This window comes from Ideonella flava, from assembly GCF_051857595.1.
GTDB lineage: Bacteria > Pseudomonadota > Gammaproteobacteria > Burkholderiales > Burkholderiaceae_C > Ideonella.
Genome location: NZ_JBPZHD010000005.1, coordinates 452,837 through 495,130, shown reverse-complemented (window position 1 = coordinate 495,130; position 42,294 = coordinate 452,837). Strand labels below are relative to the sequence as shown.

Annotated in this window: 36 protein-coding genes, 1 tRNA gene and 1 pseudogene (1 of these 38 running past the window's edge); 32 read left to right on the top strand and 6 right to left on the bottom strand. The window is 67.8% G+C overall.

Annotation, left to right across the window (positions count from 1 at the left end; genetic code table 11):
- From ACS5PM_RS13815 to ACS5PM_RS13800, 4 genes and pseudogenes are all read left to right on the top strand, one after another.
- Nucleotides 1-123, top strand: a pseudogene (locus tag ACS5PM_RS13815) (electron transfer flavoprotein subunit beta/FixA family protein); the annotation flags it as partial.
- A 1-nt stretch (nucleotide 124) separates the two neighbouring features.
- A complete protein-coding gene (locus tag ACS5PM_RS13810) occupies nucleotides 125-1,054 on the top strand; it encodes an electron transfer flavoprotein subunit alpha/FixB family protein (protein ID WP_439388200.1) in 930 nt (309 codons plus the stop codon).
- Nucleotides 1,055-1,148: 94 nt separating this feature from the next.
- The gene (locus ACS5PM_RS13805; protein WP_439388199.1) at nucleotides 1,149-2,939 is read left to right on the top strand and encodes an acyl-CoA dehydrogenase; all 1,791 of its coding nucleotides are present in this window, start codon (nucleotides 1,149-1,151) and stop codon (nucleotides 2,937-2,939) included.
- Nucleotides 2,939-3,889: an NAD(P)H-dependent flavin oxidoreductase gene (locus ACS5PM_RS13800; protein ID WP_439388198.1), complete on the top strand. Its 951-nt coding sequence runs from the start codon at nucleotides 2,939-2,941 to the stop codon at nucleotides 3,887-3,889. Before ACS5PM_RS13805 ends, ACS5PM_RS13800 begins: the two co-directional genes overlap by 1 nt.
- A 2-nt stretch (nucleotides 3,890-3,891) precedes the next feature.
- On the opposite strand, the gene ACS5PM_RS13795 is transcribed toward ACS5PM_RS13800, so the two are convergent.
- Nucleotides 3,892-4,236, bottom strand: coding sequence for a hypothetical protein (locus ACS5PM_RS13795; RefSeq protein WP_439388197.1), 345 nt, complete (start codon nucleotides 4,234-4,236; stop codon nucleotides 3,892-3,894).
- A gap of 250 nt (nucleotides 4,237-4,486) precedes the next feature.
- Here ACS5PM_RS13795 and ACS5PM_RS13790 point away from each other — a divergent pair, with 250 nt between their 5' ends.
- The 4 genes from ACS5PM_RS13790 (at nucleotide 4,487) to zapE (ending at nucleotide 11,238) form a co-directional block, all read left to right on the top strand.
- Complete coding sequence (locus tag ACS5PM_RS13790) at nucleotides 4,487-7,345, top strand: 2-oxoglutarate dehydrogenase E1 component (protein ID WP_439388196.1); 2,859 nt, start codon at nucleotides 4,487-4,489, stop codon at nucleotides 7,343-7,345.
- Between the two features lie 77 nt (nucleotides 7,346-7,422).
- Nucleotides 7,423-8,688 (top strand): 2-oxoglutarate dehydrogenase complex dihydrolipoyllysine-residue succinyltransferase, encoded by a 1,266-nt coding sequence (gene odhB / locus ACS5PM_RS13785; RefSeq protein ID WP_439388195.1) that lies wholly within the window; start codon nucleotides 7,423-7,425, stop codon nucleotides 8,686-8,688.
- A 14-nt stretch (nucleotides 8,689-8,702) separates the two neighbouring features.
- Nucleotides 8,703-10,133 (top strand): dihydrolipoyl dehydrogenase, encoded by a 1,431-nt coding sequence (lpdA, locus tag ACS5PM_RS13780; protein ID WP_439388194.1) that lies wholly within the window; start codon nucleotides 8,703-8,705, stop codon nucleotides 10,131-10,133.
- Nucleotides 10,134-10,140: 7 nt separating this feature from the next.
- On the top strand, nucleotides 10,141-11,238 hold the full coding sequence (gene zapE / locus ACS5PM_RS13775) for a cell division protein ZapE (RefSeq protein WP_439388193.1): 1,098 nt from the start codon (nucleotides 10,141-10,143) through the stop codon (nucleotides 11,236-11,238).
- Nucleotides 11,239-11,241: 3 nt separating this feature from the next.
- On the opposite strand, the gene ACS5PM_RS13770 is transcribed toward zapE, so the two are convergent.
- Nucleotides 11,242-12,015, bottom strand: coding sequence for a PP2C family protein-serine/threonine phosphatase (locus ACS5PM_RS13770; RefSeq protein ID WP_439388192.1), 774 nt, complete (start codon nucleotides 12,013-12,015; stop codon nucleotides 11,242-11,244).
- A 92-nt stretch (nucleotides 12,016-12,107) separates the two neighbouring features.
- On the opposite strand from ACS5PM_RS13770, the gene ACS5PM_RS13765 reads away from it, so the two are divergent.
- Nucleotides 12,108-12,263, top strand: coding sequence for a DUF465 domain-containing protein (locus tag ACS5PM_RS13765; RefSeq protein WP_439388191.1), 156 nt, complete (start codon nucleotides 12,108-12,110; stop codon nucleotides 12,261-12,263).
- Nucleotides 12,264-14,246, top strand: a complete 1,983-nt coding sequence (yoaA, locus tag ACS5PM_RS13760) for a DNA repair helicase YoaA (protein WP_439388190.1) — start codon at nucleotides 12,264-12,266, stop codon at nucleotides 14,244-14,246.
- A 28-nt stretch (nucleotides 14,247-14,274) separates the two neighbouring features.
- Here yoaA and ACS5PM_RS13755 read toward each other — a convergent pair whose 3' ends face one another.
- Nucleotides 14,275-15,105: an outer membrane protein assembly factor BamD gene (locus ACS5PM_RS13755; protein WP_439388189.1), complete on the bottom strand. Its 831-nt coding sequence runs from the start codon at nucleotides 15,103-15,105 to the stop codon at nucleotides 14,275-14,277.
- Between the two features lie 33 nt (nucleotides 15,106-15,138).
- Here ACS5PM_RS13755 and ACS5PM_RS13750 point away from each other — a divergent pair, with 33 nt between their 5' ends.
- The 20 genes from ACS5PM_RS13750 (at nucleotide 15,139) to ACS5PM_RS13655 (ending at nucleotide 36,042) form a co-directional block, all read left to right on the top strand.
- The gene (locus ACS5PM_RS13750; protein WP_439388188.1) at nucleotides 15,139-16,161 is read left to right on the top strand and encodes an RluA family pseudouridine synthase; all 1,023 of its coding nucleotides are present in this window, start codon (nucleotides 15,139-15,141) and stop codon (nucleotides 16,159-16,161) included.
- Between the two features lie 395 nt (nucleotides 16,162-16,556).
- On the top strand, nucleotides 16,557-17,327 hold the full coding sequence (gene scpB, locus ACS5PM_RS13745; RefSeq protein ID WP_439388187.1) for an SMC-Scp complex subunit ScpB: 771 nt from the start codon (nucleotides 16,557-16,559) through the stop codon (nucleotides 17,325-17,327).
- On the top strand, nucleotides 17,324-19,381 hold the full coding sequence (locus tag ACS5PM_RS13740; RefSeq protein ID WP_439388186.1) for a pseudouridine synthase: 2,058 nt from the start codon (nucleotides 17,324-17,326) through the stop codon (nucleotides 19,379-19,381). Before scpB ends, ACS5PM_RS13740 begins: the two co-directional genes overlap by 4 nt.
- 115 nt (nucleotides 19,382-19,496) lie before the next feature.
- Nucleotides 19,497-19,922, top strand: coding sequence for a nucleoside-diphosphate kinase (ndk, locus tag ACS5PM_RS13735; RefSeq protein ID WP_439388185.1), 426 nt, complete (start codon nucleotides 19,497-19,499; stop codon nucleotides 19,920-19,922).
- 27 nt (nucleotides 19,923-19,949) lie between these two features.
- Nucleotides 19,950-21,101 (top strand): dual-specificity RNA methyltransferase RlmN, encoded by a 1,152-nt coding sequence (rlmN, locus tag ACS5PM_RS13730; protein ID WP_439388184.1) that lies wholly within the window; start codon nucleotides 19,950-19,952, stop codon nucleotides 21,099-21,101.
- Between the two features lie 37 nt (nucleotides 21,102-21,138).
- Nucleotides 21,139-21,960, top strand: coding sequence for a type IV pilus biogenesis/stability protein PilW (gene pilW / locus ACS5PM_RS13725; protein WP_439388183.1), 822 nt, complete (start codon nucleotides 21,139-21,141; stop codon nucleotides 21,958-21,960).
- Nucleotides 21,953-22,882 (top strand): helix-turn-helix domain-containing protein, encoded by a 930-nt coding sequence (locus ACS5PM_RS13720; protein WP_439388182.1) that lies wholly within the window; start codon nucleotides 21,953-21,955, stop codon nucleotides 22,880-22,882. The genes pilW and ACS5PM_RS13720 overlap by 8 nt, the downstream gene beginning before the upstream one ends.
- Nucleotides 22,879-24,171, top strand: a complete 1,293-nt coding sequence (ispG, locus tag ACS5PM_RS13715; RefSeq protein WP_439388181.1) for a flavodoxin-dependent (E)-4-hydroxy-3-methylbut-2-enyl-diphosphate synthase — start codon at nucleotides 22,879-22,881, stop codon at nucleotides 24,169-24,171. The genes ACS5PM_RS13720 and ispG overlap by 4 nt, the downstream gene beginning before the upstream one ends.
- A gap of 72 nt (nucleotides 24,172-24,243) precedes the next feature.
- The gene (hisS, locus tag ACS5PM_RS13710; protein ID WP_439388180.1) at nucleotides 24,244-25,566 is read left to right on the top strand and encodes a histidine--tRNA ligase; all 1,323 of its coding nucleotides are present in this window, start codon (nucleotides 24,244-24,246) and stop codon (nucleotides 25,564-25,566) included.
- Between the two features lie 83 nt (nucleotides 25,567-25,649).
- On the top strand, nucleotides 25,650-26,318 hold the full coding sequence (locus tag ACS5PM_RS13705) for a YfgM family protein (RefSeq protein ID WP_439388179.1): 669 nt from the start codon (nucleotides 25,650-25,652) through the stop codon (nucleotides 26,316-26,318).
- On the top strand, nucleotides 26,315-27,445 hold the full coding sequence (bamB, locus tag ACS5PM_RS13700; protein ID WP_439388178.1) for an outer membrane protein assembly factor BamB: 1,131 nt from the start codon (nucleotides 26,315-26,317) through the stop codon (nucleotides 27,443-27,445). Before ACS5PM_RS13705 ends, bamB begins: the two co-directional genes overlap by 4 nt.
- Nucleotides 27,446-28,789, top strand: a complete 1,344-nt coding sequence (gene der, locus ACS5PM_RS13695; protein ID WP_439388177.1) for a ribosome biogenesis GTPase Der — start codon at nucleotides 27,446-27,448, stop codon at nucleotides 28,787-28,789.
- Nucleotides 28,790-28,861: 72 nt separating this feature from the next.
- Nucleotides 28,862-29,104, top strand: coding sequence for an RNA chaperone Hfq (hfq, locus tag ACS5PM_RS13690; protein WP_439388176.1), 243 nt, complete (start codon nucleotides 28,862-28,864; stop codon nucleotides 29,102-29,104).
- 50 nt (nucleotides 29,105-29,154) lie between these two features.
- The gene (gene hflX / locus ACS5PM_RS13685; RefSeq protein WP_439388175.1) at nucleotides 29,155-30,360 is read left to right on the top strand and encodes a GTPase HflX; all 1,206 of its coding nucleotides are present in this window, start codon (nucleotides 29,155-29,157) and stop codon (nucleotides 30,358-30,360) included.
- Between the two features lie 48 nt (nucleotides 30,361-30,408).
- Nucleotides 30,409-31,650, top strand: a complete 1,242-nt coding sequence (gene hflK / locus ACS5PM_RS13680; RefSeq protein ID WP_439388222.1) for an FtsH protease activity modulator HflK — start codon at nucleotides 30,409-30,411, stop codon at nucleotides 31,648-31,650.
- Nucleotides 31,651-31,684: 34 nt separating this feature from the next.
- On the top strand, nucleotides 31,685-32,578 hold the full coding sequence (gene hflC, locus ACS5PM_RS13675; RefSeq protein WP_439388174.1) for a protease modulator HflC: 894 nt from the start codon (nucleotides 31,685-31,687) through the stop codon (nucleotides 32,576-32,578).
- A gap of 103 nt (nucleotides 32,579-32,681) precedes the next feature.
- Nucleotides 32,682-32,867, top strand: a complete 186-nt coding sequence (locus ACS5PM_RS13670; RefSeq protein ID WP_439388173.1) for a DUF2065 domain-containing protein — start codon at nucleotides 32,682-32,684, stop codon at nucleotides 32,865-32,867.
- A 62-nt stretch (nucleotides 32,868-32,929) separates the two neighbouring features.
- On the top strand, nucleotides 32,930-34,093 hold the full coding sequence (locus ACS5PM_RS13665; protein WP_439388172.1) for an ATP phosphoribosyltransferase regulatory subunit: 1,164 nt from the start codon (nucleotides 32,930-32,932) through the stop codon (nucleotides 34,091-34,093).
- Between the two features lie 49 nt (nucleotides 34,094-34,142).
- Nucleotides 34,143-35,489, top strand: coding sequence for an adenylosuccinate synthase (locus ACS5PM_RS13660; RefSeq protein WP_439388171.1), 1,347 nt, complete (start codon nucleotides 34,143-34,145; stop codon nucleotides 35,487-35,489).
- Nucleotides 35,490-35,520: 31 nt separating this feature from the next.
- Nucleotides 35,521-36,042 (top strand): phosphoribosyltransferase, encoded by a 522-nt coding sequence (locus ACS5PM_RS13655; RefSeq protein WP_439388170.1) that lies wholly within the window; start codon nucleotides 35,521-35,523, stop codon nucleotides 36,040-36,042.
- A gap of 129 nt (nucleotides 36,043-36,171) precedes the next feature.
- Here the strand turns inward: ACS5PM_RS13655 and ACS5PM_RS13650 are convergent.
- Nucleotides 36,172-36,256, bottom strand: a tRNA-Leu gene (locus ACS5PM_RS13650).
- A gap of 118 nt (nucleotides 36,257-36,374) precedes the next feature.
- Between ACS5PM_RS13650 and rnr the strand changes: the two genes are divergently transcribed.
- Nucleotides 36,375-38,675, top strand: a complete 2,301-nt coding sequence (gene rnr, locus ACS5PM_RS13645; RefSeq protein ID WP_439388169.1) for a ribonuclease R — start codon at nucleotides 36,375-36,377, stop codon at nucleotides 38,673-38,675.
- A 10-nt stretch (nucleotides 38,676-38,685) separates the two neighbouring features.
- On the opposite strand, the gene ACS5PM_RS13640 is transcribed toward rnr, so the two are convergent.
- Together ACS5PM_RS13640 and ACS5PM_RS13635 are read right to left on the bottom strand one after the other, a co-directional pair.
- Nucleotides 38,686-40,233: an NAD(P)H-hydrate dehydratase gene (locus tag ACS5PM_RS13640; protein WP_439388168.1), complete on the bottom strand. Its 1,548-nt coding sequence runs from the start codon at nucleotides 40,231-40,233 to the stop codon at nucleotides 38,686-38,688.
- A 46-nt stretch (nucleotides 40,234-40,279) separates the two neighbouring features.
- Nucleotides 40,280-41,581, bottom strand: coding sequence for an NAD(P)/FAD-dependent oxidoreductase (locus tag ACS5PM_RS13635; RefSeq protein WP_439388167.1), 1,302 nt, complete (start codon nucleotides 41,579-41,581; stop codon nucleotides 40,280-40,282).
- A gap of 290 nt (nucleotides 41,582-41,871) precedes the next feature.
- Between ACS5PM_RS13635 and rpsB the strand changes: the two genes are divergently transcribed.
- On the top strand, nucleotides 41,872-42,294 hold the 5' portion of the coding sequence (gene rpsB, locus ACS5PM_RS13630; protein WP_439388166.1) for a 30S ribosomal protein S2. It continues 324 nt past the right edge of the window; the window shows 423 of its 747 coding nt (coding positions 1-423); the start codon lies at nucleotides 41,872-41,874; its stop codon lies off the right edge, out of view.

Here is a 42,294-nt window from a genome sequence, read left to right as displayed (position 1 = left end):
GACGTGACGCCGCGGCTGAAGACGCTCAAGGTGGTCGAGCCGCCCAAGCGCGGCGCGGGCGTGAAGGTGCCGGATGTCGCCACGCTGGTGGCCAAGCTGAAGAACGAAGCGAAGGTGATCTGAGATGGCTGTCCTCGTCATTGCTGAACACGAACACGGCACCCTCAAGGGCGCCACCCTGAACACCGTGACCGCCGCTGCCCAGTGCGGTGGTGAGGTTCACGTGCTGATCGCTGGTGCCAACGCCGCTGGCGCTGCCCAGGCCGCCGCGCAGATCGCCGGCGTGGCCAAGGTGCTGCATGCCGACGATGCCCGCCTGGCCGAGCAGCTGGCCGAAGACATCGCCGCGCAGGTGCTGTCGATCGCCGGGGGCTACAGCCACATCCTGTTTCCCGCCACGGCGCACGGCAAGAACGTCGCGCCGCGGGTGGCCGCCAAGCTGGATGTCGCGCAGGTCAGCGACGTGACCAAGGTGATCGGCGCCGACACCTTCGAGCGCCCGATCTACGCCGGCAACGCCATCGCCACGGTGCAGAGCGCCGATGCGGTCAAGGTGGTCACCGTGCGCACCACCGGCTTCGATGCGGCCGCGGGCGGCGGCTCGGCGGCGATCGAGACGGTGGTCGCGGTGGCGAGCAACGGCAAGTCCAGCTACGTCGGCCGCGAGGTCACCAAGAGCGACCGACCCGAGCTGACGGCGGCCAAGATCATCGTCTCGGGCGGCCGGGCGATGGGCTCGTCGGAGAAGTTCAATGAGGTGCTCACGCCGCTGGCCGACAAGCTGGGCGCCGCGCTGGGAGCCAGCCGCGCCGCCGTGGACGCGGGCTACGCGCCCAACGACTGGCAGGTGGGCCAGACCGGCAAGATCGTCGCGCCGCAGCTGTACGTGGCCTGCGGCATCTCCGGGGCCATCCAGCACCTGGCCGGCATGAAGGATTCGAAGGTGATCGTGGCGATCAACAAGGATCCCGAGGCGCCGATCTTCAGCGTGGCCGACTACGGGCTGGAGGCGGACCTGTTCACCGCCGTGCCCGAGCTGATCAAGGCGCTCTGACAGCCGCCTGCACGCGGCCGCCGGCGGCCGTGTGCGACGAGTCTTCAAAGGGCGCCCGCACGGCGCCCTTTCTTTTGGAAAGCAGGAGACAACAGTGACCTACCGCGCCCCCGTCAAGGACATGCTCTTCGTGATGAAGGAGCTGGCCGGCATCGACGCCGTCGCGCAGCTGCCGGGCTTCGAGGAGGCCGGCTTCGACACGGCCCAGGCCGTGCTCGAGGAATGCGCCAAGTTCAACGAGGGCGTGGTCGCGCCGCTGAACGTCGATGGCGATGTCAACCCATCGTCATTCGACAACGGGCAGGTGCACGCCACCCCGGGCTTCAAGGCCGCCTTCCACCAGTACACCGAGGGTGGCTGGCAAGGCCTGCATCATCCGGCCGACTTCGGAGGCCAGGGCCTGCCCAAGCTCATCCACGCCGCCTGCCAGGAGATGGTCAACGCAGCGAACCTGAGCTTCGCGCTGTGCCCGCTGCTGACCGATGGCGCGATCGAGGCGCTGCTGACCGCCGGGTCCGACGAGCAGAAGGCGACCTACCTTCCCAAGCTCATCGACGGCACCTGGACGGGCACGATGAACCTGACCGAGCCGCAGGCGGGCTCGGACCTCTCGATGGTGCGCACGCGCGCCGAGCCGCAGGCCGACGGCAGCTACAGGATCTTCGGCACCAAGATCTTCATCACCTGGGGCGAGCACGACATGGCCGAGAACATCGTCCATCTCGTGCTGGCCCGAGTGGCGGGCGCGCCGGAGGGGGTGAAGGGCATCTCGCTGTTCATCGTGCCGAAATTCCTGCTCGATGCCACCGGCAAGCCAGGCGCGCGCAACGACGTGCACTGCGTGAGCATCGAGCACAAGATGGGCATCAAGGCCAGCCCGACGGCTGTGCTGCAGTACGGCGACCACGGTGGCGCCATCGGGTACCTCATCGGCCAGGAGAACCGTGGCCTCGAGTACATGTTCGTGATGATGAACGCCGCGCGCTTCGGCGTCGGGGTGCAGGGCCTGGCCGTGGCCGACCGCGCGTACCAGCGCGCCGTGGCCTATGCCCGCGAACGCGTGCAGTCGCGCCCGGTCGACGGCTCCTTGCCAGCTGCCGCGGCCATCATCCACCACCCGGACGTGCGCCGCATGCTGCTGACCATGCGCGCCTACACCGAGGGTTGCCGCGCGATGGCGCTGGTCGGGGCCGCGGCGTTTGATGCCGCCCACCACCATCCCGACGCGGCGACCCGGCAGCAGAACCAGGCCTTCTATGAGTTCCTGGTCCCCTTGATTAAGGGCTATTCCACCGAGATGAGCCTGGACGTCACCTCGCTGGGCGTGCAGGTGCACGGTGGCATGGGCTTCATCGAGGAGACCGGGGCCGCCCAGCACTACCGCGACGCCAAGATCCTGACCATCTACGAGGGCACGACGGCCATCCAGGCCAACGACCTGGTGGGCCGCAAGACGGCACGCGACGGTGGCCGGGTCGCCAAGGCGATCGCCGGCCAGATCGAGGTCACCGAAGGGGCGCTTGCCGCGCGCAGCAGCGATGCTGCCAGGGCCATGGCCAAGCGCCTGTCTGCCGCGCGGCGCGCCTTCCTGGACGTGGTCGAGTTCGTGGTGGCTCAGTCCAAGTCCGACCCTAATGCCGTGTTCGCGGGCAGCGTGAACTACCTGATGCTGGCCGGCAACCTGGTGGCCGGCTGGCAGATGGCCCGCGCCCTGATCGCCGCGGAGGACAGGCTCGCCGCCAGCGAGGATGTCGAATTCATGAAGGCCAAGATCGCCACCGCGCGCTTCTATGGCGACCACATTCTTTCCAAGGTGCCGGGGCTGCGCGACAGCATCGTCGAAGGCGCCGCCAGCATCACCGACATGGCTCTGGAGGCCTATTGATGTCCATGCCCGCCGTCCTGAAGAACCTGCCGCTGCCCATCATCGGCGCGCCGCTGTTCATCATCTCCAATCCCAAGCTCGTGATCGAGCAGTGCAAGGCCGGTGTCGTCGGCTCCATGCCGGCGCTGAACGCCCGGCCGGCCGAGCTGCTGGATGAGTGGCTGGCCGAGATCACCGAGACCCTGGCCGCTTACAACAAGGCCAACCCGGACAAGCCGGCGGCGCCGTTCGCGATCAACCAGATCGTGCACAAGAGCAACGAGCGGCTGGAGCACGACATGGCGGTGTGCGCCAAGTACAAGGTGCCGATCATCATCACCTCGCTGGGGGCGCGCACCGACGTGAACGACGCCGTGCATTCCTGGGGCGGCGTGGTCCTGCACGACGTCATCAACAACAGCTTCGCCAGGAAGGCGATAGAGAAGGGCGCCGACGGCCTGATCGCGGTGGCGGCCGGTGCGGGTGGCCACGCCGGCACCAAGAGCCCGTTCGCGTTGATCCAGGAGATCCGGGAATGGTTTGACGGCCCGCTCGCGCTGTCGGGCGCCATGTCGACCGGCGGAGGCGTGCTGGCAGCACGCGCCATGGGCGCGGACTTCGCCTACATCGGGACGGCCTTCATCGCCACCGAAGAGGCGCGCGCCGTGGATGACTACAAGCTCGCCATCGTCGAAGGCTCCTCGGACGACATCGTCTACTCGAACCTGTTCACCGGCGTGCACGGCAACTACCTCAAGCGCTCCATCCGGGCGGCCGGGCTCGATCCCGACAAACTCCCCGAAAGCGACCCGTCGAAGATGAACTTTGGCGGCGACGCCAAGAAGGCCTGGAAGGACATCTGGGGCTGCGGCCAGGGCATAGGCGCCATCAAGCAGGTGCAGCCGGCCGGCCAGCTGGTGGCCCGACTCGCCAGCGAGTACAGGGCGGCCCAGGCGCGCGTGGCAGCCTGAGATCAGGCCCGCTCGGCCGTCAGGGTCGAGTCACAGCCGATGGCCGAGGCGATCCAGCGTCGGGCCAGGCGGCTCGCCAGCGGCGCCAGCCGCCACGGCAGCCAGCGCAGCACGCCGCCCGGGTCGCTGACCAGTCCGCACAGATAGCGGCGATCAGCGTCGCTCCATTGCAACGCTCGGCAGGCCCCTTTCCGGCGGCCGCTGACCAGCACGCCGGCCGGGCAAGGCTCGGCCGCGCAGCACATCCCGCAGCCGTTGCACGGCTGGCTCTCCGCCGGCTTTTCCGGGGCGAGGGCGTGCAGGTAGATCACCTGTGCCGAAGAAGACGAAGGGGTGGCGCGCTTCACCCCGGCAGTCTGCGGCCAGCTGTCGAACGGCTGTCAAAGAAGTAAAACCGTGCCGGCCGTTCAATTCGGCGTAAGCGAATTGCAGGGCCCGGGTGTTACAGTCCCGGGCTTGAAAATGTAGGTCCTTCTGTGTCCCCTTGCTGGTTTTTCAGCAAGGCGGGTCGCTAGTCCGCCAACCGGTAGAGCCGGGCCGCGGAAGGTTGATCAACCCATCGGAGCTCTGGAAACCGGAGCGAAAGGTGAGCGAAAGATGATGCAGCAATACAGGTCGAACTCGTACCTGTTCGGCGGCAATGCGCCGTACGTCGAGGAGATGTACGAGACGTACCTCGACAACCCGGGTGCCGTGCCCGACAACTGGCGCGCCTACTTCGACGCGCTGCAGAACGTCCCCGCGACCGACGGCACCGCCAGCCGCGACGTTCCCCATGCCCCGGTGATCGAATCCTTCGCCCAGCGTGCGAAGTCGAACGCCTTCACCGTCAAGGCCAGCTCGGCCGACCTGGCCGTCGCCCGCAAGCAGGTCCACGTCCAGTCGCTGATCGCCGCCTACCGATTCCTCGGCTCGCGCTGGGCCGACCTGGATCCGCTCAAGCGCACCGAGCGGCCCCGGATCCCCGAGCTGGAGCCGGCGTTCTACGACCTGAGCGAGTCCGACATGGACATCCCGTTCAGCGCCGCCAACACGTATTTCTCCCGCGCCGAGAACATGACGCTGCGGGAGATCATGCAGGCCCTGCGTGAAACCTACTGCGGCACCATTGGCGCGGAGTTCATGCACTGCACCGACCCGACCGAGAAGCGCTGGTGGCAGGAGCGGCTGGAAAGCGCCCGCAGCAAGCCCACCTTCACCGGCGAAAAGCGCAGGCACATCCTCGACCGCCTGACCGCGGCAGAGGGCCTGGAGCGTTACCTGCACACCAAGTACGTCGGCCAGAAGCGCTTCTCGCTCGAAGGCGGCGAGAGCTTCATCGCCTCGATGGACGAGGTCGTCCAGCGCGGCGGCGAGAAGGGCGTGCAGGAGATCGTCATCGGCATGGCCCACCGGGGCCGCCTGAACGTGCTGGTCAACACCCTGGGCAAGGCGCCCAAGGACCTGTTCAGCGAGTTCGACCACACCGCGCCTGAAGAGCTGCCTTCGGGCGACGTGAAGTACCACCAGGGCTTCTCGAGCGACATCTCCACCACCGGCGGGCCGGTCCACCTGAGCCTGGCCTTCAACCCCTCGCACCTGGAGATCGTCAACCCGGTGGTCGAAGGCTCGGTCAAGGCCCGCATGGACCGCCGAGGCGACAAGGAAGGCGCGCAGGTGCTGCCCGTGCTGGTGCACGGCGACGCCGCCTTCGCCGGCCAGGGCGTGGTGATGGAGACGCTGGCGCTGGCGCAGACCCGCGGCTACTACACCGGCGGCACGCTGCACATCGTCATCAACAACCAGATCGGCTTCACCACCAGCGACCCGCGCGACACCCGCTCGACGCTGTACTGCTCCGACGTGGTCAAGATGATCGAGGCGCCGGTGCTGCACGTGAACGGCGACGACCCGGACGCCGTCGTCTGGTGCACCCAGCTTGCGCTCGACTACCGCCAGCAGTTCAACAAGGACGTGGTGGTCGACATCGTGTGCTTCCGCAAGCTCGGCCACAACGAGCAGGACACGCCGGCGCTGACGCAGCCGCTGATGTACAAGAAGATCGCCCAGCACCCCGGCACGCGCAAGCTGTACGGCGACAAGCTGGTCGCCCAGGGCGTGCTGGCGGCCGGCGAGCCGGACGAGATGGTCAAGACCTTCCGCGCCGCCATGGACGCGGGCAAGCACCACTACGACCCGGTGCTGACCAACTTCAAGAGCAAGTACGCAGTCGACTGGACGCCCTTCCTCGGCAAGAAGTGGACGGACACCGCCGACACGGCGCTGCCGCTGGCCGAGGTCAAGCGCCTGGCCGAGCGCATCACCACCATCCCGAGCAACTTCAAGGCCCACCCGCTGGTCGAGAAGGTGATCGCCGACCGCGCCGCCATGGGCCGCGGCGAGATCAATGTGGATTGGGGCATGGGCGAGCACCTGGCGTACGCCTCGCTGGTCGCTTCCGGCTACCCGGTGCGCCTGTCGGGCGAGGACTGCGGCCGCGGCACCTTCACCCACCGCCACGCCGTCCTGCACGACCAGAACCGCGAGAAGTGGGACATCGGCACCTATGTGCCGCTGCAGAACGTGGCGGAGAACCAGGCCCCGTTCGTGGTGATCGATTCGATCCTGTCCGAAGAGGCCGTGCTCGGCTTCGAGTACGGCTACGCCTCGGCCGACCCGAACACGCTGACCATCTGGGAAGGCCAGTTCGGCGACTTCGTCAACGGCGCGCAGGTCGTCATCGACCAGTTCATCGCCTCGGGCGAGGTCAAGTGGGGCCGCGCCAACGGTCTGGCGCTCATGCTGCCGCACGGCTACGAAGGCCAAGGGCCCGAGCACTCGTCGGCCCGCCTGGAGCGCTTCATGCAGCTGGCCGCCGACAACAACATGCAGATCGTGCAGCCCACCTCGGCGAGCCAGATCTTCCACCTGCTGCGCCGGCAGATGGTGCGCATGTTCCGCAAGCCGCTGGTCATCATGACCCCGAAGTCGCTGCTGCGGAACAAGGACGCCACCTCGCCGCTGTCCGACTTCACCAAGGGCGAGTTCAAGACGGTGATCGGCGAGCAGAACGCCGACATCGATGCGGCCAAGGTCAAGCGCGTGATCGCCTGCTCGGGCAAGGTCTACTACGACCTGGTCAAGAAGCGCGAGGACAAGAAGTCGCCCGACGTGGCCATCCTCCGCGTCGAGCAGCTCTACCCCTTCCCGCACAAGGCCTTCGCGGCGGAGATCAAGAAGTACCCCAACGTGACCGAGATCGTGTGGTGCCAGGACGAGCCGCAGAACCAGGGTGCCTGGTTCTTCGTGCAGCACTACATCCACGAGAACATGCTCGACGGCCAGAAGCTCGGCTACGCCGGCCGCCCGGCCTCGGCCTCGCCGGCGGTGGGTTATGCCCACCTGCACCAGGACCAGCAGAAGGCCCTGCTGGACCAGGCCTTCGGCAAGCTCAAGGGCTTCGTACTCTCCAAGTAAGGCAACCGCCCACTCGGCGCGCTGCGTGAAATGCACGCGGCGTGCCGATGCGCACGCACGCATACGCAAGAAACATCATGGCAATCGTAGAAGTCAAGGTCCCGCAGCTGTCCGAATCGGTGGCTGAAGCCACCCTGCTGCAATGGAAGAAGAAGCCCGGCGAGGCCGTGGCGATGGACGAGATCCTGATCGAGATCGAGACCGACAAGGTCGTGCTCGAAGTCCCGGCACCCGCCGCCGGCGTGATGGCCGAGCACGTGGTCGCCGATGGCGGCACGGTCGTCAGCGATCAGGTGATCGCCAGGATCGATACCGAAGGCAAGGCCGGTGCCGGTGCCGCGCCCGCCCCGGCGCTCACCGCCCCGCCGCCCCCGGGCCCGCCGCCCGCGCCGGCCGCTGTCGCCGGCGGCGCCAAGTCCGATGTCGCCATGCCGGCCGCCGCCAAGCTCATGGCCGACAACAACCTGGCCGCCGGCTCGGTGCCCGGCACCGGCCGAGACGGTCGCGTGACCAAGGGCGACGTGCTGGGGGCGCTGTCGGCGCCGCCCGCGGTGATTGCTCCGCCGCCTCCCGGCCCGCCGCCCGCCCCGGCGGCGCGCGCGCTGCCCCCGGTGGCGGCGCCCGTGCAGACCAACCTGGGCGAGCGCCCGGAGCAGCGCGTGCCGATGTCGCGTCTGCGCGCCCGCGTGGCCGAGCGTCTGCTGCAATCGCAGGCCACCAACGCCATCCTCACCACCTTCAACGAGGTCAACATGGCCCCGGTGATGGAGATGCGCAAGAAGTTCCAGGAGAAGTTCGAGAAGGAGCATGGCGTCAAGCTCGGCTTCATGAGCTTCTTCGTCAAGGCGGCCGTGCATGCGCTGAAGAAGTACCCCGTCATCAACGCCTCCGTCGACGGCACCGACATCGTCTACCACGGCTACTTCGACATCGGCATCGCGGTGGGCTCGCCGCGTGGCCTGGTCGTGCCCATCATCCGCAATGCGGACCAGATGACCTTCGCCGAGATCGAGAAGAAGATCGCCGAGTTCGGCCAGAAGGCCAAGGACGGCAAGCTCGGCATCGAGGAGCTGACCGGCGGCACGTTCTCGATCTCGAACGGCGGCACCTTCGGCTCCATGCTGTCGACGCCGATCATCAACCCGCCTCAGTCGGCCATCCTGGGCGTGCACGCCACCAAGGACCGCGCCGTGGTCGAGAACGGGCAGGTCGTCGTCCGCCCGATCAACTACCTGGCGATGAGCTACGACCACCGCATCATCGATGGCCGCGAAGCCGTGCTCGGCCTGGTGGCGATGAAGGAAGCGCTGGAAGATCCGGCGCGCCTGCTGTTCGACATCTGAAGGAGTGACCTGAGATGTCCAGCAAGCCATTCGACGTCATCGTCATCGGCGGCGGCCCCGGCGGCTACATCGCCGCCATCCGCGCCGCGCAGCTCGGCTTCAACACCGCTTGCATTGACGAGTGGAAGAACGAAAAGGGCGGCCCGGCCCCGGGCGGCACCTGCACCAACGTGGGCTGCATCCCGTCCAAGGCGCTGCTGCAGTCGAGCGAGCATTTCGAGCACGCCGGCCACCACTTCGCCGATCATGGGATCGGCGTGTCGGACCTGAAGATCGACGTGGCCAAGATGGTCGGCCGCAAGGACGCCGTCGTGAAGCAGAACAACGACGGCATCCTGTACCTGTTCAAGAAGAACAAGGTCAGCTTCTTCCATGGCCGCGGCTCGTTCGCGGCGGCCAAGGACGGCGGCTACGAGATCAAGGTGGCCGGTGCCGCTGAAGAAACGCTCTTCGCCAAGCAGGTGATCCTGGCGACCGGGTCGAACCCGCGCCAGCTGCCGGGCGCCGAGTTCGACGAGGAGCTCATCCTGTCGAACGACGGTGCGCTGCGCATCCCGAACGTGCCGAAGAAGCTCGGCGTGGTCGGCTCGGGCGTGATCGGCCTGGAGATGGGCTCGGTGTGGCGCCGCCTGGGCGCCGACGTGACCATCCTCGAGGCGTTGCCGGCCTTCCTGGGCGCCGCCGACGAGTCGGTGGCCAAGGAGGCCGCCAAGGTCTTCAAGAAGCAGGGCCTGGACATCCAGCTCGGCGTGAAGATCAGCTCGGTCGAGAAGGCCAAGGGCGGCGTGACGGTGAAGTACACCGACGCCAAGGGTGGCGAGCAGACGCTGGCGTGCGACCGTCTCATCGTCTCGATCGGCCGCGTGGCCAACACCATCGGCCTGAACGCCGAAGCGGTGGGCCTGAAGCTCGACGAGCGTGGCGCGATCGTGGTCGATGCCGAGTGCAAGACGAACCTGCCGGGCGTCTGGGCCGTGGGTGACGTCGTGCGCGGCCCGATGCTCGCGCACAAGGCGGAGGAGGAGGGCGTCGCGGTGGCAGAGCGCATCGCCGGCCAGCATGGCCACGTCAACTTCAACACCATCCCCTGGGTCATCTACACCAGCCCCGAGATCGCCTGGGTCGGCCAGACGGAGCAGCAGCTCAAGGCCGAAGGCCGCGCCTACAAGGCGGGCCAGTTCCCCTTCCTGGCCAACGGCCGGGCGCGGGCGCTGGGCGACACGACCGGCTTCGTCAAGATGATCGCCGACGCGAAGACCGACGAGATCCTGGGCGTGCACATCATCGGCCCCTATGCCTCCGAGCTGATCTCGGAAGCGGTGGTGGCGATGGAGTTCAAGGCCTCGTCGGAAGACATCGCCCGGATCTGCCACGCCCACCCGTCGCTGTCCGAAGCGACCAAGGAAGCCGCGCTCGCCGTCGACAAGCGAACCTTGAACTTCTGACGACGTCGTGGCAGTTCAAGCGCTGTACCAGCAGACGCTGGCGGAGCGGGGTTACACCAGCGACCCCGCCCAGCTGCGCGCCGTGGCGGCGCTCGAGCGCTGCGAGAACGAGTGGGCCGACTACAAGGCCCGCCGCTCCAACGTCGTCGCCAAGTTCCTGATCCATCCGCCCATCCCGCGAGGGGTTTACATGTATGGCGGGGTGGGGCGCGGAAAGAGCTTTCTCATGGATTGCTTCTTCCAGTCCGTCCCCCTGCGCCGCAAGACACGGCTGCACTTCCACGAGTTCATGCGGGAGGTTCACCGCGAGCTGCAGGACCTCAAGGGTGTCCAGAACCCGCTGGAGGAACTGGGCGCGCGCATCGCGCGGCGCCACCGCCTGATCTGCTTCGACGAGTTCCACGTCGCCGACGTGACCGACGCGATGATCCTGCACCGCCTGCTCGATTCCCTTTTCGAGCACCGCGTGTCCATCGTCACCACTTCCAACTTCCATCCGGACGAGCTGTACCCCAACGGCCTGCACCGCGACCGCATCCTGCCGGCCATCGAGCTGCTCAAGAGCAGGCTGGAGGTCATCAACGTCGATGCCGGCACCGACTACCGACGCCGCACGCTGGAGCACGTGAAGCTGTACCACACGCCGCTCGGCGACGAGGCCGATGCCGCCATGACACGGGCCTTCGACGAGCTGGCCGAGGCGCGCGAAGAGTCACCGCTGCTGCACATCGAGCAGCGCGAGATCCGGGCCCGGCGGCGCGCCGGTGGGGTGGTGTGGTTCGACTTCGCCACGCTTTGCGGCGGCCCGCGCTCGCAGAACGACTACCTCGAGCTGGCGGCGCAGTTCCATACCGTGATGCTGTCGGACGTGCCGCAGATGCCGCCTCGGCTGGCCTCGGAGGCCCGGCGTTTCACCTGGCTGGTGGACGTGCTCTATGACCGCCGGGTCAAGCTCATCCTGTCGGCCGCCGTGCCGCCGGAGGAGCTTTACACGGAAGGCCCGCTGGCGCATGAATTCCCGCGAACCGTGTCCCGGCTGAACGAGATGCAGTCGGCGGAGTTCCTCGCCCTCGGGCATCGCGAGGTCGATACGTCGCTGACGTAGGCCTCAGGTCTTCAGGGCTTCGATGCGAACCATCGCCAGCGACAGGTTGTCGCCCGTGCCCCGCGCCCGCTGCCGGGCCTTGCTGATCAGCATCTCGCTGGCTTCGCGCGGACTGAGCGCGTTGACGATGGCGCCGAGCTCCTTCGGCGTCAGGTAGTGCCACAGGCCATCGGAACAGGCCAGCAGCGTGTCGCCGACCTCCAGGCGCTCGATCTCGGAAATCTCGACCGGCGGGTCGGCCTGGGTGCCGAGGCAGCCCGTCAGCAGGTTCGACTGCGGGTGGGTGTTGGCCTGGGCGTCGGTGATCTTGCCTTCGTCGATCAGGCGCTGGACGTAGGAGTGATCGATGGTGCGGCGGACCAGCTCGGCGCCGCGGAAGTGGTAGATGCGGGAGTCCCCCGCGTGCACCGTCCATCCGCTGAGGTCGGGCAACACGAGGAAGGCGGCCAGCGTGCTGTGCGGCTCTTCGTCGGCGGTGATGGCCGTCAGCTTGATCATCAGGTGCGATTCGACGACCAGCTGCCGCAGCATCGCGGCCGCATCGTCCGTGTTCGGGGCATAGCGCTCGAACACCTGGCGCGCGATCATGACCACCTGATCGGCCGCGGTGCGACCACCGCTCTTGCCGCCCATGCCGTCGGCCACCAGGGCCAGCGCACAGCCCGGCACACGGGCATGGGCCAGGATCTCGACCTGGTCCTGCTGGTAGGCTCTATCGCCCCGATGCAGGCCGGTGGCGGCGGACAGGCGGAAGCCTTGGGGAGCGGTCGTGATCATGAGGCGCAATATAAACTGCACAGGCTGTGAGCGACGCCCCGGTACCCCCCGATAACCTGCATTCTCCGCAACGACTCCTCATCGAACTGCGGATGGAGCACGCTGACCTCGACAACATGATCGACCAGGTGAGCATGCAACCCACCAGCGATGAACTCACCCTGAGACGCCTGAAGAAGCGCCGCCTGCTGTTGCGCGACCAGATCGCCAGGCTCGAGTCGCAACTCGAACCCCCCGAGCCCGCCTGAATGTCGAACGTTTCCGAAATCGACGGGCTGCCGCTCGCCGTGGCGCAGAACTTTGCCGCCGACGGGCCGCTGGCGCGTTCGGACGACCACTACATCCCGCGCGAGGCCCAGTTGCAGATGGCCGACGCGGTCGCCCATGCCATCGAAGAAGCCGGCTCGCTGGTCGTCGAGGCGGGTACAGGCGTCGGGAAGACCTTCGCCTACCTGGTGCCGGTGCTCGTCGCCGGCAAGCGCGCGCTGGTCAGCACCGCCACCAAGAACCTGCAGGACCAGCTCTTCTTTCGCGATCTCCCCCGGTTGCGCGATGCGCTCGGCCTGCCGGCCACCATCGCGCTGCTGAAGGGCCGCTCCAGCTACCTGTGCCGGCACCGCCTCGCCCAGGCCCGCGAAGGGGCGATGCTGCCTGACCGCCTGGCCGTGCGGGCGCTGGCGCGCATCGAGACCTGGGCCCAGTCGACGGCCAGCGGCGACATCGGCGAGCTCGAGGGCCTGGACGAGCGCTCGGATGTCATCCCGCTGGTCACATCCACACGCGAGAACTGCCTCGGCAGCGAGTGTCCCGAGTACCACGCCTGCCATGTGATGAAGGCACGGCGGGAGGCGATGGCCGCCGACATCGTGGTGGTCAACCACCACCTGTTCTTCGCCGATCTGGCGCTGCGCGACAGCGGGGTGGCCGAGCTGCTGCCGACCGTGGACGTGGCGGTGTTCGACGAAGCCCACCAGATGGTGGAGGCGGGGGTGCAGTTCCTCGGTCACACGCTGGGCACCGGGCAGGTCATCGATTTTTCTCGCGATCTGCTGGCGGTGGGCCTGCAACACGCGCGCGGCCTGCAGCCCTGGAACGAGCTGTCCGGCGCCTGCGAGAAGGCCGCGCGGGACCTGCGCCTGCTGGCGGCCGGCGAGTTGCACGATGTCCGCAGCGCGCTGGTCAAGCGCCGATGGGAGGAAGTCGCCCGCGGCGACGGCCTGGAACCGGCGCTGCAGACGCTGATCGAGTCGTTGAAGGCGGCAGGCGAAGCCGTCCAGGGCGTCGTCGAGACGGCGCCGGATTTCACCCGGCTGCAGGGCAGGGCGGCCGAACTCGCCGCGATGGCGGCGCGCTTCCAGGCCGAAGCGCCGGCAGACCATGTGCGCTGGGTGGATCTCACGCCTTCACAAGCCAGGCTGGTGGAGACGCCGCTGGACATTCGGGCGATGCTGAGCCAGCAACGCGCCGCTGCCCGGCGGGCCTGGATCTTCACTTCCGCCACCTTGGGCGACGACGACGGCCTGAGCTGGTTCAGCGAGGCGGCAGGGCTGGAGGACGCAACGCACCTGCGCGTGGGCAGCCCCTTCGACTACCCGGCGCATGCGCGCGTCTACGTGCCTCCGCGCTTTCCGGCGCCGAACGAGGTCGGGCACAACACCATGGTCGGACGGGCCGCGGCCCACTGCGCGGCGGCTCTCGGCGGCCGCACGTTCGTCCTGACGACCACGCTGCGGGCAATGAAGGTCGTGGCCGAAGCATTGACCGCGGAGCTGGCCGAGCTGGGCCGTCCGCTGGACGTGCTGGTTCAGGGCACCGCCGCCAAGCGGGCCCTGCTTTCCCGGTTCCTGCAGGGGGGCTGCGTGCTCGTCGGCTCCCAGAGCTTCTGGGAAGGCATCGACGTACCGGGCGAGGCCTTGCAATGCGTCTTGATCGACAAGCTGCCGTTCCCGCCACCGAACGACCCGCTCGTCGAGGCGCGGGTGCGGCAGTTGAAGTCCCAGGGGCGTGACGCCTTCAACGACTACTTCGTGGCCGAAGCCGCCATCTCGCTGAAGCAAGGTGCCGGCCGCCTGATCCGGACCGAGACCGACCACGGCCTGCTGGTCATCTGCGACACCCGCCTGCGGCAGGCGCGCTACGGAGCCCGGCTGATGCGGGCCCTGCCGCCGATGCAGCCGCTCGAGACGGGCGAGCAGGCCCTGTCTTGGCTGCGCAGCCTGAACCCGGCCTAGCGACCGGGCCTGGCCGCGGCCAGCGGCATCACCAGAGCTGCCACCACTTCTTTTCCGAATCCCAGAACTGCCACCACGGCGTTTCCTTCGCGGGGCCGATGGCCGAGAGGAATCGGCTGTTGGGGTAGTTGACCTTGAGCACGCGGTCGGCGTCGTCCCGCAACTGGGCCAGGCCAAGCTTGTCGTAGGCACGCCCCATGATGTAGAGCGCCTCTTCGATGGCCGGGGTCTGCGGGTAGGTGGTCACCGCCTGCTGGGCCCGGTTGGCGGCGGCGATGTAGGCGCCGCGCCGCAGGTAGTAGCGGGCCACGTGGACTTCGTAGTCGGCCAGCGCATTGACCGTGTAGTCCATGCGCAGTTGCGCGTCCGGCGTGTACTTCGAGTCCGGGAACTGCTCGACCAGCTGCTTGAAAGACTGGTAGGCATCGCGCGCGGCCTGCTGGTCGCGCTCGGACAGCTTCTGGTTCGAGAACGACGCGAGGAAACCGATGTTGTCGTTGAAGTTCACCAGGCCGCGAAGGTACAGCGCGTAGTCCAGGCCGGGGCTCGACGGGTTGAGCTTGATGAAGCGGTCCAGCACCGACAGGGCGGTGGCCTTCTCACCGGCCTTCCAGTTCGCGTAGGCCAGGTCCAGCTGGGCCTGTTGCGCCAGCAGGGTGCCGCCGGCACGGCCCTCGACGCGTTCGAGCAGCTTGATCGCGTTCTGCCAGCCGCCGGAAGCCATGTCGGCCTTGGCGTCTGCATACAATTTCTCCGCCGAACCCTGGATGTCGCCGTCGTTCTTGTCGAAGATGCCGCAAGCGGCGAGCAGCACGGCCAGGGAAACAATCGCGGCACGCGCGAGCGGCCGGCGGAACATGTATTGGGTCATTGGTGCGGGCGCAGCGGACGAATGCGCCGCGCCGGGGTCTTGCCAAGCAACGCGAAGGATTATATGGGGGGGCCATCCGTGCCCGGCGCCGGGGCCGAGGACGCTTCAGAGGGCGGAGTCGAAGAGGTCGGGGTCGATGGCGAGACGCGCGAGTGGACGCTGGATGCCTCGGCTCACGCCCAACGGCTCGACAGGGTGCTGGCGGGCCTGGTGCCGGAATTTTCGCGCAGCCATCTGCAGGGCCTGCTCGCCGCCGGCGAAGTCAGCCTCGACGGGGCGCTGGCCACCACTTCATCGCGCAAGGTCCGGGCAGGGCAGAGGCTACGCATCCGGCTGGTGCCGCCGGCCGAGGCGCGAGCCTTCACGCCCCAGGACATCCCGCTGGAGGTGGTGTTCGAGGACGCGCATCTGCTCGTCATCCACAAGCCGGCCGGGCTGGTGGTGCATCCGGCGCCCGGCAATTGGTCCGGGACGCTGCTCAATGGCTTGCTGGCGCGTGACCCGAATGCCGCCCGGCTGCCGCGCGCGGGCATCGTTCATCGCCTCGACAAGGACACCTCCGGGCTGATGGTCGTCGGGCGCAGCCTGGAGGCCGTCACCGCACTCGTGCGGGACATGGCGGCGCGCGAAATCAGCCGGCGCTATCTGGCCATCGCGCATGGCGAGACCGGTTCGCAGCCCTTCACGATCGATGCGCCGGTCGGGCGCGACCCGGTATCGCGCGTGCGCATGGCGGTGGTTCCCGGCGGCAAGCCGGCGCGTACGGATGTCTTTCCTGTGGCGAGCCGGGACGGCCTGAGCGCGCTGCGCTGCGAACTGCATACCGGTCGCACCCACCAGATCCGGGTCCATCTCGCCTCGCGCGGCCATCCGCTGGTGGCAGACGCTGTGTACGGTGGACGGCCAGCCCTCGGCATGGATCGCCAGGCGCTGCACGCGGCGGAGCTCGCACTGGCCCATCCCGTCAGTCGTGAAACGCTGCGCTTCGAGGCCGCCCCACCTGCCGATTTCTCGGCCGCGTGGGCTCGCATCGTGGCGTTCTGACGTTCAAACACGGGGATTCCCCGAGACCGCAGGTTGGTGCGGGGTTACAATGCCCATTCAAATTGACCGGTCCGGCGGGATGGCCCCGAAAGACCAGCGCCAAGGGGGCCCGCAGCCCCTCGCGCGGCGCCACGAAGGCGCGGTCGACCACGGTATCGGTCCTCTGCCGCCGCCGTCTGCCGCCAGGCTCAGGGAAGGGCTGGCCAGACCCAGCCGTCACCGCGCCGACACTCTTGCCAGCGAACCGCTCGATCGACGCCCCTGGTCGATACCCGTGCGCGATGGCCCGCCTGTCTGATGCGCGCCTGTCGTGGGTCATCGTTCGAGCTCATGGGCCCTCATTGTTGAAGTCCGTTGAAGTCCGTCGCTGCAGCCGCAGCCATTGATCCTTGTCGATGAATACACAGGACGCCAAACGCGTGCTCGAGACGGCGCTCATCTGCGCAGGTCAGCCGATGCCGCTTCGCGACATGCGGGCGCTTTTTGCCGACCAGCTCGGCCCTGACACGCTCCGCTCGCTGCTTGAAGAACTGACCCGCGACTGGGCCGGCCGAGGTGTGGAACTCGTGACCCTGGCCACGGGCTGGCGCCTGCAGAGCCGGCCGGAGATGCGGGAGTTCCTGGACCGCCTGAATCCCGAGAAGCCACCCCGCTATTCGCGGGCCGTGCTCGAGACGCTGGCCATCATCGCCTACCGGCAGCCGGTCACGCGCGGCGACATCGAAGACATCCGGGGTGTCGTCGTGTCGAGCCAGATCATCAAGCAGCTCGAGGACAGGAACTGGATCGAAGCCATCGGCCACCGCGACGCCCCTGGGCGGCCGGCGCTGTATGCGACGACCCGACAGTTCCTCGATGACCTCGGCCTCGAGAGCCTCGACAAGCTCCCGGTACTGGATGGCCCGCCGGGCGCCGAGGCGTTGAACGTCCTGGGTGCCGCGGCCCAGGCGGACCTGCTGCACGACCAGGGCGAATTGCCGCTCGAGGCCCCACCTGCCATGGGCGAACCTTCCCAGGCAGAGCCGGCAGACAGCGAGATGCTGTCCGCCGTGGCCGACCAGGCCGCCGACATCGTCCCCGTCGAACCTGAAGTCGACGGGGGCGTCGCCTCCGACGATTCCGAAGAACCTCCTTCCACCCCCACGAACGCGCCCGAAGAAGCATGAACACCGATCCCAAGTCCGACCAGCCCTTGCCTGCCGAGCCGGCAGGCCCTGCCAGCGAAGCTGCGGCCGACGGGGCGCCTGCCGCACCGAAGCGCCGGCCGAGGGCGAAGAAAGTGGCCGAGCCTGCGGCGGCCGAGGCCGGCGATACGCCGGCCGTCGACGGGGCAGCGCCGGTGGAGGCCGCCACGCCGAAGCCCGCGCGCAAGCGGGCGCGGCCCGCGAAGAAGGAAGAGGATGGCGAGACGAAGGGGACGGTGGACGCGAGCCCGACCCTAGAGCCGGTCGCCGTCGCGGAGCCGGCGGCCCTTGCCGAGCCGGTTCGCCACGAGGCGTCTTTCCCCGAGCCGGTGGCCGCGGTCGAGGCGGCAGCAGCCCCCTCCGGTGAAACGTCGCAGGCTGCGGCTGGCCCCCGACTCGAGGGCGAGGACGATTCTGCAGCCGACGGCGAGTCGCGCCGGAGTCGCAATCGCCGCCGCCGCCGTCGCGGCGACCGTGGCGAGCGCGAGGATCAGCCGGGCGGCCAGGAGGGGGTCCCGGCGCCGGCGGTCGAGGCTGCGGACGCTGGAGCGCTTTTCGCTGCGGTGCTGGCCGGTGAATTCGATGGCGCCGATGAACCCCTCGCCGAGGTCGCCCTCGAGACAGGCGACACCGTCGGCGACCAGGAGGCCGATGGCGGCGAAGACGCGGATGCCGGCCGGCCGGTCGAGGCGGCGCGCGAGACAGCCGCCGAAGAAGGCTCCGACAAGCGGGTGCTGCAACCCGATCCGGATGCGCCCAAGCTCCACAAGGTCCTGGCCCAGTCGGGCATAGGCTCGCGCCGCGACATGGAGCAGGCCATCATCGATGGCCGGGTCGAGGTCAATGGCGAGGTCGCCCATACCGGCATGCGGGTGTCCTTCGGCGACCGGGTCTCGCTGGACGGCAAGCCGGTGCGCATCCGGATCGCGCCGCCTCCGGCGCGGGTGATCGCCTATCACAAGCCGGTGGGCGAGGTGGTTTCGCACGACGACCCGCAACAGCGCCCGACCGTGTTCCGCCGCCTGCCGCGCCTGGCGCAAGGCAAGTGGCAGTCGGTGGGGCGGCTGGACATCAACACCGAGGGCCTGCTGCTGTTCACCACGTCCGGCGACCTGGCGAACAAGCTGATGCACCCGCGTTTCGGTGTCGAGCGTGAGTACGCGGTGCGCGTGCTCGGAACGCTGGAGAAGGAGGCCAAGGAGCGGCTGCTCGCGGGCGTCGAGATCGAGGGCCAGGCGGCCGCCTTCAAGTCGATCGAGGACGGCGGCGGCGAGGGCGTCAACCATTGGTACCGCGTCGTGATCTCCGAGGGACGCAACCGCGAGGTCCGCAAGCTCTTCGACGCCGTGGGGCTGGCCGTGAGCCGCCTGATCCGCATCCGTTACGGCTGCGTGGTGCTTCCCCGAGGCTTGAAGCGCGGGGCCTGGGTCGACCTGGGCGACGCGGACTTGCGCGCCCTTCGCCAGATCACCGACGGCGGCCGCCAGGAGCAGCGTGGCGACAACAATCGGCGAGACCAGCGGGGCGACCAGCGCGGCAATCAGCGCGGTGACCAGCGTGGCGACCCGCGCGGCGGCAAGCGCGGCCCCGAAGCCCGTCCCGAGCGGCAGGCCGACCAGCAGCGAAACAACCAGGGCAAGAAGAAGCCGCTCGACAAGCGCCGCGACCGGCCCGAGCGTCAGGAGTTCGAACGACTGCCGGGCGAACTGCGCGAACCGGGAGATCCGACCCGGATTCCCAACCCGCTGCAGCAGACCTTCGACAAGCGCCAGGTCCAGCGCGAGCGCTCCGGGCGCCGCGAGGAGGACTACGAGAACGGGCCGATTCCCAACCCGTTGCAGCAGACGTACGACAAGCGCTTCGTGCAGCCCCAGCGAGGCTTTGGCGGCGGACAGGGCGGCGGTAAGTCCGGCCCCAAGGGCGGGGGAGGGCAGCGCGAACCCGATCCGATGCAGACCTCGGTGGGCTACATCGGCGCCGATGCCTTCCTGCGCAAGGGGCCGGGCAAGGGTGGCCGGCGAGGTGGCCGGCGCTGACGTCCGAACGCCCGCATGCGAGCCCTTTGCGGCCATCATGCGGAGCTAAAATGCAAGGCTTTGCTCGGCAGGCGCCGGGCCACGACATCAACTCAAGGAAGCAAGGAAGCATCCCATGGCCATCGAACGCACCCTCTCGATCATCAAGCCCGACGCCGTCGCCAAGAACGTGATCGGCCAGATCTACGCCCGTTTCGAAGGCGCTGGCCTGAAGGTCATCGCGGCGCGCATGATGCACCTGTCGCGAGCCGATGCCGAAGCGTTCTACGCCGTTCACAAGTCCCGTCCCTTCTTCAACGACCTGGTCAACTTCATGATCTCCGGCCCGGTGATGGTGCAGGCGCTCGAAGGCGAAGGCGCCATCGCCAAGAACCGCGACCTGATGGGCGCCACCGACCCGAAGAAGGCCGACAAGGGCACCATCCGTGCGGACTTCGCCGACTCGATCGACGCCAACGCCGTGCACGGTTCGGATGCCGCCGAGACGGCCGCCGTCGAAGTGGCGTTCTTCTTCCCCGGCATGAACATCTACTCGCGCTGACCGGCGCGCCGGCGGCCCGACGTCGCGATGAGTCTCGTCAACCTCCTTGACTTCGACCTCGACGGTCTGGCCGCCTATTGCGAGAGCCTGGGCGAGAAGCGCTTTCGCGCCACCCAGCTCTTCCGCTGGATCCACCAGAAGGGTGCCGCCGACTTCGGCGCCATGACGGACCTGGCCAAGTCGCTGCGCGACAAGCTGGCCGGGGTGGCTGAAGTCAGGCCGCTGACGGTGGCCACCGAGCAGGCCTCCACCGACGGCACCATCAAGTGGCTGTTCGACGTCGGCGGCGGCAATGCCATCGAGGCCGTGTTCATTCCCGAGGACGACCGTGGCACGCTGTGCGTTTCGTCCCAGGCAGGATGCGCGGTCGGCTGCCGCTTCTGCTCCACCGGGCACCAGGGCTTCTCCCGCAATCTGAGCACCGGAGAGATCCTTGCCCAGCTCTGGTACGCCGAGCATCACCTGCGGCAGCGCTTGAACCTTGCGCCGGGTGAACGAGCCATCACCAACGTCGTCATGATGGGGATGGGCGAGCCGCTGCAGAACTATTCGGCCCTCGTGCCGGCGTTGAAGGCCATGCTCGATGACCACGGCTACGGTCTGTCCCGCCGGCGCGTCACCGTCTCCACCTCCGGCGTCGTGCCCATGATGGACCGCCTGAGGGAAGATTGCCCGGTCGCGCTGGCCGTTTCGCTGCACGCACCGAACGACGCCCTGCGCGACGAACTCGTCCCGCTGAACCGCAAGTACCCGCTGGCCGAGCTGCTGGCCGCTTGTCGCCGCTACCTCGAGACCGCGCCGCGCGACTTCATCACCTTCGAGTACTGCATGCTCGATGGCGTCAATGACGGCGACGACCACGCCCGCGAGCTGCTGGCCCTGGTGAACGGCCGCGGCGACCGTCACGTTTCGTGCAAGCTCAACCTGATCCCGTTCAACCCCTTCCCGGAATCCGGCCTGCACTGCTCACCGCGCGCGCGGGTGCTGGCCTTCGCGAAGATCCTGCAGGACGCAGGTATCGTGACCACCGTGCGCAAGACCCGCGGCGACGACATCGACGCGGCCTGCGGGCAACTGGCCGGCGAGGTGAAGGACAGGACCCGCGCGGCCGAGCGCATGAAGCGGCTGCCTGTGCGCATCGTCTCGGCCCCTGCCGAGCCGCGCCAGAAGCCGCACTGAACGCAGAACGAACACAGTCGTTGAAGGAGACGTCGCGTTGAGGTTCAAGCACAGCGGAAGCAACCGCGCATGGGGGCTGGTGGCCGGCCTGGGGCTGGCTGCGCTGACCGGAATGCTGCAGGGTTGCGCAGCGCCGGCGGCCAGGCCGCCGCAGGACGTCCAGACGGCATCGGACCAGACCGATGCGGACCGGCGCGCGCGGGTGCGCATGGAGCTGGCAGTGGCGTACTTCGGCCGGGGCCAGAACAGCACCGCGCTGGATGAGGTCAAGCAGGCGCTGCAGGCCAAGCCGGATCTGGCCGACGCCTACAACCTTCGCGGCCTGATCTACGCGAACATGAGCGAGGTCGCGCTGGCCGAAGACAGCTTTCGCCATGCCTTGCAACTGGCTCCGCGAGATGCGGACACCATGCACAACTACGGCTGGTTCCTGTGCCAGCAACGTCGCTATGGCGATGCCGAGGCCCAGTTCAACGCCGCGCTGGCGGTGCCGAACTACCGGGATGCGATGCGCACCTTGCTGACGATGGGCGTCTGCCAGGCGCGCAACAACCAGTGGGCCGAGGCCGAGAAGACGCTGCAGCGGTCCTACGAGATGGATCCGGCCAATCCGACCACGGCGATGAACCTCGCAGAGGTCCTGCTGCGGCGGGGGGAGTACGAACGGGCCCGCTTCTACGTGCGCCGCGTCAACGCCAATGACGAGCTGGTGAGTGCGCAGACGCTGTGGCTCGCAGCCCGGATCGAGAACAAGCTCGGCCAGTCGGCCCAGGTCAAGGTGCTCGGCACCCAGCTGGTCAACCGCTTCCCGCAGTCGGCCGAGGCCTTGCTGTACGAGAAGGGCCGCTTCGATGACTGAGGCCGCCGAGACCGCAGGAACGCTGCTGCGGGTTGCCAGAGAGAAGCAGGGCCTGCACATCGCGGCCCTGGCCACCATGCTCAAGGTTCCTCCGCGCAAGCTGGAGGCCCTGGAGGCCGACCGCTACGAGGAGTTCCAGGGCGCGACCTTCGTTCGGGCCCTCGCGCAGGCCGCCTGCCGCACCCTCAAGATCGATCCGGTGCCGGTCCTGGAGCGCCTGCCGGAGCAGGACACCGGCACGCTCAGTCAGCTCGAACACAGCCTGAACATGCCGTTCCGCGAGCGCGGCACGCGCCGTGACAGCGCCGAAGTGCCGCTGGCCAGTCAGGCGGTGATGGGCATCGTGCTGCTGCTGGTGGTCGGGGCGCTGGCGTTCTGGCTGTGGCCTGCGGGCTGGCACCTGCCTTCACTTGCCGGCGCGCCCTCCGGTTCAGACATCAACAGCGGAACGGTGACGACGCCGTTGCCCGTGCCGGCGCCTGCCCCCATCGTGGACCCGGCATCGGGGGTGGCTCAGCCCACCGGGCCTGGAGCCTCGGTGCCATCGACCGGCCAGGTGTTCCCACAGCCCGGTTTGCCACCGGTGGCGAGTGCTTCTTCGCCCGCCATGGTCGCGCCCGCGCCCGTGCCCGCGCCCGCGAGCGTCCCCGCCCTGGTCGCGCCAGCCCCTTCCGCCGCCATCGGCCAGGGCGCGCTGCAGTTGCGAGCGCGGCAGTCGTCCTGGGTGGAAGTCGTGGATGCCCGCTCTCAAGTGCTGGTGTCCCGCACGCTGGCCGCCGGAGAAACCGTCGAGTTCGACGGTGCATTGCCGCTGCGTGTGAAGATCGGCAACGCGGGCGGTACGGAGCTGACCTTCCGGGGCCGTCCCGTGGACCTGAATGCCATATCGCGCGACAACGTCGCCCGGCTGGAACTGAAATGACGACACAGCCAGACCCCTCCCTCATCGACGACGAGCCGATCACCAGCGCCGCGCCGGCACCGCGGCGCAGCCGGCAAGCCCGCGTGAGCTGGGGCGACCGCGTCGTGACCGTCGGCGGCGACGCGCCCGTTCGCGTGCAGTCGATGACCAACACCGACACCGTCGATGTGATCGGAACGGCGATCCAGGTCAAGGAACTGGCGATCGCCGGCTCCGAGATGGTCCGCATCACGGTCAACACGCCCGAGGCGGCGGCTGCAGTGCCTCACATTCGCGAGCAACTCGATCGAATGGGCATCGACGTGCCGCTGGTCGGGGACTTCCACTACAACGGCCACCGCCTGCTGACCGAGCATCCGGCCTGCGCCGAGACGCTGTCGAAGTACCGCATCAATCCCGGCAACGTCGGCAAGGGCGAGAAGCGCGACAGGCAGTTCGCACAGATGGTCGAGGCGGCCTGCCGCTACGACAAGGCGGTGCGCATAGGCGTCAACTGGGGGTCGCTCGACCAGGAGCTGCTGGCCTCGCTGATGGACGACAACCATCGGCGCGCGGAACCCTGGGATGCCAAGCAGGTGATGTACCAGGCGCTGGTGCAGTCGGCTTTGCAATCGGCCGAGGCCGCGCGGGACATCGGCCTGGATCCGAACCAGATCATCATCAGCTGCAAGGTCAGCGGAGTGCAGGACCTGATCTCGGTCTACCAGGCGCTGGCCAGGCGCTGCGACTACCCGCTGCACCTGGGCCTGACGGAAGCCGGCATGGGCACCAAGGGCACGGTCGCGTCAGCCGTGGCGCTGTCCGTGCTGCTGCAGCAGGGGATAGGCGACACCATCCGTGTATCGCTCACGCCGCAGCCCGGCGAAGCGCGCACGCAGGAGGTGGTGGTCGCGCTGGAGATCCTCCAGGCGCTCGGCCTGCGCAGCTTCAACCCGAGCGTCACGGCCTGCCCGGGCTGTGGCCGCACGACCAGCACCACCTTCCAGGAGCTGGCCAAGCAGATCGACGACTTCCTTCGCGCCCAGATGCCCGTCTGGCGCGCGCACTACCCCGGCGTGGAAAAGATGAAGGTGGCGGTGATGGGCTGCATCGTCAACGGCCCCGGCGAGAGCAAGCATGCCGACATCGGCATCAGCCTGCCCGGCACGGGCGAGGCGCCGGCCGCGCCCGTCTTCATCGACGGCGAGAAGGCCATGACCTTGCGCGGCGACGGCATCGCGCGCGAGTTCCAGACCATCGTCGAGCAGTACATCGAACGGCGCTACGGCAGCGTGACGACGGCGCATTGAGCCGTCCGTCCGAGGTTCCAATTCGGTGCCGCACCCGCGGCATCCGCTCCACGCTGCGAGAACGACAAATCCATGAGTGAAGTCCTGAAGGCCATCAAGGGCATGAACGACATCCTGCCGGGCAGCATCCCGCGCAAGGACAAGCTGCCCGACTCCGCGCTGTGGCACTGGTTCGAGTCGACGGTGCGTTCGGTGCTCTCCCGCTATGGCTACCAGTACATCCTGACGCCCATCGTCGAGCCGACCGCGCTGTTCGTGCGCGGCCTCGGCGAGGTGACCGACATCGTCGAGAAGGAGATGTACTCCTGGCGCGACGAGATGAACGGCGACCACCTGACCCTTCGTCCCGAGGCCACTGCGGGCATCGTGCGGGCCATGGTCGAGCACAACGCGCTCTACAACGGCCCATTGCGCCTGTGGACGCTGGGTGCGATGTTCCGCCACGAACGCCCGCAGAAAGGGCGCTATCGCCAGTTCCATCAGCTCGATGTCGAGGCCCTGGGCTTCGCCGGTCCGGACGTGGATGCAGAACTGATCCTGATGGTGCGCCGGCTGTGGCGAGAGCTCGGCCTGGTCGAAGGCCAGCATGTTCGCCTGGAGCTGAACAGCCTCGGCCAGCCCGACGAACGGGCCGCCCATCGCGCCGCGCTGATCGCCTACTTCCAGGACCATGCGAGCCAGCTGGACGAGGAGGCGAAAAGACGCCTGCACACCAACCCGCTGCGCATCCTCGACACGAAGAATCCGGCCATGCAGGCCCTGGTCGAGGCTGCACCCCGGTTGATGGACTTCCTCGGGCCGCAGTCGCTGGCGCACTTCGGAGCGGTCCGCGCCATCCTCGACGCCGCTGGCCTGGAGTACCGAGTCAACGCGCGCCTGGTCCGGGGCATGGACTACTACAACCTGACGGTGTTCGAGTGGGTCACCGACCACCTCGGCTCCCAGGGCACGGTCTGCGGCGGCGGGCGCTATGACGGGCTGATCCAGCAGCTGGGAGGCAAGGGCGCCCCGGCGGTCGGATTCGGCCTGGGCATCGAGCGGCTGCTGCTGCTGATCCAGGAACTCGGCCTGCCCGTGCCGTCCGGCGCGCCCGACGCCTATGCCGTCGTCGCGGAACCGACGGCACTGGCCCAGGTGCTGCCGGTGCTCGAAGCGCTTCGCGCCGAGGGCGTTGCCGTGCAGATGCACGCCGGCGGCGGCAACATGAAGGCGCAATTCAAGAAGGCCGACGCGAGTGGCGCGCGCTTCGCGCTGGTCTTCGGCGGCGATGAGCTGGCGCGCGGCATGGTTGGCGTCAAAGCCTTGCGAGACGCAGGCACCGAGCAGGCCGAACGGCCGCTGGCCGACGCCTCGTCCTGGGCGCAGACGCTTCGCAGCAACGGGCGGGACGCATAATCTGCCCTTTCGCCTGGTGAGCGCCGTGCTCACCGGGCCCTCGACACCCACGGCCCGCGCCTCGCAGCGCAGCCCATCGGCTCATGGCAAGCAATCTCGATCTACAAGAACAGGAACAGCTCGACGAGCTCAAGGCGTTCTGGAAGCAATACGGCAACCTGATCACCTGGGGCTTGACGCTGGTGCTCGCGGCTTTCGCGGCGCTCAATGGCTGGAACTGGTGGCAGCGTGACCAGGGTGCCAAGGCCGGAGCCATGTTCGACGAGCTCGACCGGGCCGTGCAATCTGCCAACGCCGAGCAGGCCGGCCGCGTCTTCAACGACATGAAGGAGCGCTACTCGCGCACCGCCTACACCGCCCAGGCCGGCTTGCTGGCTGCGAAGCTTCAGGCCGACAAGGGCCAGGGCGACGCGGCTCAGGCCAGCCTGGCATGGGTGGCGGAACACGCCGCTGACGACGAATACAAGTCTCTGGCCCATCTTCGCCTGTCCACCCTGCTGCTGGACAAGAAGGCGTACGACGAAGCGCTGAAGGAGGTCGACCAGGTCAAGTCGCCCGAATTCGCCGCCCTGGCCGACGACCGCCGCGGCGACATCCTGATGGCCCAAGGCAAGAAGGACGAGGCTGTGAAAGCGTTCCAGGCGGCGTGGAAGGCGATGAACGAGCAGCTGGACTACCGTCGCGTGGTCGAGTCCAAGCTGACCAGCCTGGGCGCCGCGCCCGAGGCGGCTGCCAGCGGGGTCGCCCGATGATGGCCGGCGTGAAACGCGGCGCCTGCATTGCATGGGCCGCCACGATCGCAGTCGCGTCCCTGGTGGCTTGTTCCGCCGACAAACCCAAGCCGGCACCGTTGCCGACGATCGAATCGCCCATCGCAGGGCGACAAGTCTGGGAAGCCAGGGTCGGCGGCGTGAATTTCCCTCTGGCCGTGGCGGTGCTCAACGGCCGATTCCACTTGGCCGGCGACGACGGCACGGTCGTGGCGCTCGATGTCGCGACCGGCCGCGAGCTGTGGCGCGGCGAGGTGGGCGCCAAGCTCTCGGCGGGCGTCGGGTCCGACGGCCGCTATGCCGCCGTCGTCACCCGGGCGAACGAACTGGTGGTCCTGGACGGTGGCAACGTCGTCTGGCGGCAAAAGCTCGAATCTCCGGTCGTCACGGCACCGCTCGTCGCGGGTGAACGCGTGTTCGTCCTGGGCGTCGACCGCGTCGTCAACGCCTTCGACGTGCTGGATGGCCGGCGCCTGTGGACCCTCAAGCGTCCGGGCGATGCGCTGACCCTGTCGCAGGCCGGGATGCTGGCGCCTTACAAGGACACACTGTTGGTGGGCCAAGGCTCCCGCCTGGTCGGGCTGGACCCGCTGAAGGGCACGGTGCGCTGGGACACCGCGCTCACCACGCCGCGCGGCACCAACGAAGTCGAGCGACTGGCCGACCTGGTCGGGCCGCCGTCACGCACGGGCAGCGTGTTTTGCATGCGGTCCTTCCAGAATGCCGTCGGTTGCATCGACGCCGAGCGCGGCAGCCTCAAGTGGGTGCAGAACACCGGCGGCATCGAGCCGGTCGGAGGCAACGAGGAGTACGTCTTCTCGGCCGACAGCAGCGATCGCATCAGCGCCCGCAAGCGAGCCAGCGGGGAGCTGGCCTGGTCCACCGAGGTGCTGCTGAATCGCGGCCTGAGCGCACCGGCTGCGCTGGGCACGGCCGTCGTGTTCGGCGACCTCGACGGCCAGCTGCATTTCCTGTCCCAGGCCGAGGGCAAGCCGGTGCTGCGTCTGCCGACCGATGGCTCCCGGGTGGCCGCCGCCCCGGTGATCTCGGACAACACCCTTCTCATCGTCACCCGCAAAGGCGGCGTCTTCGCGTTCCGCCCCGAATAAGTGAAACCGGTCATTGCCCTGGTGGGCCGCCCGAACGTCGGCAAATCGACGCTGTTCAACCGGCTGACCAAGAGCCGGGATGCCATCGTGGCGGACTTCGCTGGCCTGACCCGCGATCGCCACTACGGCGATGGGCGGCTGGGCACCCGCGATTACATCGTCATAGACACCGGCGGCTTCGAACCCGACAGCACGACCGGCATCGTCAAGGAGATGGCTCGCCAGACCCGCCAGGCGGTGGCCGAGGCCGACGTGGTGGTCTTCGTGACCGACGTGCGCACGGGGCTGTCCGGCCAGGACCAGGACATCGCCCGCTACCTCCGTCAGGCCAACAAGCGGGTGCTGCTGGCGGTGAACAAGGCCGAGGGGATGTCCGAATCGCCCCTGCTGGCAGAGTTCCACGAACTTGGCATGGGCGAGCCGCACCCGGTGTCGGCAGCGCACGGCCAGGGCATCCGCAGCCTTCTCGAGGCGGCGCTGGCCGACTTTCCCGAGCCGGAGGAGGGCGAGGCGTTCGACGAGGTCGATGCCAATGCGCCAATTCGCCTGGCTGTGGCCGGCCGGCCCAACGTCGGCAAGTCGACCCTCATCAACACGTGGCTGGGTGAAGAACGGCTCATCGCCTTCGACATGCCCGGCACCACGCGCGATGCGATCCGGGTGCCCTTCGAGCGTGAAGGCCGCCGTTTTGAACTGATCGACACCGCTGGCCTGCGACGCAAGGGCAAGGTGTTCGAAGCCATCGAGAAGTTCTCGGTCGTCAAGACGCTTCAAGCCATCTCGGATGCCAACGTCGTCGTGCTGATGGTCGATGCCACCCAGGGGGTGAGCGACCAGGATGCGCACATCGCGGGCTACATCCTCGACTCCGGTCGTGCGGTGGTGATCGCCATCAACAAGTGGGATGCGATCGACAGCTATCAGCGCCAGATGCTGGAACGCTCCATCGAGCAGCGGCTGGCCTTCCTCAAGTTCGCGCCCATCGTCCACATCTCCGCGTTGAAGCGCCAGGGCCTCGGGCCCTTGTGGAAGGCCATCGCGGATTGCCATGCCTCGGCGACGAAGAAGCTTTCGACGCCCGTGCTGACGCGACTGCTGCACGAGGCCGTGGAGCACCAGGCGCCCAAGCGGGCGGGTGCCTTCCGGCCGAAGTTGCGCTATGCGCATCAGGGCGGGATGAATCCGCCGATCATCGTGATCCACGGCAACTCGCTCGAGCACGTGACCGACGCCTACAAGCGATACCTCGAGGGGCGCTTTCGCGAGCACTTCAAGCTCGTCGGAACACCAATGCGCATCGAGATGAAACTCTCTCGCAACCCTTTCGCCGAGGGAGATCGCTGACACGGCAACGCTTCTATCGAAGATGCTGTGTTAAGGTGCCGACTCCAACGAACTTCCAACACGGAGCATATCGTGAGCAACAAAGGGCAACTCCTACAAGACCCCTTCCTGAACCTGCTGCGCAAGGAGCACGTTCCGGTTTCGATCTACCTGGTCAACGGCATCAAGCTGCAGGGCCACATCGAGTCCTTCGACCAGTACGTTGTGCTGCTGCGCAACACCGTCACCCAGATGGTCTACAAGCACGCCATCTCCACTGTCGTCCCAGGCCGCGCGGTGAACTTCCACGCCGCTGAATCGGGCGAAAACGGCTGACCCGCCGCCTCCAAACTGTCGCTGCCGCAGGCGACTTGGCTTCACCGACCTTGAGCGCTGACCCCACCCGCCACGCGCCCGCTGACGACAGCAACGAGGCGGCGCGTGCGGTGTTGGTCGGCGTCGACCTGGGGCCTGGCTCCTCGTTCGATCCCACCCTCGACGAGCTCGCCCTGCTGGCCGAGTCGGCGGGGGACGAGCCGGTCGCTCGTGTCACCGCCAAGCGCAAGTCGCCGGATCCGGCCCTCTTCGTCGGTTCGGGCAAGGCCGATGAGATCAAGCTGCTGGTTCAGGCCCATCACGCCCACGGCGTGATCTTCGATCAGGCCCTGTCGCCGGCGCAGCAGCGCAATCTCGAGCGGCACCTGGGCGTTCCCGTGGCCGATCGCACCGCGCTCATCCTGGAAATTTTCGCGGCCCGCGCCCAGAGCCACGAGGGCAAGCTGCAGGTCGAACTCGCGCGGCTGCAGTACCTGTCCACCCGCCTGGTCAGGCGATGGAGCCACCTGGAGCGCCAGCGCGGCGGCGTCGGCCATCGCGGGGGCCCTGGTGAGGCGCAGATCGAGCTGGACCGCCGCATGATCGGCGACCGCATCAAGTCGGTGAAAGAGCGGTTGGAGCGCGTGAAGCGCCAGCGCAGCACCCAGCGCCGTGCCCGCGAGCGCTCGGGCACCTTCAAGGTCTCGCTGGTGGGCTACACCAACGCCGGCAAGTCGACGCTGTTCAACTCGATGGTGAAGGCGCGCACCTATGCGGCCGACCAGCTCTTCGCCACCCTCGACACGACCACACGGTCGCTGTACCTGGGCGAAGCAGGGCGCTCGGTCTCCCTTTCGGACACGGTCGGCTTCATACGCGACCTGCCCCACAAGCTGGTCGAGGCCTTTCGCGCGACATTGCAGGAGGCCGCCGATGCGGACCTGCTGCTGCACGTCATCGACGCCAGCAGTCCCGTCCTGCTGGAGCAGCAGCAGGAGGTCGAGCGCGTGCTCGAAGAGATCGGCGCCGAACACATCCCCCAGATCCTCGTGTACAACAAGCTCGACCAGATTGAGGTGGAGCAGCGTCCGCGCGTGCCCGACGACGAGATCGAGCGTGCCGCCGGTGTGCGAGTGCCACGGGTCTTCGTGAGCGCGCTGACGGGCGAGGGCCTGCCGCGGTTGCGTGAGTTGATTGCCGCTCACGCCGCGCCGGCCTTGAACTCCGAGCCGGACGCCTTCATCTTGCCTGACGGTAGCTCGGCTCCGCGCCACTGAAGCACCTCCTTCCACGAACAATCAAGCAAACCGGTCCACGGCATGAGCATGCGAACCCTCGAAACTGACGCTCCGGGCGCCGGCGCACGACTGCGCCACCTCGCGCGTGCCGCGCGCGCGCTGGTGATGGCCAACGGCCGCCACGACGGGCCGCCCGACCTCGACGAGCTCTGGCGCGATTTCAATCGCAAGCTGTCCAATCTGTTCGGCGGCAAAGGCGGTTCTTCGCCCCGCGGCAACGGCTCTGAAGATCCCGGCTTCCAGCCCGACATGAAGGGCGCGGGCATCGGCGTCGGCCTGATCGCCGGCCTGGTGGTGCTGATCTGGGCGGGCAGCGGCCTGTTCATCGTCCAGGAAGGCAACCAGGCGGTCGTGACCACCTTCGGCAAGTACAGCAACACCGTGTCAGCTGGCATGCAGTACAGGCTGCCTTATCCCTTCCAGGCCCACGAGACGGTGCCGGTCACCCAGTTGCGCTCGGTGGAAGTCGGTCGCAACACCGTGAGCCAGGCGACCGCGTTGCGCGACTCGTCGATGCTGACGCAGGATGAGAACATCGTCGACATCCGATTCATCGTCCAGTACGTGCTGAAGGACGCGCGGGCCTTCCTGTTCGAGAACCGCGACACCGACCAGGCGGTCGTCCAGGCCAGCGAATCGGCCGTGCGCGAGATCGTCGGCCGCAGCAAGGTCGACTCCGTCCTTTACGAGAGGCGCGATGCCATCGCGGCCGACCTGGTGCGTTCGATCCAGTCACAGCTCGATCGTCTCAACGCCGGCGTCACGATCAAGAACGTGAACCTGCAGAACGTCCAGGTGCCGGAGCAGGTGCAGGCGGCCTTCGACGATGCCGTCAAGGCCGGCGCCGACCGCGACCGTTTCAAGAACGAAGGTCAGGCGTATGCCAGCGACGTGATCCCCAAGGCGCAAGGCACTGCCGCGCGGCTGCGGGCCGAGGCGGAGGGCTACAGCTCCCGCGTGGTGGCCACAGCGGAAGGCGATGCCGAGCGCTTCAAGTCGATCTACGCCGAATACCAGAAAGCCCCCGCGGTGACGCGTGACCGGCTCTACATCGATGCCATGCGCGACGTCTATGCCAACGTGAGCAAGGTGATGGTGGACAGCCACGGCAACTCGAACCTGCTGTACCTGCCGTTGGACAAGCTCATGCAGCAGGCTGGATCACCGCCGGCCGCCGCCACTGCGGCGCCGGCGCCCGCAGCTCCGACGGACAGCTCAACCCTCGACCGTTCGCGCGACATCCGCAACCGCGACCGCGACAGCCGCTGATCCGCGGCGAAGACACGAGAACACGAGAACAACCATGAACCGATTCGCCGTCATTGTCGGCAGCGTGCTCGTCCTGCTGGTGCTGGCCGCCTCGACCCTGTTTGTCGTCGACCAGCGCCAGGTCGCCGTGGTCTACGCCCTGGGCGAGATCAAGGAGGTCGTCACCGAGCCCGGGCTGAAGATGAAGTTGCCGCCGCCGCTGCAGAACGTCGTGTTCCTGGATCGCCGCGTCCAGACGCTCGACAGCCCCGAGGCGCGACCGATCTTCACGGCCGAGAAGAAGACCCTGGCCGTCGACTGGCTCGTCAAGTGGCGGATCGCCGATTCGCGACAGTTCATCCGCAACAACGGGGTCGACCTGCGCAACCTGGAGAACCGCCTGAGCCCTGTGGTGCAGGCCGCGTTCAACGAGGAGGTCACGAAGCGCACCGTCGGTGCCGTGCTGGCCACGGAGCGCGAGAAGATCATGAGCGACGTGAAGGCACGGCTCACCGAGCCGGCCAAGTCCTTCGGTATCGAGGTCATCGACGTGCGCATCAAGCGGGTCGACTTCGTCGCCAGCATCACGGACTCCGTCTATCGCCGGATGCAGTCCGAGCGGCAGCAAGTGGCCAATGAGCTTCGGTCCACCGGCCAGGCCGATGGCGAGCGGATCCGCGCCGACGCTGATCGCCAACGCGAAGTCATCGTCGCCGAGGCCTATCGCGATGCCCAAAAGATCAAGGGCGAGGGCGATGCCAAGGCCTCGGCCCTGTACGCGTCGGCGTTCGGGCGCGATCCGCAATTCGCCCAGTTCTACCGCAGCCTCGATGCCTATCGGCAGAGCTTCCGCAACAAGAACGACGTGATGGTGGTCGACCCATCGTCGGATTTCTTCAAGGCCATGCGAGGCAGCGGCGCCGGCAGCGCGGCCCCGGCCAAGAAGTGAGTTGCCATGCCATCGGAGCCGGCCGCGCGTGTGGCCGCTCCCCAGCCGACCGGTATCCCCCCGGGGGTTCGGTCAATCCACTGAACGGGCGAGGGATCCACTGATGGGTGACCTGCTGCTCGGGGCCCTTGCGTTGATGCTGGTGTTCGAGGGGCTGCTGCCGTTTTTCAGCCCCCGCCGGTGGCGCGAGGTCTTCTTGCGCGCCACGCAGATGACGGACGGCCAGATTCGTTTCATCGGGCTGACCTGCATGCTCGTCGGCCTGGTGTTGCTCCTGCTCAACGGCTGAAGTCGACCCGGATTCGGGAAGGCCCCCCTGTACAATGCCGGTTTTAACCCCGGTGCCTTTTCATGTCCTCTGCTTGGCTGTTGCCAGAGCACATTGCTGACGTCCTGCCCGCAGAGGCCAGGCGCATCGAGGACCTGCGGCGCCAGTGGCTGGATCTGGCGCGCGGCTATGGTTTCGAGTTGGTCATGCCGCCGATGCTGGAGTATCTCGACTCCCTGCTTTCCGGTACGGGGCGCGAACTCGACCTGAAGACCTTCAAGCTGGTCGATCAACTGTCAGGGCGCACGCTCGGCTTGCGCGCCGACACCACGCCCCAGGTCGCGCGCATCGATGCGCATCTGCTGAACCGAGAGGGCGTGACGCGACTTTGCTACTGCGGGCCGGCGCTGCACACCAGGCCGACGGGCCTGCACACCACGCGCGAGTTGCTGCAGTTCGGTGCTGAGATCTTCGGCCATGCAGGGCTCGAGGCCGATCTGGAAGTGCAGGAGCTGGCGCTCGACGGCCTGGCGGCCATAGGCGCACGCGAGCTGGCGATCGATCTGGGCGACGCTCGTGTCGTTCGCGCGGTGCTGGCCGGTGTGGCAATGGATGCCGCGGCCCTGACCGATGTGGTGGCCGCCCTGACCGCCAAGGATGGCAGCGCGGTGCAGGCCCTGACCCGCCAATGCCCTGCAGAAACCCGGTCCGGCCTGGCAGCCTTGCTGGATCTGTACGGCGGCGACGAGGTGCTGGAGCAGGCGCGCCGCCGGCTGCCCGCACGGGCCCCCATCGCCGCGGCCCTGGACGACCTCGCCTGGCTGACAAGACATCTGCGCCAGTCGAATCCCGAGGTGAGGATCGGCTTCGATCTTTCCGACATGAGCGGATACGCCTACTACAGCGGCGTGCGTTTCGCGGTCTACGGCGCGGGCTCCATCAATGCGCTCGTCCGCGGTGGCCGCTATGACGAGGTGGGAGCGGTGTTCGGCCGCAACCGGCCGGCCGTCGGCTGCAGCCTCGACCTGAAGGCGCTGACCGCGGTGAGTCCGATCGCTCCTCCGCGGGCCGCCGTGCGAGCGCCCTGGGGCGAGGATGCGTCGCTGCGTGCCGCCGTGCGCCGCCTACGAGCGCAGGGTGAGACCGTGGTCTGCACCTTGCCAGGCCATGAGCACGAGACGCAAGAGTTCGATTGCGACCGGGAACTGGTCGCCGTCGAGGGCCAATGGGCGGTGCGAGCGCTCTGACGCGCTCGCCACCATCACGCCCCTCCGATCCACTGAACCCATGACATCGATGCAACAGAGCACTCCCACGGCCGTCGCGCGCGGCCGCAATGTCGTCGTCGTCGGCACCCAATGGGGTGACGAAGGCAAGGGCAAGGTCGTCGACTGGTTGACCGACCACGCCCAGGGCGTCGTGCGCTTCCAGGGTGGCCACAACGCGGGCCACACGCTGGTCATCAAGGGCGTCAAGACGGCGCTCCAGTTGATCCCTTCCGGCATCATGCGCGACGGTGTCGCGTGCTACATCGGCAACGGCGTGGTGGTCGATCCTTCGCACCTGCTGTCCGAGATCGAGCGGCTCGAGAAGATCGGGCTGGATGTGCGCTCTCGCCTGTACCTGAGTGAATCGTGCCCGCTGATCCTGCCGTTCCACGTCGAGGTGGACAAGGCCAGGGAGGCGCTTCGCGAGACCAGTGGCGCCGGCAAGATCGGCACGACCGGCAAGGGCATCGGCCCGGCGTATGAAGACAAGGTCGCCCGGCGCGCCTTGCGCGTGCAGGACCTGAAGCATCCGGAGCGATTTGCGGGCAAGTTGCGCGAGTTGCTGGAACTGCACAACTTCGCGCTCGGCGGCTACCTCAAGAGCACGCCAATGGAGTATCAGCCGATCTTCGATCAGGCGATGAAGATGGGCGAAGCCCTCAGGCCCATGCTGGCCGACGTGGGCTACCGCATCTACACGGCCAACCGCGAGGGTGCCAACCTGCTTTTCGAAGGGGCGCAAGGCACGCTCCTGGACATCGACCATGGCACCTACCCGTACGTGACGTCGAGCAACTGCGTGGCCGGCAACGCTGCGGCCGGTGCCGGGGTTGGGCCGGACATGCTCCATTACATCCTGGGCATCACGAAGGCGTACACGACTCGCGTGGGATCGGGGCCTTTCCCGACGGAGCTCCCGATCGACCAGGCGGGCACGGTGGGGCACCACCTCTCGACCATCGGACAGGAGCGCGGGACGGTCACCGGGCGCGCTCGCCGCTGCGGCTGGCTGGATGCGGCCGCGCTCAAGCGCTCGATCATCATCAACGGCATCTCGGGGCTTTGCATCACCAAGCTCGATGTGCTGGACGGCCTGCAGGAGATCAAGGTCTGCGTCGGCTACACGCTGGGGGGGCAGTCGCTGGACATCCTTCCGCTGGACGCCGACGACATCGCGGCCTGCCAGCCGGTCTACGAGACCTTCCCCGGCTGGGAAGGATCGACTGCCGGCTTGACGCAGTGGGACGAACTCCCGCTCAATGCACGCCGCTACCTGGAGCGCGTTCAAACCTTCATCGGCGCGCCGATCGACATGGTGTCGACTGGCCCGGACCGCGACCACACCATCCTGCTGCGCCACCCTTATCAGGCGTAGTGACGACGATACGGCGAAGAGAGACACGACGATGCTCACCGACGACGGCAAACACCTGTACGTCTCCTGGGACGAATACCACCTGCTGATCGAGCGCCTGGCGTTGAAGGTGCACAACTCCGGATGGCAGTTCGACCAGATCGTGTGCCTGGCCCGGGGCGGCATGCGGCCGGGCGACGTGTTGTCGAGGGTTTTCGACAAGCCCCTGGCCATCATGTCGACCAGTTCCTACCGCGCCGAAGGCGGCACGATCCAGGGCCGGCTGGACCTGGCCAAGTACATCACGATGCCCAAGGGCGAACTGGCGGGCCGCGTGCTGCTGGTCGACGACCTCGCGGATTCCGGCGTCACGCTCAAGGCGGTGGTGGAGCGGTTGCGTGGCTTGCCCTCGATCGCCGAACTGCGCTCGGCAGTGATCTGGACCAAGGCTGTCTCCAGCTACACGCCCGACTACTATGTCGAGATGCTGGCCACGAGTCCCTGGATTCACCAGCCGTTCGAAGACTACGACAACCTTCGTCCCGAAGGTCTGGCGCGGAAGTTTTCCGTCTGAACCCGGCACCGCAAAAGAAGCTGGCCCCAGCGCGGGCCAAAAGAAAAAGGCCGGTACTTGCGTGCCGGCCTTTCATGGAATCGAAGAAATCTTCTTCTTGTTCTTCAGTTCTTGTTGCTCTTGATTGTCTGGTGCCCAGGAGAGGACTCGAACCTCCACGGAGTTACCCGCTAGTACCTGAAACTAGTGCGTCTACCAATTCCGCCACCTGGGCATTTCAGGATTTGATTCGTTGTGCTGAGCTGATTCACAATCAGCGCTGCAACGAAAGATAGGACTATACCATCAAAACAAAAACGAATGCAAGCACGCCCGTGTTGGGCGGTGCACTCATGAGCGAAGTCGAGGGCACTGTCCTTGGCCATCGCGACGGCCACGGCTTCGTCGAACGCGACGACGGCGAGCCGGACATCTACCTCTCACCCCAGGAGATGCGCGCGGTGCTGCACCGCGATCGCCTGCGCGTGCGAATCGTCCGTTACGACCGCAAGGGCCGGCCCGAAGGGCGCGTGGTCGAGATCCTCGAGCGGCGCAAATCCCCGATCATCGGGCGCCTGTTGCACGAGAACGGCATGTGGCTGGTGGCGCCCGAGGACAGGCGGTATGGGCAGGACATCCTGATCCCGAAGAACGCCACGGCGAGCGCCGCGGCCGGGCAGGTGGTGGCGATCGAACTGACGGAGCCACCGTCGATGTACTCGCAGCCCGTCGGCCGGGTGACCGAGGTGCTGGGCCAGATCGACGATCCGGGCATGGAGATCGAGATCGCGGTGCGCAAGTACGAAGTGCCGCACCGCTTCTCGTCCGAGACGCTCGTGCAGGCCGCGGCCTTGCCGGACAAGGTTCGCGCCGTCGACCTGAAGCACCGCATCGATCTCACCGATGTGCCTCTGGTGACCATCGACGGCGAGGATGCGCGTGATTTCGATGATGCGGTCTACTGCGAGCCGCACAAGAGCGGCCGCGGGAAGTCCGCATTCAACGGATGGCGCCTGCTGGTCGCGATCGCCGACGTCAGCCACTACGTCAAGCCTGGCGAGCCGCTCGACGAGGACGCTTACGAGCGCGCTACGTCGGTGTACTTCCCTCGTCGCGTCATCCCGATGCTGCCGGAGAAGCTGTCCAACGGCCTGTGTTCCCTGAACCCCGAAGTGCAGCGCCTGTCGATGGTGTGCGACATGCTGATCCGCGAGGACGGCGAGCTGTGCGGCTACCAGTTCTATCCGGCGGTGATCTGCTCCCATGCGCGACTGACCTATACCGAGGTCGCGGCCGCCCTGGCGAACACGCGGGGGCCGGAGGCCGCGAAGCGCAGGGCGCTCATGCCGCAGCTGCTCCACCTGCACGAGGTCTATCGCGCGCTGTTGAAGGCGCGCACCCGGCGCGGTGCGATCGACTTCGAGACCACCGAGACGCAGATCGTGTGCGACGAGAACGGACGCATCGAGAAGATCGTGCCGCGCGTGCGCACCGACGCCCACCGGTTGATCGAGGAGGCGATGCTGGCGGCCAACGTGTGCGCGGCCGAGTTCATCGCCGGCGCGGAACACCCCTCGCTGTATCGAGTGCATGAGGGCCCGACCCCCGAGAAGCGCGTCACCCTGCAGGAGTACCTGAAGACCCTGGGCATCGGCCTGACCATCGGTGACACGCCGGCGCCTTCCGAGTTCCAGGCCATCGCCGAGGCGACCAAGGATCGTCCGGACGCGGCCCAGATCCACATGATGCTGCTGCGCTCCATGCAGCAGGCCATCTACACGCCGGTCAACAGCGGGCACTTCGGCCTCGCCTACGCCGCCTACACGCACTTCACGAGCCCGATCCGACGCTACCCGGACCTGCTGGTGCATCGCGTGATCAAGGCGATCCTTTCAAAGAAGCGCTACCACCTGGCCAGCGGAGAGCTGGCGTCGGATGCCGGCTCGCGTGCAGTCAAGCTGCACAAGGCGGGCAAGGGGGCCAAGCCGCACATCAGCGAGCCGGAGCACTGGGAGGCCGCGGGCATCCACTGCAGCGCCAACGAGCGGCGCGCCGACGAGGCCTCGCGTGATGTGGAGGCATGGCTGAAGTGCCGCTACATGCGCGAGCATCTGGGCGAGGAGTTCGCCGGCACCGTGAGTGCGGTGACGAGCTTCGGGCTGTTCGTGACGCTGGATGCCCTCTACGTCGACGGTCTCGTTCACATCACAGAGCTGGGCGGCGAGTACTACCGCTTCGACGAGGTGCGACAGGAGCTTCGTGGCGAGCGCACCGGCATCCGCTACGCCATTGGTGCGCGGGTCAGGGTGCAGGTTAGCCGGGTGGATCTCGACGGGCGCCGCATCGACTTCCGCATGGTGCACGAGGGGGAGGCAGACCGGCTGCTCGCACGCGGCCGGACGTCGCCACGCGCCGAGACCGGGAAGGCGACAGAAGTGCTCGCCGGAGTCGAGGCGACCGATCGCGCGCACAAGCGGGCGGCCAAGGCTGCCAAGACGAGCAAGGGCGCCAAGAGCGGAGCCAAGGCCAAGCGACCCGCCGGTTCCACCTCGGCGCGAAGCAATAGCACCCGCGGCAAGGCCGATGGAAAGTCCGCCGGGCGCACCGCCGACTCCGGCGGCGCCATGGCCGCCCCCCGGCGTACCAAGCGCTGAGCGGTTGCGTTCAGCGGCCCAGCTTGTCGGCGGCTCGTGCCATGGCGTCCACGAGCTGGCCGGCAGGCAGCGGCAAGCCCGCGTCCAGGTCATGCACTGCCCACCCGTGCAGCCAGGCGCTACCCACAGCCACCAGCCCGGCGGTGTCGAGTTCGTACCCGACATGTCCGCTCCAGCAGCCTCCGATCCAGCCGGCCAGCACATCGCCAGTGCCGGCCGTGGCGAGCCGAGCGTTGCCGGTCGAGTTGACGACCGTCGGGCGGCCAGGTGTCGTGATCACGCTGCCCGATCCTTTCAGAAGCACCACGGCAGCAAAGCGCTCCGACAACGTGCGGGCTGCGGCGAGCCGGTCTGACTGGACCTTCGCGGCGGTGCTGTCGAGCAACCGGGCGGCCTCGAGCGGATGCGGGGTCAGGATGGTCGGCTCGCCGCGACGCCCGCGCGCTTCCAGCAAGGTGGCCAGCGCGGTGTCGGTCGCGATCGCATTGAGCGCGTCGGCATCGAGCACGAGCCGACGGGCGCGGGCGAGCAACTCAGGGAGCACGTGGCGCACCGGCTCGCCGCCGCCACAGCCGCACACCACGGTCGCCTGGTCCGCAAGGTGCGCGGCATGCGCCGCTGCCCACGGGCGCTGCATGATCTCCGGCGCCGCGGGGGAGGGCGCCGGGTCTGACAGCGGCGTCAGGTAGACGCGACCGGCGCCGGCACGAAGACTGGCACTGGCTGCGAGGTGAACGGCGCCGCTCATCCCGGGTGCGCCGCCCACGACCCAGGTGTCACCAAAGCGGCCCTTGTGGGATGCGTGGCCGGCTTCGAGGCGAGGTGCGTGGGCCGAGCGTGCGTCCTCGCCTCCGCTCAGCCGTGCGGTCGGCACGCGGTTGCTGAGATCGATGCCCAGGCTGTCCCACCAGACCTGACCCGCGGCGTCGCGACCTTCGGCCGTGAAGAGGCCCGGCTTGGGCGTCAGCAGGGCGAGAGTGGCGTCAGCCTCGACCACCGCATCGCCGAGACGACGGCCGGTGTCCGCCGACAAGCCGGTCGGGAGGTCGACGGCCAGCAGCGTGGCGCCACCGCGCCGAAGCCGGTTCAAGGCGGCGATCGTGGTCGCCATCTCGCCCTCGGCGGCCCGCTGCTGGCCCAGGCCCAACAGGGCGTCCATGCACAACTGGGGGAGGGGCGCTGTCTGCCCCGGCAGGCTCGACGGTGGGTGCAGCGTCAGGCCGACTGCCAAGGCGGCCTCTCGAGCCTGCGCGGCGTCTGCCGGGAGCCGCGCCGGGTCGCCTTGCCACGTCACGTGGACTTGCTTGCCCCATCGATGCAGGTGGCGCGCAGCGACCAGGCCGTCGCCGCCGTTGTTGCCCGGCCCCGCGGCTATCCAGATTCGTTCGGCGTGCGGCGCGAGCGCGAGCGCGAGCCGCGCCACCGCCATCCCGGCGGCTTCCATCAGGGCGTTGGGCGCGGTGGATGCCAGGGCTGCGCGCTCGATCTCTCGACTTTCTGCGCTGTCGAACAGCGGCACCGAATCGCGACCCGGAAGCAGCCTTTGAAGCGATGTCATCGACAGGCACGGCGTGGGCGGCCGCGGCAACAAGGGTGCCGTGAGCTTAGCCCAGTCGCGAAGGGGCGAGCGGGGCGGGATCGACGTCGGTCGAGCGTCCCGCGAGCTGATCGGACAGCAGCCTCGCGGTGGCGGGCGTCCACGCCCAGGCCTGCGTCGCATGACCGCAATGGAGCCAGACACCCGGCATGCCGCTGGGGCCGACCAAGGGCAAGCCGTCTGCCGTCGCCCATTGGCGCCCGACCCAGGGATGAGCCTTGGCGGTGCGGGCGGCGCCAGGGAAGCTTTCCTCCAGCGCCCCATACAGATCGGCCAACGCGGCAGACCCGTTGCGTGGCGGAGGAGGCCCCAGGCGTGCCGCGCCGGCCACGCGGATGCGCTCGCCCATCCGGGCAATGGTCACCCCTCGGGCCGGATCGAGCACCGCCCCCAGCGGCGCGAAACTCTCCCCCGCCTCATTGGGCTCGCGCAGCGGTGCCGTCACGGAGCACAGATGCGTCAGCTGGCCGGACTTGCGACCGATCTGACGACCCAGCAGCCGCGAGATCGCTTCTGCGCTGCAGATGACGGCGGCATCGAAGATCGGCTCCGCATCCGCCGGCACGGTGGTTGCGCCTGTGCCGCCCGACGAGCCCAGCGCGGTCTCGGTGAATTCATGGGACCGCGCCCACTGCAGCTCGACCCGCTCGCTGCCGGAGGCCGCCGGCCGGATGGCCGTGACCTCGAGCTGAAACTGAAAGAGGGCGCCGAGCTGCTGCGTGACCGTCTTCAACGCCTGGCCGAACTGGCGCCCGTTGGCTGTTTCGCCTTGCGGCCAGTGCAAGGCAGCATGCACCGGCCAGCGATGGTTCAGGCCGGGCTCCACGAGGCGGGCTTCTTCAGGGCCGAGCCACCGGACCGGCAGCGTCTTGCCCATCGGACTTTCCAGGAGGGCTTGCGCTCGCTTGGCGTGGCCTGCCGTGCGCAGCAATGCCAGCACTCCTCGGTGGTGCTCATACTCCAGCTGATGGGCGTCGACCGCGGCCATGCGGCGCTGCTGCGCCATGAGCGTCAGATCGGCCATGCACTGCAGGCGAGCCGCGCGACCAGGCTTGCGGCGCTCGCGCCAGCGGTTCAGGCGCCATCCCAGGGCCAGGCCCGGGGCCTTCACCAGGTCCATGCCCGCGTCGGCCTCGGCCCCGGGGTGGGCGATCCACAGACCGGCGGCAGCCACGCTCGCGGGCGCGAAGCTTCCTTCGGCGGCCACGCCGCCGCGCCGCTCGAAGACGGTGACCTCGTGGCCATCGCGGGCCAGTTCATAGGCGGTCGTGACGCCGGACATCCCGGCGCCGATCACGGCGATACGCATGCTTGAATCAGTGGTTGCCGGCCCGATGCACATCGGCCTGCTACAATCTTTGGGTTTTGCTGGTGCCGGTACTTCAATGACGGAGCCAGCAGAGCCGGGAGGCGCGGTGTGGCGTCAGGCCCGTCGATGACACATGTCTTCGGCTGTGGCCGGTGCGCTGAAAGCCCGTCTTCTGAAGTTCGCGAACCCGGCAATTCAAGGTGTCGCGGGCGGTGTTCCTGCTGTTGTGACCAACGGCAAGCACTGTCGCGATGTGTGCCGGGATTCTAGACCCAACCTTCGGAGTCCCCATGCCCGTTTCGATGCGTGAAATGCTGGAAGCCGGTGTCCATTTCGGACACCAGACCCGCTTCTGGAACCCCAAGATGGCCCCGTTCATTTACGGCCATCGCAACAAGATCCACATCATCAACCTCGAAAAGACGCTGCCCAAGTTCGAGGAAGCGATGAAGTTCGTGGGGAAGCTGTCCGCCAAGCGCGGCACGATTCTGATGGTGGGCACCAAGCGCCAGGCGCGCGAAGTCGTCGCGATGGAAGCCCAGCGCGCCGGCATGCCCTACGTCGACCAGCGCTGGCTGGGCGGCATGCTGACCAACTTCAAGACCGTCAAGGGTTCGCTGAAGAAGCTCAAGGACATGCAGGCGCAGAAGGATTCCGGCGCCGAGATGCGCATCAAGAAGGAAGCGCTGCTGTTCGACCGCGAGCTGGCCAAG

What these genes read in the sequence shown, in the direction of transcription:
- ACS5PM_RS13810 (WP_439388200.1), top strand. Translation starts at nt 125, where the DNA reads ATGGCTGTCCTCGTCATTGCTGAACACGAACACGGCACCCTCAAGGGC.
- ACS5PM_RS13800 (WP_439388198.1), top strand. Translation starts at nt 2,939, where the DNA reads ATGTCCATGCCCGCCGTCCTGAAGAACCTGCCGCTGCCCATCATCGGC.
- ACS5PM_RS13790 (WP_439388196.1), top strand. Translation starts at nt 4,487, where the DNA reads ATGATGCAGCAATACAGGTCGAACTCGTACCTGTTCGGCGGCAATGCG.
- odhB (WP_439388195.1), top strand. Translation starts at nt 7,423, where the DNA reads ATGGCAATCGTAGAAGTCAAGGTCCCGCAGCTGTCCGAATCGGTGGCT.
- lpdA (WP_439388194.1), top strand. Translation starts at nt 8,703, where the DNA reads ATGTCCAGCAAGCCATTCGACGTCATCGTCATCGGCGGCGGCCCCGGC.
- ACS5PM_RS13770 (WP_439388192.1), bottom strand. Translation starts at nt 12,015, where the DNA reads ATGATCACGACCGCTCCCCAAGGCTTCCGCCTGTCCGCCGCCACCGGC.
- ACS5PM_RS13765 (WP_439388191.1), top strand. Translation starts at nt 12,108, where the DNA reads ATGGAGCACGCTGACCTCGACAACATGATCGACCAGGTGAGCATGCAA.
- yoaA (WP_439388190.1), top strand. Translation starts at nt 12,264, where the DNA reads ATGTCGAACGTTTCCGAAATCGACGGGCTGCCGCTCGCCGTGGCGCAG.
- ACS5PM_RS13755 (WP_439388189.1), bottom strand. Translation starts at nt 15,105, where the DNA reads ATGTTCCGCCGGCCGCTCGCGCGTGCCGCGATTGTTTCCCTGGCCGTG.
- ACS5PM_RS13750 (WP_439388188.1), top strand. Translation starts at nt 15,139, where the DNA reads ATGCGCCGCGCCGGGGTCTTGCCAAGCAACGCGAAGGATTATATGGGG.
- scpB (WP_439388187.1), top strand. Translation starts at nt 16,557, where the DNA reads ATGAATACACAGGACGCCAAACGCGTGCTCGAGACGGCGCTCATCTGC.
- ACS5PM_RS13740 (WP_439388186.1), top strand. Translation starts at nt 17,324, where the DNA reads ATGAACACCGATCCCAAGTCCGACCAGCCCTTGCCTGCCGAGCCGGCA.
- ndk (WP_439388185.1), top strand. Translation starts at nt 19,497, where the DNA reads ATGGCCATCGAACGCACCCTCTCGATCATCAAGCCCGACGCCGTCGCC.
- rlmN (WP_439388184.1), top strand. Translation starts at nt 19,950, where the DNA reads ATGAGTCTCGTCAACCTCCTTGACTTCGACCTCGACGGTCTGGCCGCC.
- ACS5PM_RS13720 (WP_439388182.1), top strand. Translation starts at nt 21,953, where the DNA reads ATGACTGAGGCCGCCGAGACCGCAGGAACGCTGCTGCGGGTTGCCAGA.
- ispG (WP_439388181.1), top strand. Translation starts at nt 22,879, where the DNA reads ATGACGACACAGCCAGACCCCTCCCTCATCGACGACGAGCCGATCACC.
- hisS (WP_439388180.1), top strand. Translation starts at nt 24,244, where the DNA reads ATGAGTGAAGTCCTGAAGGCCATCAAGGGCATGAACGACATCCTGCCG.
- ACS5PM_RS13705 (WP_439388179.1), top strand. Translation starts at nt 25,650, where the DNA reads ATGGCAAGCAATCTCGATCTACAAGAACAGGAACAGCTCGACGAGCTC.
- bamB (WP_439388178.1), top strand. Translation starts at nt 26,315, where the DNA reads ATGATGGCCGGCGTGAAACGCGGCGCCTGCATTGCATGGGCCGCCACG.
- hflK (WP_439388222.1), top strand. Translation starts at nt 30,409, where the DNA reads ATGCGAACCCTCGAAACTGACGCTCCGGGCGCCGGCGCACGACTGCGC.
- hflC (WP_439388174.1), top strand. Translation starts at nt 31,685, where the DNA reads ATGAACCGATTCGCCGTCATTGTCGGCAGCGTGCTCGTCCTGCTGGTG.
- ACS5PM_RS13670 (WP_439388173.1), top strand. Translation starts at nt 32,682, where the DNA reads ATGGGTGACCTGCTGCTCGGGGCCCTTGCGTTGATGCTGGTGTTCGAG.
- ACS5PM_RS13665 (WP_439388172.1), top strand. Translation starts at nt 32,930, where the DNA reads ATGTCCTCTGCTTGGCTGTTGCCAGAGCACATTGCTGACGTCCTGCCC.
- ACS5PM_RS13660 (WP_439388171.1), top strand. Translation starts at nt 34,143, where the DNA reads ATGCAACAGAGCACTCCCACGGCCGTCGCGCGCGGCCGCAATGTCGTC.
- ACS5PM_RS13655 (WP_439388170.1), top strand. Translation starts at nt 35,521, where the DNA reads ATGCTCACCGACGACGGCAAACACCTGTACGTCTCCTGGGACGAATAC.
- rnr (WP_439388169.1), top strand. Translation starts at nt 36,375, where the DNA reads ATGAGCGAAGTCGAGGGCACTGTCCTTGGCCATCGCGACGGCCACGGC.
- ACS5PM_RS13640 (WP_439388168.1), bottom strand. Translation starts at nt 40,233, where the DNA reads ATGACATCGCTTCAAAGGCTGCTTCCGGGTCGCGATTCGGTGCCGCTG.
- ACS5PM_RS13635 (WP_439388167.1), bottom strand. Translation starts at nt 41,581, where the DNA reads ATGCGTATCGCCGTGATCGGCGCCGGGATGTCCGGCGTCACGACCGCC.